Source organism: Actinoplanes lutulentus, from assembly GCF_003259845.1.
GTDB lineage: Bacteria > Actinomycetota > Actinomycetes > Mycobacteriales > Micromonosporaceae > Actinoplanes > Actinoplanes lutulentus.
Window position 1 is genome coordinate 172663 of the sequence record NZ_QLMJ01000014.1, and the last position, 56423, is coordinate 229085.

Below are 56423 nucleotides of genomic sequence, written 5' to 3' on the forward strand. Positions count from 1 at the left end.
CGGCGTACAAGTTCTCGATCAACACCAAGAAATACGGCAAGAAGATCAAGATCCAACTGCGTGCGTACGACAAGGCGGGCAACGTGACCAAGACATCGATCCGTACCTGGTACCGCTGATGGGGCCGCTGCGTATTGCCGCCGCCGCCGCGATCAGCGGGACTCTGATCCTCGCCGGTGGTACGCCGGCATTCGCTGACGACATCTCGCCGACCGTTGTGGACAGTGGGATCACCGCAGGGCTCATCGGTGTGCAGCCGACCATCACCTCGACGGTCAGCGACGACGTCGCCGTGGTCCGGGTCGAGATCTGGTCCGGGCGGATCCGGTTGGCCGGCACCCCCGACGGAACGTGGACGACCGTCACGCTGCGGCCGTACCTGGCAGGGTTGCGCGGGCCGATGGTGGACCTCACCGTCAAGGCGTTCGACGCGGCCGGCAACGTCGGCACGTCGACCACGTCGGTCTTCCTCGACCAGGATCTGCCGACCGCGACGTTCAGCCCGAAGCTGGGTTCAGCGCTGCGCGGCAAGGCCACGATTACACTCAGCGGTGTGTCGGGTGATGTCACGTCGGCCACGCTGATCGAGCGGGACACCAAGCGTGAGCTGGGCCGATTCGCCGGGACCTCGCCGACGCTCGTCTGGGACACGGCCGGTCAGGCCGATTACCCGGTGATCATGCTGACCGACCAGGCCGGTAACGAGCAGGGCTTCCATACGGTGTACCACGTCGACAACGAGGCGCCGGTGATCGGCGGCCTGCGCTGGGACCGGACGTGGGGCTCGGGAACTCTCCAGGTGCCCAGCGGGCGTGCCGGCGGCTCCGGCCGGTTCGAGGCGTCGATCTCCGACGAGACCTCGATCCGGCGTACCGAGTTCTGGGTGGACGGAAAGCTCGTCTCCACGACCGGGCAGTGGAACAGCGGCAGCCTGAACCGCGCGGCCGCCGTCGAGGTGAAGGCCTGGGATCTGGCCGGCAACACCGCCAGCCGGAAGTACAGCATCGTCGTCGACAACACCGGCCCGAGCATCAAGTCCGTCGCCCCTGCCAACGGCAAGTTGATCCGTGGCAGCAAGCTGACCAGCACCGTCACGGCCACCGACCCGTCCGGCCTGCTGCAGGCGCAGCTGTCCGGCGCGGGCGTGGACCGCTCGGCGCCCTTCAGCTCGACGATCGCGGCCGGCAAGGACGGGAAGCGGACGCTGACCTGGACCGTCTGGGACCGCGCGGGCAACCCGACAGTGGTCCGGCGAACCGTGATCGTCGACAACACCAAGGCCTCGCTGAAGGTGACCAAGGCGCCGAAGAACAAGGCGAAGGTCAAGGGCACCGTGAAGATCACGGCCTCGGCGAGCGACAAGAACGGCGTCGCGCGGGTCGAGCTGCTGGTCAACGGCAAGGTGGTCGCCGTCGACAAGAAGGCGGCGTACAAGTTCTCGGTCAACACCAAGAAATACGGCAAGAAGATCAAGATCCAACTGCGTGCGTACGACAAAACGGGCAACGTGACGACCACGTCGACCCGCACGTGGTACCGCAAATGACGTTCTGAGGTCAGGCTCCCTCGCACCTTGAGCTGCGAGGGAGCCACCTCTGGGCGGGCCTTCTTCGCGGTGCTTTTTGCGGTTTGTTGATGGTCGGCGTGCCCGTCCGGGTTCTGCGGCCGGGGTTCGGGCCTCGGCAGGCGTTTCTGGCGTACCGCGTCGGCAACGCTGTCACGGTGACTCGCCTCGTGATCGCGACCTGAGTGAGTCATTGCCGTGACGCCCGCGCCCGCCCTATCCCGATCTTGTGCGGTTGCGCCGCTCGGCCGACCACAAACTCACAAGGTCCGCGGGGTGTGAGCGGTAGTTGCTCTCGTTGAATGCCTCGGGTTGCTGTGGCCGCCGCGCCTCCTGCAGATCTTGAGCGATTGTTGACGCCCCGCTGTAGAAAATCGCTCAACATCGCGGGCTGCCGCCGGGCCGGGCCGGACGATGCGGCGTGCGGCGCGGGCGTGCGGCGCGGCGTGCGGCGCGGGGGTGCTGCGCGGTGTGGGCGTGCGCGGTGTCGGGGTGCGGTGCGGGGTGGGGGTTTGGTGGTTGCTCTGGGGGCTGCGTTGTGAGACTGTTCTAGAACAGTGGAGTTCTAGAACTGTGGGGGTGGGTTGTGTCGGAACTTGTGTTGCCTTCTGGTGGGGTCATGGTGGAGCCGGGGGAGCTCGGGCGCTTTGGGGACTACGGCGGCCGGTTTGTACCCGAGTCGCTGATTCCGGCCTGTGCTGAGCTTGAGGAAGCGTTCCGGGACGCCTGGGCTGACCCGCGTTTTCGCCGTGATCTGGATCGGCTGCTGACTGTTTATGCCGGTCGGCCTACCGCGCTCACCCCGGCCTGGCGGCTGTCGGCCGAGCTCGGGATCAACGTGCTGCTCAAGCGCGAGGATCTGGCGCATACCGGCTCTCACAAAATCAACAATGTGCTCGGGCAGGCGCTGCTGGCTCAGCGGATGGGTAAGACCCGGCTCCTCGCCGAGACCGGGGCCGGGCAGCACGGTGTGGCTACCGCGACCGCCGGTGCGCTGCTCGGGCTCGGAGTCACGGTCTACATGGGAGAGAAAGACATCGAGCGGCAGGCGCTCAACGTCTATCGGATGAAGATGCTCGGCGCCGAGGTCGTGCCGGTCACCGGTGGCAGCCGCACGCTCAAGGACGCCACCAGCGAGGCTCTGCGGCAGTGGGTCACCTGTGTCGACGAGGCCCACTATTGCCTCGGTTCGGTGATGGGGCCTCACCCGTACCCATGGATGGTTCGTGAATTTCAGCGGGTCATCGGCGATGAGGCTCGGGGGCAGTGCGCGGCCGAGCTGAGCGCCGGGATTCCGGATTTTGTCGTCGCCTGCGTGGGTGGCGGGTCGAATGCGGCGGGGACGTTCGCTGGGTTCGCGGACACGAACGCGCGGCTGATCGGGGTGGAGGCTGCTGGTGGGGCGGCGGTGGCCTCGGGGCAGACCGGTGTGCTGCACGGGTTCCGGTCGTATCTGCTTCAGGACGAGAACGGGCAGGTCAGCGAGGCGCATTCGGTCGCGCCGGGGCTGGATTACCCGGGTGTCGGGCCGGAGCACGCGTACCTCAACGACATCGGGCGGGCCCGGTACGTCATGGTCGGCGACGACGAGGTTATTCCGGCTGTGCACCGGCTTGCGCGTACCGAAGGGATCTTGCCGGCTCTGGAGTCGGCGCATGCGATCGCGTGGGTGATCCGCGCGGCCGAATCCGGTGAGTTGCCGCCGTTCTGCACGGTCCTCGTCACGCTCTCCGGCCGAGGTGACAAGGACGTCGCGACCCTGATGGAGGCGTCATGAGGAAGAAGATGCTGGTCCCCTATCTGACCGGTGGGATCCGGCCGGACTGGACGCGGTACCTGGAGGAGTACGAACGCAGCGGAGCGGACGCGATCGAGATCGGGTTGCCGTTCTCCGATCCGATTCTGGACGGGCCGACGATCCAGGAGGCTTCCGATCTCGCGCTGAGCCGTGGAGCCACTGTCGCCAAGATCCTCGATGATTTGACCGATATAAAGATAAATATCCCGCTGATTGCGATGACCTACTACAACCTTGTCCTCCACAAGGGAGCCGATCGCTTCTGCGCGGAACTCGCCGCGGCCGGCATCAGCGGCCTCATCGTGCCGGACCTTCCCCTCGACGAGGCCGGCACGCTCTCCGAGGCGGCGATCAAGCATGGCGTCGACCTCACCCTGCTGGCCTCGCCGGTCACCGCACCCGACCGGCTCGCCGAGATCGCTTCCCGCAGTCGCGGCTTCGTCTACGCGATCTCCGTCATGGGTACGACCGGCGAACGTGACCAGGTGGCCGACGCCGGCATCAAGCTCGCCGGGGAGCTGCGGAAACTCACCGACCAGCCGATTCTGCTGGCTTTCGGGATCTCCCGGCCGGAGCATGCGGCCGCCGCGGCCGAGGTCAGTGACGGCGTGGTGATCGGTGCCGCCCTGATGCGGAAGATCCTCGACGGTGGGGACCCGGAGGAGATGGGTGCCGTCCTCAGCGAGTTCCGGAGAGCCCTCGATACTGTGACGGTCTGAAAAGGGATCGTGACAGGAGGACCATGGCGGATCGGGTGCCGGCCTATCAGCGGATCGCCGCCGACCTGGCTGAGAAGATCCGCGGCGGCGTTTACCGGCCCGGCGACGCGTTGCCGGCGCAGCGGGAGCTCAGCGCCAGTTACGGCGTGACGCTGATGACGCTGCGCCAGGCCCTCCAGCAGCTCACGAACGAAGGACTGATCGTCCAGCAGGCCGGCCGGGGCACCTTTGTGACCCCGGCGCAGGCCGCTTATCGGGTGGACACGCTGCGCAGTTTCGTCGAGGACCTGCGGGAACAGGGCCACGAGGTGACGACAGTGGTTCTGAACAACGCGGGCGGCGTCCTGGAACGGCTCCGGATCCTGGACGGCCGTCCGGCGATCCACCAGACGTCCAAGATCGCGGCCCCCGTGGACGTTAAAAGGGAAGATTTCCGATATATCTCGCTTTATGAAGCTCTGGACAAGGCGGGCGTGACCATCGCCAGAGCCTCCGAACGGATCGTGCCGGGCCTGCTTCCCGCCGAGAGTGCCGTCCATCTGGAGCGAGAGACCGGCAGCCCGATCTTCGTCAGCGAACGCACCACCTTCGGCATCAACGAGGAGATCCTGGTCGAGGACCGGGCGATCATCCTCGGCGATCTCCTGGAGATCCGTGCGGAGCGGGCCGCCACCCGCCTCTCACTCCAGTGGGGAAGCTCAGTCGACCTGGGGCAGTGACGGGCCCAGGACGTCGTCGGCGTCGACGATCTTGTACGCGTACCCCTGCTCAGCCAGAAACCGCTGCCGGTGCGCCGCGTACTCGGTGTCGATCGTGTCCCGGGAGACGACCGTGTAGAAGTGCGCCTGCCGCCCGTCGCCCTTGGGCCGCAGCACCCGGCCGAGCCGCTGTGCTTCCTCCTGCCGGGAGCCGAACGTGCCGGAGACCTGGATCGCCACTGCCGCCTCGGGCAGGTCGATCGAGAAGTTGCCGACTTTCGACAGGACCAGCGTCCGCAGCGAACCGTCCCGGAACGCGTCGAAGAGGCGTTCCCTCTCCTTGTTCGTCGTGGAGCCCTGCACGATCGGGGCATCCAGGTATTCGCCAAGCTCGTGCAGCTGGTCGAGGAAACCGCCGATGACCAGGATCTGCTCGTCCGGGTGCTTTTCGATCAGGGCTTTCACCACTGGCAGTTTCGTCCGGGCGGACGCCGCCACCCGGTAACGCTCCTCGGCCTCTGTCACCGCGTACGACATGCGCTCCGCGTCGGTGAGGGTGACCCGGACCTCGACGCACTCGGCCGGTGCGATCCAGCCCTGCGACTCGATGTCCTTCCACGGCGCGTCGTAACGCTTGGGGCCGATCAGCGAGAAGACGTCGCCCTCGCGGCCGTCCTCGCGAACCAGCGTGGCGGTGAGGCCGAGCCGGCGGCGGGCCTGCAGGTCAGCGGTGAACCGGAAGATCGGCGCGGGCAGCAGGTGCACCTCGTCGTAGATCACCAGGCCCCAGTCGCGGGCGCCGAAGAGGTCCAGGTGGGTGAAGGCGCCGCCCCGGCGTGACGTCAGCACCTGGTACGTCGCGATGGTGACCGGGCGGATCTCCTTGCGCTCGCCGCTGTACTCGCCGATCTCGTCCTCGGTGAGCGAGGTGCGGGCCACCAGCTCGCGTTTCCACTGCCGGCCGGCGACCGTGTTCGTCACCAGGATCAGCGTGGTGGCCTTCGCGGTCGCCATCGCGGCCGCGCCGACAAGCGTCTTGCCGGCGCCACAGGGCAGCACCACGACCCCGGAGCCACCCGCCCAGAAGCCGTCCACCGCTTCCTGCTGGTAGGACCGCAGCGTCCAGCCGTCCTGTGCCAGGTCGATCTCGTGCGCCTCGCCGTCCACGTAACCGGCCAGGTCCTCCGCCGGCCAGCCGAGCTTGAGCAGCGCCTGCTTGAGGCGGCCGCGCTCGGACCCGTGCACCGCGATCGTCTCGTCGTCGATCCGGTTGCCGAGCATGCCGGCCAGCTTCTTCGATTTCGCCACCTCGACCAGCACGATCCGGTCGAGGCCGCGCAGCACCAGGCCGTGCACCGGGTCGTTGACGAGCTGGAGGCGGCCGTACCGATCCATCGTCTCGGCGATGTCGACAAGCAGCGCGTGCGGCACCGGGTACCGCGAGTATTTGATCAGGGCGTCGACCACGCTCTCAGCGTCGTGGCCGGCTGCCCGGGAGTTCCACAACCCGAGCGGGGTCAGCCGATAGGTGTGCACGTGCTCCGGCGAGCGTTCCAGCTCGGCGAAGGGTGCGATCGCCATCCGGCACGCTTGCGCGTCGGGATGGTCCACCTCCAGAAGCAGGGTCTTGTCCGACTGCACGATCAGTGGTCCGGAGCTCACTCGTACACCTTCCGTACTGCGGAAAAGCCGACCCTCCAGTCTGCCACGGAAATTGAGTGCAACATTCCAGAGCTCTCGAGCGTGTATAGATTGCCGGGCCGTGTGCGAATACGGGGGTGCACGGCCCGGCAGAAACAGCTCACTCCTCGGTGACCGCCGCGGTGATCCGATGCAGGGCGAACGTGTGCAGGCTCTCGCCTCGCTCGTCCTCGGCACGGAGATATCCCGCGCTTATCGAGACGGGTTTGACCAGGCGGGACAGGGTGGCGCCGTGCGAGTCCACGTACCCGACCCAGACCTTGACCTTGTCCCGGACCGCCTGCTGAAGCACCGCCATGGCCTGGCTGTGCTGCTGCACCGCGGTGAGTCCCGGCACTGCCTGGCCCTGCGCCGCGCGGACGGTCACCGGCGCGCGCCGCGCCGCGCGCGTCGCGATGTCGCCGCGGCGGAGTTGTTCAACCACGCCAGCCAGTCGCGGTCCAGCCAGGAGAGGCGGCCCCAGCGGTTCGGCGATTCTTGGGGTACGGCTTGGCGCCCGCCGAGCCTTGGGCCGGGTGAGCACCATCGTGCCCCCGGCGTCCTCGGCGACCGGGGCATAGCCGGCGTCCCGCAGCGCGCCCAGCAGCCGGGCCACCGGACGCGGGCTGACCAGTACGGTCGGCGCGATCCGGCGCAGGTCGACCGGGATCAGCCGCTTGTCGCCGAGCACCTCGGTGAGCAGCGCCTCGTCGTCGCTGCGCAGGTATGACCCGGCGGATCCGCTGCGCAGGCCGCCGTGCTTACGGGCGGTGTCGTCGATCAGGTACGTCAGCGTCTGCGGCACCGGCGTCCGGGACCGGCGGCGGAACAGGGTGTGCAGGTCGTCGGCGCGGTACCCGATGTCGAGGGCACGCCGCACGCTCGCCGGTGTGACCCGGAACACGCTCGCGCCACCGGCTGACTCCGGCTCGGCGACCGCGTCCAGATCGGCGGCGAGCTCCGGTTCCGGCGGCCCGGGCACCACCACTGTCAGGTCGGCCTGGACCAGCAGATGGTCGACCGGCGCGGGCAGCATCACGTCCAGGGCGCGCACGGCGTCGGCCGGGGCCTCCGCCGGGTGCAACCCCAGCGGGTCGGTCTCGTCCGCCTCCGGATCGGCCAGGAGCAGCCGAGAGTACGACGTGACGGCGTTCAGCCCGGTCACACCGAGCAGCGCCGCCCCGAAGTACGCGTCCCGGTGCGCCACCTCCCGGCCCCGCGACCGCCGTGGCGTCTGCCAGGCGAGCAGCGCGAGCAGGTCGTCGACCGAGGGCGCGGCGCCCTGCTCCAGGTCGGCCAGGGCGTCCAGCGCCTCCCGCCGGGCCTGCGGCGCGCCGGCCCGCTCGGCGTCCGGCGCGAGCGGGTTGATCGGGCGGTCCCGCTCGTCGCGGCGGCCGACCAGGCCGGGCTGCCGGGTCATCGCAAGCCAGGACCGGACCAGCGTGGCCCATCGGGTCGCCACGCCGGTGGCCCGCCACAGGTCGTACGCCCCGGTCGGCAGGAACACGTCCTGAGCAGCCCCGTTGGTGCTGCGGGCGTTCACCTCGGACTCGCCGAGCAGGCCGGACGCGTACGCGATCTCGATCAGCAGGGCGGCGCCGGGCTCGTCGACACCGGCGGCCTTGGCGAGCCGTTTCAGGTCGCGTACGCCCAGGCCACCGGCGCGGAGCACCGGAGCGGCTTCGGCGGCGAGCGCTTCGAGGATCGCCTCGGTGGCGCGTACCGCCTCCATCACCTGGCCGGCGCCGGCCGAGTCGGCGGCCTTGCGGTCGCGAACCGGTGCGTCCGGCAGCGGCGGGAACGGGCGCAGCGCGCCGAGCGGCCCGGTGTCGCGGCGCAGCAGCATGCCGACCTCGCGGGGTAGCTCGACCAGCTCGCCGTCCGGGCGCGGCGCGCGGCCGGCCTCCGAGACCGGGACCAGGATGTGCTGGTCGACGAGCCAGCGAACGGGCTCGGCCGTGTCGATCGCGGTCCGGGAAAGTGCCCCGATCGGGGGACCCACGGCCAGTCGGTCGAGCACGGCGCGGGCCGCCGCGGGCGCGGCGAGCACGGTGCGCCGCAGTTTCGCCCGGTCGGCGCAGAGGGCGCCGGCGGCCGGGTCCAGGAAGTCGGCCGGCCGGCCGAGACCGGCCGGGTACGGCGAGGTGACCTCGTCGACCGCTCCGACCACCTGCAGCGCCTCGGGTGGGCCGTGCAGCAGGAATCGGACGCGGAGGCGCTCGATCGCGGCTTTCACGTCCTCGGGATCGACCCCGTCGGTGAGCGTGAGAACCGCGTCGACCGAGGTCAGCGCGGTGTCGGTAGCACGGCTCAAGCGAGCCGCGTCCAGGATCAGCAGGGTGAACTCGTCCAGCCCGTCCAGGCAGCGGGCGACCGAGTTACGCGACTGTGCGCGTACAGCGAGGGCCGAGATGTCGGCGGGCACCGGCACGACGAGGTCGGGGCGCAGCTGGATGAGCGCGCCCAGGGCGTCGTCGGGCAGCGACCGTAGTTGATCGGCGAATGTGGTGGCCATCGTCTTCAACGCTAACGTTCATGGGACGATAGTGGTGGGTCCGGGCGTGGCCGGACCCCGATCTGAGGAGGACTCAAGGTGGCGTCGAAGGCCAAGCCGGGTGCTCAGGTGCCCGTCAAGGAGCACAGCGGCCCTCGTGGTGTGGACATGAAGGGTCAAATGCACGTTTCCGAGCTGATTTCCGACCGGGCCGCGGCCCCGTCGCCGTTCGGTGACGACCAGACCTTCCCGCTGCCGGTGGAGAACCTCACATACCAGCCGCACGTGGCGAAGAACTCCGGGCACTGATCCGGCCCGCCTCCTCGACCTGGACACCGACACTGAACGGCCACTGACCGGAGTCGGACCCTGCTGCTGGGTGAGATTGCAGTTGGGTCCGAGCCCGCGTCTGGATAGCCTTGCCGTGAGCAGTTGTGTCCATTGAGTGAAGTTGAGGTCAGCGGTGCCCACGGGTCGAGTGAAGTGGTACGACGCGGCTAAGGGATTCGGGTTCGTCACCAGTGATGAGGGCGGCGACGTGTTCCTGCCCAAGGGTTCGCTGCCGACCGGGGTCACCGAGCTGAAAACCGGTCAGCGGATCGAGTTCGGCGTGGTCGACAGCCGCAAGGGCGCGCAGGCGCTCGGTGTGACGCTGTTGGAGGCCCCGCCGTCCGTTGCCGAGCTGCGCCGGCGCCCGGCGGACGAGCTTGCCAGCATGATCGAAGACATGATCAAGGTCCTGGAGAGCTCGGTGCAGCCGTCATTGCAGCGCGGCCGGTACCCGGACAAGAAGACCGCGCTGAAGATCGCACAGCTGGTGCACGCGGTCGCACGCGAGTTCGAGGTTTAGACGAACGGCTTCACAGCAGGCGTCAGACCCGCCGCCGCCGCACGCCCGAGCAGGGCGTCAGCGGCGGCGAGTCCGTCTCTGCCCAGATCAAGGGTGAACTCGTTGACGTAGAGCTCGATGTGCTGCCGCACCACGTCCGGCTCCATCTCCTGCGCGTTGGCGAGGATGAAGTCGTAACTGGCGGCCGGGTCGAGCCAGCCCTGGCGCAGCGACGCCCGGATCCACTCGGTGGCCTCCGCCGGGTCGACGGTGCCTTTCTTGGCGAGGATCGCACCGAGCGGGATCGGCAGGCCGGTGTCGGTCTCCCACCACTCGCCGAGGTCGGCCAGGGCGGTCAGACCGAACCGCTGGTAGGTGAAGCGGGCCTCGTGGATGACCAGGCCGGCGTCGAAGCGGCCCTCGGCCACGCCCGGCATGATCTCGTGGAACGGCACGACCTCGATGTGGGCCGGCGGGTGACCCGCGGACCAGAGGCGGAAGAGAAGGTACGCCGTGGTGCGGTCACCGGGCACCGCAACGGTCTTGCCGGTGAGGTCGTCCAGGGGTTCCCGGGCGAGCACGAGCGGGCCGCAGCCACGGCCGAGCGCTCCGCCGCAGTGCAGCAGTTCGTAGTCGTCGAGCAGCCAGGGCAGGGCCGCGTAACTCACCTTGACCAGGTCGAACCGGCCGTCGAGCGCCGCCGTGTTCGTCACGTCGACGTCGGCGAAGGTCAGATTTACCGGCGGTGCGCCGGGCACCTGCCCGTGGATCAGAGCGTGGAACACAAAAGTGTCGTTCGGGCACGGCGAGACCGCCAGAGAAAGCTCCACGAGCCTCACGCTAGCCGCGTCGGCGGCGAAGCGCTCGTTACGGCGCCTGTCTAGCTCCCCACACCCCGGGGTGCACTGAGGAAAAAGATTCGCGTTTACATCTGGATCTAAGCCGTGACAATTCTTACACTCCGCTTTGTTGGATCATTTGATCGATCAAAGGGGGTGTCCCGTGGCCCGGTTCCGCTCCACCGCTGCGGGCGTCCTGGTGCTCGGCCTGGTAGGTGGGCTGCCCGCGCCCGCCGCCATGGCTGCGACCTGGACGTCTGCAACCGATCTCGAGGGTGCGTGTGTCACCCTCCAGACCTCGAACGGTTACGTCTTCAAGGACAGCGTCGGGTACGGGTACACGAGCACCGCGTCGAAGGCGGAGAAGTTCCGCTTCGAGGCCACCCAGCTCGGCCGGTACGCGATCCGGGACTCGACCAGCGCCCCGATCTATCAGAGCGTGGTCAGCTGGATCTGGGCCGGAGCCGATTACGGCGACCGCGCCGACTGGACCGCCACCGTCTCCGAGGGCAAGTACAAGTTCACCTCGACCGCCACCGGTCAGCAGATGGGCGTCTACCTCGGCGGGCTGGGTGCGGGCAGTTCGACGTACACCCTCACCGCGGCGAGTGGTTGTGCCGCTAACCCGGACATCGCCACCGGCGTCACCGGGACACCGGCTGCCGGAGTGGACTCCAGCGGCAAGCTCGTCGGCTGGATCGACGCCCACGCGCACGTCACCGCTGCCGAGGCGTTCGGTGGATCACTGCACTGCGGTGACCCGTACGCATCGGGGGGTGTGACCGTGGCACTGAAGGGCTGTGCGTCGCACGGGACGCTCGGCTGGGGCGCGCTGCTCGAAGCGATCATCGCGGGCACCGACCCGATCAACTCGGCCGAGGACGGCTGGCCGACGTTCGGCGACTGGCCGCAGAACGACACGATGCTGCACGAGGCGTCGTACTTCCGCAGCCTGGAACGGGCCTGGAAGTCCGGCCAGCGGGTGCTCAACGTGCTGCTCGTGGCGAACCGGGTGATCTGCGAGCTGACGCCGGAGCACACCTCCTGCAACGAGATGGACCAGATCCGCGCGCAGGCAACGTACCTGAAGAAGATGCAGGACTATGTGGATGCCCGCAGCGGCGGGCCGGGCAAGGGCTGGTTCCGGCTGGCGAAGACCCCGGCCGAGGTACGCGCGATCGCCGCGACCGGCAAGCTGGCCGTCACGATCGGCGTGGAGAACTCCGAGCTGTTCGGCTGCCGGGAGATCAAGGACGTCCCGCAGTGCACCACCGCCGACATCGACGCCGGGCTGGACGAGCTGGAGGCTCTCGGCGTCAGCGGCATGTACCCGGTGCACAAGTTCGACAACGCGTTCGGCGGCACCCGGTTCGACGAGGGTGTGACCGGCGCCGCGATCAACGTGGGTCAGCTGCTCTCCAGCGGCCACTGGTGGACCGCGACCAGCTGCACCGGCCCGTCCGACAACGAGCAGCCGCTGGTCAGCGATGACATCACCAAGCTCCTCCAGCTCGGCGTCGGCCTGCCGGCCGGAACGATCCTTCCGGTGTATCCGAGCGGCAAGATCTGCAACACCCGTGGCTTGACCTCGCTGGGGTCGTACCTGATCAAGGAAATGATCGAGCGCGGCATGATCATCCACATCGACCACATGGGTGTTAAGACCGCGCAAGCGGTCCTCGACATCGCCACGCAGGCCGGATATCCGGGTGTCACCTCGGTGCACACCTGGTCGGACCCGACCATCGTGAATCGCATCCTCGGCCTCGGTGGCTTCGTCGCCAGCTACGCGTTCGCGGCCAGCGACGACGGCCAGGACACCGGGACCTTCCTCGACGAATGGCGCGCCCACCAGGCGCTCACCAACGCTTCGAAGATCACCGGGTACGGGGTCGGCACTGACGTGAACGGGCTGGGCCCGCAGGCCGCCCCCCGCCTGAACGCCGGGTCCAGCCCGCTCACCTATCCCTTCACCGCGACCAATGGCACTACCGTCGCCAAGCAGGTGTACGGGACACGCACCTTCGACCTGAACACCGACGGTGTCGCCCAGTACGGCCTGTACGCCGACTGGATCACCGACCTGATCAACCAGTCCGGCTCCGACGCCACCAAGCTGCGCAAACAGCTGCTGAGTGGTGCTGAGGCGTACACCGTGATGTGGGAAAAGGCTCGCCTGTGACGCTCGTCGACATACCGGTCCGCCGCCGCTGGATGACCGCCTATGGCTTGGCCATGGTCGGGGTGGCGGCGGGCTGGTTCGGCCCGATCCAGATCCTGCTCCCGGAGCAGGCGGCCCGGCTCGCCGGTGAGGACGGCAAGGAGGCGCTTCTCGCCTTCGTGACCGCCTGGGGCGCCGCCGTGTCGATGGTGGCGAACCCGCTCTGGGGCATCCTCTCCGACCGGATCGGGTCACGGCGTCTGCCGATCTTCCTGGCCGGCACCGTGGTCGGCATCGCCGGCCTGCTGGTGCTGGCCGGGGCGGACACCCGGTCCACCATGGTCATCGGCTGGTGCCTGGTGCAGGCCGGTCTCAACGGGCCGCTCGCCGCGCTGGCCGCGATGATCGGTGACCGGGTGCCGGAACGGCAGCGCGGCACGGTCGGCGCGATCTTCGGGGTGGCGCAGATCGTCGGGGTGGTGCTCGGCACCGCCGTGGCGGTCGCTGTCGGCCAGGGCGCGCCGGGTTACATCGCGGTGGCGATCGCGGTGCCGGCCTTCGGCGCGGCGCTCTTGATCATGCATCGCGACGGCCCGGTCTCGCGGGCCGAAACCAGCAAGATCAAGTGGTCCGTCATTACCAGACCGGGCGGCCAATTCGCCTGGGCCTGGGTCATCCGGTTCCTGCTGAACCTCAGCAACGCGCTGGTCCTGGTCTACCTCTTCTACTACCTGTCGGACTCCGTCGGTGTCGCCGACCCGGCCCTCTGGGTGCTGATCCTGACCGTGGTCAACGTGCTCTTCGCCGGCATCGTCGGCGGTTTCGGCGGCGTCCTCTCCGACAAGTGGGTACGCCGCCGCATCTTCGTCGCCGCCGCCGCGGTGATCATCGCGGCCGGGAGCACGGTGCTGGCCCTGGTACCCCTGACAGCCGTCGTGATCGTTGCTTCGGCGCTGGTCGGGGTGGGCTGGGGTGCGTACATCGCGGTGGACATGGCGGTGATCACGCATGTGCTGCCGGACGCCGAGACCCGCGCCACGATGCTCGGCGTCGCCAACATCGCCGGCACCCTGCCCCAGCTGATCGCTCCGGTGATCGCCGCGCCGATCGTCACCGGGCTCGGCGGTTATCCGGCTCTGTACCTGCTCACCGGGGGCGCCGCGCTGCTCGCGCTGGCGGCGCTGCCGCGATTGAAAGCACTTCCGTAAGAAAGGGATCGTCTTGTACCCACAGTTCCCACCTGGCTTCCGGTTCGGCATGTCGACCTCGGCCTATCAGATCGAGGGCACCCAAGGCCTGCCCCCGAGCATCTGGGACACGTTCGCGGCCCGGCCGGGCACGATCCGGCACGGCGAGGACGCCCGGGTCGCGATCGACCACGTCAACCGGTACGCCGAGGATGTCGGGCACATCGCCGCCGCCGGGACGCACGACTACCGGTTCTCGTTCTCCTGGCCGCGAGTCCTCTCCGGAGGGATCGATTTCTACGACCGGCTCGTCGACGCGCTTCTCGAAGCCGGCGTGCGGCCGGTACCGACGCTGTACCACTGGGACCTGCCGCAGAGCCTGGAGGACGCCGGCGGCTGGATGAACCGGGACACCGCGCACCGGCTCGCTGATTACGCCAGCACGCTGGTCCTGCGCCTCGGCGACCGGGTCCGCGACTGGATCACGCTGAACGAGATGAACGTCCACACCCTGTACGGGTACGCGCTCACCGACCACGCCCCCGCCCGTGGCCTGGGCCTGGAGGCGCTGCCCGCGGCACACCACCAGTTGCTCGCGCATGGCCTGGCGGTGCAGGTGCTCCGGACCCACGGGGCCGCGACGGTCGGTGTGGCGAACCAGCACTTCCCGGTCATCCCGGCCAGCGACGACCCGGCGGACCTGGGCGCGGCAGGCCTTTTCGAGGACCTGACGAACTGGACGTTCTCCGATCCGATCCTGCGCGGCGAGTACCCGAACGAGATGATCGCGGCCGGCATCGGCGTCGGTGGCGCGCAGCTCGACCGGGACCTGGAGCTGATCCGGGCCCGGCTCGACTTCTACGGGGTCAACTACTACGAGCCGACGATGATCGAGGCGCCGCGGGCCGGCAAGGATTACTCCGGCGTGCTGGAGGTGGACATCCCGGACGGCCTGCCGTTCTCACCGGTGCCGGTGAAGAGCGACGAGCGTACCGATTTCGGCTGGTCGATCGTGCCGTCGGCGCTCACCGAGATCTTGGTGAAGCTGAAGGAGCGTTACCCGCAGCTGCCGCCGGTGATCATCACCGAGAACGGCGCGTCCTTCCACGACAGCCCGCCGGACGCGGAGGGCCGGGTACGGGACGAGCGGCGGATCTCCTACCTGGATGCTCACCTGCGTGCGGTTGCGGCCGTCGCTGAAGAAGTCGACGTGCGGGGCTATTACGTGTGGTCCGCGCTGGACAATTTCGAGTGGGCCGCAGGCTATGACGAAAGATTCGGACTCATTTACGTCGACAAATCAGACTTGACGCGAACCCGCAAGGACTCCTGGCACTGGTACAAGGAAGTCATCGCGGCTCAGCGCCGCAGCTGATCCACGAACTGGGTGGCGAGGCGGGACAGGCGCTCGGCGCGGCCCTCCTCGGCCCACCCGTCGACCAGGCTGAGCAGCGTGCTGCCCTCGACCAGGATGATGAAGTCGTCGATCACGGCCTCGTCGTCCACCCCGGCGCGCAGCTCACCCAGCTCCCGCGCCTCGCGCAGACAGTTGATCAGGTGCACCCGGATCTCCTGGTGCGACCGGCGGCGGGACTCGGCGAGCCCGGGATGGGACAGGGCGGCACCGGCGAACGCGACGTTGACGTGGGCGTCGGCGGCCCGCTCCTCATCCAGCGGCAGCACCGCTTCCAGCGCGGCGCGCAGACCGTCGAGTCCGAAGAGGTCGCCACCTATCCGGAAGGCGCGCTCCACGATCCGGTCGTAGACCGCCTTCTGTGCGGCGACCAGGATGTCGTCCTTGCCGCCCAGGAAATGCGCGAGGACGCTCAGCGAGCAACCCGCCTCGTCGGCGATGGCCCTGGTCGTGGTGCCCTCAACACCGCGGACGCGAACCACTCGCCAAGCGGCGGCGAGCAACTCGGCCCTTCTGAGATCGCGGTCGACCAGCCTCGGCACGCGGCAAGCTTAGCCAGCGCTTTTGACAACCGGCTCGTCGACCGCGAGATGACGCAGCCGGCGAGCCAGCGGCAACGTCAGAATTACCGCGACGACCGGGATCAGGAACGCGATCTGAAGGCCGATCGGCTCGGAGAGCGCGCCGAGCAGAACCGCACCGAGAAGCGCGCCGCCGTAGTTGAAGAGGTTCACCTTGGCGATCACCTCGTCGCTGTTCTCGGCCGCTGCCTCGCCGGCCGCGCTGAACGCCAGCGGGACCAGCACACCCACCCCGATGCCGGCGATCGCGAAGCCGGCCACCGCGGCGCCGATCGACGGCAGCGCCGCCACCAGCCCGCAGCCGACGCCACAGACGGCCAGGCCGCCCAGGGCGACCGCGAGACGGCCGGCCCGGGGCATCACGTGGTCGGCGACGAGGCGGCTCACCAGGACGGCCGCCTGGTAGGCCGCGTAACCCAGCGGAGCCACCGCGGAGGCGGCGTTCAGGCTGTCGTGCAGGTAGACCGAGCTCCAGGTGCTGATCGCCGAGTCCACCAGGAAAGCCGTGAAGATCAACATGCCGCAGACCAGCACGATCGGGCGGATCGCACGGCCGCCGTGCGCGTGCACGGCCGCCGCTCGCAGCGTCCGGCCGGGCTCGAAGGCGCGCCAGCCGATCACGCCGATCACCGCGGCGAACACGGCCGCCACGCCGACCGCCAGCTCGGCGCCCGCGCCGATCCGGAGCACACCGGACATCAGCAGCGCCGCCGCGATGGCGGCCGCCGTGTACGCCGCGAAGAGCCTGCTCATCACACTGCGCCCGAGCCGGGCCTGCACCAGCACACCCTGCATGGACAGCGACGCGTCGACCGCGCCGAGACCGACGCCGTAGGTCAGCAGGATCACCGCGAAGACCGCGTTCGGCGTGGTGATGGTCGCGCCGGCCAGCCCCGCCGCGACGACCAGCAGGCCGGAGGCCAGGGCGTAACGGCTGCCCCAGCGGGACGCGATCTTGTCGGCCAGCACCGAACCGCCGGCCGCCGCGACACAGACCAGCAGCAGGATCGCCGAGACGAACGTGTCGTCGATGCCCTGCCGGTCCTTGAACGTGGGCAGAGCGGTCACCACAGCCGCGTAACCGAGGCCCTGAGCCGCGTAACCAGCGCCGATCAACCGGGCTCTCGCCGCGGCCGTCATCCCGGTGCCGCCCACGTCTGTCATCGCGCCTCGCATGGTGAAGGGTGAGCGGCCGTCAATCGGTTGTCAGCGCAGCATGCCGTTCCCAATGTTCAACAGCAATAACTTCCCGGTAAAGGAATCGGACAAGATTCAGAGGAGGGTCGTCAATGCCGGAGCTGCGGCGCGCAGGGCGGCGAACGCGTCGGCCAGGCGCCACGCGGCCCGGTCCCGCGGTCCCACCGGGTTGGAGATCGTCCTCAGCTCGGCGAACGGCACTCCGGCGCCGAGAGCCGCGCTCGCCACGCCGTACCCCTCCATGGCCTCCGCGACCGCCTGCGGGAAGCGCGCCGCAAGCCGGTCCGCGGTCGCCTGCGTGCCGGTGACCGTGCTCAGCGTCAGCACGTCACCGACGAGCGCCGCCGGAAGCGCCTCGCTCAGCGCCTTGACCAGCGCCGGGTCGCACTCCAGCACGCTGCTGCCGAAACCCAGTTCCTCCACCGGCAGGAATCCGTCCGGTGTCTCGGCGCCCAGGTCAGCGGCGATGCTGCGGGTCGCGAGAACGGTCCCGCCGACGGGCGCGCGCCCGGGGAACCCACCGGCGATGCCCGCACTGATCACCGCGCGGTAGTTGCCGGTGGCGAGCAGCCGCGCGGTACCGGCCGCGGCCGCTGCCGGACCGACGCCTACGGCGCCGACCACGATCAGATCACTGTCGAGACCTGGGCGGATCGCTTCGGCCTCGGCGGTCACCGCGGTCACCACCAAGATTTTGTACGCGTTCACGAGTCCTCATCGTTCGCCGGATCGGCGTTCCGGACGGCGTTTCCGGAGCTGGACGGCCGGTAGACGTGGAATCCGGGCGGCGCACCGGCACCGGACGGCCGGGCCTGGGGAGTGCCGCTGCCGTCGCCGCCCCGATAGCGGACCGTCGGCCGCTCGGCCTCGTCGAGATCTGGCCCGTTCGCTTTCACCTGTGGTTCCGGGGCGGGCACGACGACCGGCTCCGGCTTTTTCCGGCCCCGCCGCCATCGGCGCCCGGTGTCGCGCTGTGCGGGCGTCTTGGTGATCGGCGCCGGCTCGGGGTCGGCCCACGGGTCGACGGCCTCCATCACGGGCCCACGGGGTGTGTCCTCATCCCGTACCGAAGGAGAAGGGTGACCCAGCAGGCGCTCGTTGTGCAGGCGGGTTGCCGCCCACGCGGCGCGCGCCGCGGCAAGCACCGCGAGCAGCGCGGCGAGCGCGATCCCCATCCGTCCGGGAAGCGGGATGATGCCGAGGCCGCCGCCGGCCACCCAGGCCAGCATCAACGCGGTCTCGGAGTGCGCGAAGGCGGTGGCCCGCTGCTTCTCCGGCACGCGTTCCTGGATGCTGGCGTCGACAGCGAGTTTCGCGATCCCGCTGAAGATCGCGGTGAGCAGGGCCAGCAGGGTGACCATCGCGAGGTTGTAGAAGATCGTGGTGAGCACCGCGACGCCGGCGGTCACCACCAGGCCGCTGGACTGCAGCGCGAGCGGGCGGCGGATGCGCAGACCGGTCCCGGCGGCGGTGGAGAGGAACGTGCCGATCGCGAGCGCGCCGCCGACCACACCGACCGCGGCGCCCCGGCTCATCTCGAAGCCGATGAACGAGCTGGGCAGGTCGTTCCCCATGATCGCGAAGGTGAGGAAGAGCAGCAGGAATCCGTAGAGAAGGCGCAGGCTGGAACTGCCGATCAGGCTCGCCATCACCAGGCGCTCGGCGAGCGGGCGGCCGGTGCCGGCGGTGCGGAAGACGGCGCGCCAGGGACGCGGCATCTCCTCCGGCGGGTCGGAGTCGGCGCGTGGCGGCAGGCGCAACGCGATCACCACGCCGACCATGAAGATGATCGTGGCGACCCGCAGGGGCCACTGTGGCCCGAACTTGAATGCGAGCAGGCCGATCGGGGCCACCAGAATGCCGGCGAACGTGCCGTAGACGCTGGCCCGGGCGCCCACCTGGGACAGTCCCACCCCGGCCGGGAGAAGGCGTGGCACGGCCGCCGATCTGGCCACGCCGTAAGCCCTGGAGAACGCCAGCACCGCGAACGCGGCCGGGTACAGCCCCCAGCCGAGCAGGTTGTCCGACATCACGTAGGCCAGGAACGCCCGGCCCAGCATCGTGGTGGCCAGGGCGTAACGCCGGCCGTGCCGGAAATGGTCCAGCAGCGGGCCGACCACCGGGGCGAGCAGCGCGAACGGCACCATCGTGATGAGCAGGTAGAGCCCCACCTTGCTGCGGGCCTCGCCGAGCGGGACGCTGAAGATCGTCCCGGCGAGTCCGATCGCGATGAGCGCGTCACCGGCGCAGGAGATCGCGTGCAGGTCGAAGAGCCGGATCATGCCGGTTTCGTTGGCGGCTCCGCGCGCCCGGGCAGTGCCGACCCGGCGGGTGGCCCAGGCACTGCCGCGCACCGAGCCCCGCACCACCAGACGGAGTGCCTTCACGCCGGTGCCGACGGTGCGTCCGAGTGTGGGAAGCAGCGGCATGACAACCATCCTGACTGATGTTCACCCGCGGGTATATGGGGACTCATTGCGGGCCACCCGGTTCGGTAGGCAACAATGGGTCGGTGACCTCCAGGACCGCCGCCCGCAGTGCCCGACTCGACCAGGTCTGTGCCGATGCCGTCGGGGTGGCTCGTGGTGCCATCACCGATGTGGACGCGGACGACGTCGGTGATCACCTTGAGGCGGTCGCCGAGGGCGACCGCGTGGTCACCCATTTCTTCGAAAGTCATCTGGACGGCTACAAGGGCTGGCGGTGGGCCGTCACGGTCACCCGCGTCCCGCGCAGCCGGCACGTGACGATCTGCGAGACGGTTCTGCTGCCCGGCCCCGACGCGCTGCTCGCGCCCGGCTGGGTGCCGTGGAACGAGCGGGTGCAGCCCGGCGACCTCGGTGTCGGCGACCTCATGCCGACCGCGCCCGACGACGACCGCCTCGCTCCGGGCTATGTGCTCAGCGACGACGCCGCTGTCGAGGAGGTCTCCTGGGAGCTCGGCCTCGGCCGGTCCCGGGTGATGTCCCGCGAGGGCCGCATCGAGACCGCCCAGCGGTGGTACGACGGCGACGCCGGCCCGGAAGCGCCGATCTCCACGGCCGCGCCGCGTAACGCGCGCTGCGGCACCTGCGGGTTCTACCTGCCGCTCGCCGGTTCGATGCGCCCGATGTTCGGCGTCTGCGGCAACCTGTACGCGCCGGACGACGGTCGTGCGGTCGCCGCCGATCACGGTTGTGGCGCGCACTCCGAGGCGCTGCTCACGACGGCTGAGCAGCCGGTCGAGGAGCTGCCGACGGTGTACGACGACAGTGAGGTCGAGTCCGTGGCGGTCAGCCGTGGACACGGTTCGGTGGAGTCGGGCGAGCCGGCCGAGGATTACGGCCACAGCTGAGGTTCAGCTGTCTTCGTTCAGCCGGTAACGGTGAATTCCGGGTGCGTGAGCACCCGGCGGTGCTTGCGGCCCCGGTCGTGGACGACCATCGTCAGCGTGCCCGGAATGCCCCAGATGAGCCCGGCGAAAGTGATCTCGACCCAGTGATCGGGCGCGCCTGCCAGCCAGGTGACCAGGAGGGCGACGGCGAAAGCGGCCACGCCGGCCAGGGCGAACGGCAGCATCGGCGGGTCCAGCGGCTCGGGCCGGGGTTTAGTCCCGACGACAGCATCTAGGGTTTTTGCGGTTTTTGTAACGTCCGGGGCTTTCGTGGCGGGCGACAGGTCACTCACTCCGTCAGGGTACGACCATTACGGACCGCAACGGCGCAGCACGTGAGAGTTGTAACATCACTCCGCTTTTGCCGAGGTCAGCAGGTTCTGGCAGCATGCGCGCGTCCCCTCATGAGTGATACCCCCGAAAGGGCCACATATGTCCAGCGCCCCTGAACCTGTCACCGGGTCCCTTAACAAGTTCGACCGGTTCTTCGAGATAACCGCCCGCGGATCGACCCTCAGCCGGGAGATCCGCGGTGGCATCGTCACGTTCTTCACGATGGCGTACATCGTCGTGCTGAACCCGCTGATCCTCGCCGGTGGTGTGGACTCCACCGGTGCGCACCTGCCGATCGCCGCGCTTGCCGCCGGCACCGCGCTGGTCGCCGGCCTGATGACCATCCTGATGGGCGTGGTGGCCCGGTTCCCGCTGGCACTGGCCGCGGGTCTCGGCGTCAACGCGCTGGTGGCGTACGAGATCGCGCCGGAGATGACCTGGGCCGACGCGATGGGCCTGGTCGTCATCGAGGGTGTGCTGATCGCGATCCTGGTGCTGACCGGTCTGCGTACCGCGGTGTTCCGCGCGGTGCCGACCCAGCTGAAGACCGCGATCGGCGTGGGCATCGGCCTCTTCCTGATGATCATCGGCCTGGTCGACGCCGGGTTCGTGCACCGGGTGCCGGACGCCGCCAACACCACCGTCCCGGTCGAGCTCGGCCTCGGCGGCAAGCTGATGACCTGGCCGACGCTGGTCTTCGCGATCGGCCTGCTCTTCACGCTGGTCCTCTTCGTCCGCAAGATCAAGGGCGCCATCCTGATCGGCATCCTCGGCACCACGGTCCTGGCGATCATCGTCGAGGCGATCGCTGGTGTCGGCTCGGTCGTCACCAACCCGCACGGCTGGTCGCTCAACGTCCCGACGCTGCCCGACAAGATCATCGACACGCCGGACCTCTCGCTGATCGGGCAGTTCAACGTGCTCGACTCGTGGTCCACGGCGGGCTGGCTGGTCGTGCTGATGTTCGTCTTCACGCTGCTGATCACGGACTTCTTCGACACGATGGGCACGATGGTCGCGGTCGGGCAGGAGGGTGACCTGCTGGACGCCGAGGGGATGCCGCCGCGTACCCGGGAGATCCTGCTTGTCGACTCGGTCGCCGCCGCTGCCGGTGGTGCCGCCAGCGTCTCCAGTAACACCTCGTACGTGGAGAGTGCCTCCGGTGTCGGCGAGGGTGCGCGTACCGGTGTGGCCAGCCTGGTGACCGGCGTGCTGTTCCTGGTCGCGATGTTCTTCGCGCCGCTGGTCAAGGTCGTGCCGTTCGAAGCCGCGTCGACCGCGCTCGTGGTGGTCGGCTTCCTGATGATCACCACGGTCACGAAGATCGACTGGACCGACTACACGATCGCGGTGCCGGCGTTCCTGACCGTGACGCTGATGCCGTTCACGTACTCGATCTCCAACGGCATCGGGGCCGGGATCATCTCGTACGTCGTACTGAAGGCCTTCACCGGCAAAGCGCGCGAGATCCACCCCATTCTGTACGGGGTCGCCGTCCTGTTCGTCCTGTACTTCGCCCGGGGTCCGCTCGAGGCCTGGGTGCTGTGATTACTGCTGGTTGATGATGCTGTCACCGGTGTGCGCTAGCGTGCCGGTGACAGTAGTCATACGTGTTAACTGATGTCGTTAGCCATGCTCATTAGCTAGGCTAAGTATCGTGATGGAGCGGGTGATGACGACGGAGCGCGCGGCAGCGGAACCGCTGGCGAAAACGCTGCGGGATGCGATCACCCGGCTCGGCCGCCGAGTCCGACAGGCCCGGCCGGTCGGTGACCTCACGTTCAGTCAGCTCTCCGCGCTGACCAGCCTCCAGCTGGCCGGTGCCCTGACTCCCCGTGAGCTCGCCGATGTGGAACGGGTTCAGCCACCGACGATGACCAAGATCGTCGGGAAGCTGGAGGACCGTGGGCTCGTCGCGCGTACGCCACACCCCACCGACGGGCGTCAGGTCATCCTGGCCGCCACCGAGCAGGGCAAAGCGGTGTACGCGCAGTACGAGCAGGCGCGCAACGAATGGCTGGCACAGGCTCTGGACCGTTTGAGCCCGGAAGAACGGGAAACCTTGGCAAGCGCGGCGGACATTCTCCAGCGCGTCGCCCGGGGCTGACTTCTCTGTTCTTGTCGTTCCGCTTCGTCACACGACGATGACGCGTACGACCGAACTCAGGGGGCCCTTTGAGCGCCATATTCCGGTCCTTGCAGGTCCCGAACTACCGCCTCTTCGCCGGCGGGCAACTGGTGAAGCTGATCGGCGTCTGGATGATGTTCACGGCCCAGGACTGGCTGGTGCTGGAACTCTCCGACAACTCCCCGAGCGCTTTGGGGATGGTGACCGCCCTTCAATTCGTACCCGTGATGCTTTTGACCCTGGTGAGCGGACGCCTGGCTGACCGTTACGACAAGCGCAAGTTGCTCGTAGCGGCGAATGCCGCGTTCGCGGTCTTCGCCGTAGCCTTCGCGGTACTGATCACCGCCGGGGTGGTCGAGCTCTGGCATGTGTACGTGTTCGCGCTGCTCCTGGGCATCGCGAACGCTGTGGAGACGCCTGTCCGGCAGTCGTTCGTCTCGGAACTGGTCGAGCTCCGGCTACTGCCGAACGCGCTCGCGTTGTCGGCCGCCACGTTCAACATGGCGCGGATCAGCGGTCCCGCTCTCGCCGGTGTTCTGCTCGCGGTGCTGTCCACGCCAGGGGTTTTCCTGATTTCGACGGTTCTGGCGATCGCGCCGGTCTTCACCTACATCCGGATGCGGCCCGCCGACCTTTACCGGTCGCCGCGGAAAAAGGGCGCGCCGGCCCGGGTCATCGATGGGCTGCGTTATGTGGGTAAGCGGCACGATCTGCTGCTTCCGATCGTGATGATGGCTGCCATCGGGATGATCGGCTTCAATTTCCCGGTCACGCTGGCGGCCCTGGCGAAGATTGACTTCAACGCCGGCCCGTCGACGTTCGGGCTGTTGACCACGTGTCTGGCCATCGGGTCGCTGGGTGGGGCGTTGGCGGGTACTCGGCGGCGGGCTCGGCCTGGGGTCTACCGGGTTATCGGGGCGGCTTTGCTGTTCGGGGTCTTCGAGTTCTTCGTAGGATTTTCCCCTAATTTCGTGACAGCCGCGCTTTTGCTAATCCCGACCGGCTTTTTCTCGATTTATCTGGCGCAAGGGGCGAATCATCGGGTGCAGATGGGGGTGGATCCCGAATTTCGTGGGCGGGTCATGGCCCTCTATGTGCTGGTCTTCCTGGGGACCACGCCGATCGGGGCCACGTTGTCGGGCTGGTGGGGTGAGAGGTTCGGCGTGCCGTCGAGCATCTGGGCCGCCGGCCTGGTGAGTTTCGTGGCGGCGGTGGGCGCGCTGGTGTGGCAGCTGCGGGCCAGCGGCGACCGGCTGGAGTTCCGGGGCCGGCGGGTGCGGCTGGTGCAGTCGGAGTCGTCGCTGGAGGCGTCAGCTTCCGAGGGTCTGCACGATGGTGGCGGGGCCGAGGCGGACAGTGTGATTCGCCCGCGTCAGAGGGCGCGAGCCCACGCCGAGCCGAGCACTCCCTCCGGTCCGGTAGCCCGAGTCTGAGGCTTTCGCGCCTTTTGCGTACTTGTGCAGGGCTTCGACTTTGGCAGTTCCGCTCCACCAAACGGGTATTCCGGCCCGCACCGCCAGCGCCTAGCGTCGAATCGTGGCGACTGTGCACATTGCTGTGCTCTCGGCGGCGCTCTCGGCGTTGCTGATGCTGCCGTGCGCCGCCGCGGTCCTCGACCCGGGCACGCGCCGGGTGCGCCGCCTGCTGACCCGCAGCGGCCGCCAGGAGCTGCGCTCCCTGCGCAACCTGGACCAGACCCTCAAACTCCGCGATCCGGTCACCCCGAGCGGCGCTCCTTCGATAGAGCAGCTTGCGTACGACCTACGCCGCCTCGACAAACAGCGCCGCAGCGGCCCGACGCGCTGCTCAGAGGTGTGGATGGCCGCGGTCTTGAGTGCTTATGACGCTCGGCTTCAGCTGGCTTGCCGCCGTTTGGGCGTACCCGAGCACCTGCAGCCGCTGGAGGGCGTGGACCGCGAACTCGAACGCATGCGCCTCGAGTGCCAACTACACGCAGCCGGCCTGGCCCTGAACCACCACCACGACTGACCCACCCGGAGTCGGCGCCCCCCAACCCGAACCGTGTCGAGTTGAGGCGCAATCCGCACCCAAACTCAACACACACGCCGCGGATCCCCGGCCTGTGTCGACTTCGGGTGCGGTACGCACCTCAACTCAACACACACCGGCCAGGCGTGGTCGCCGACGCGTTGCATCGGACTCCGCCGACCGCGGGGCTCTGCCGGCCGCAGGGCTCCGCGGCCGCAAGGCGGGGCGGCCGCAAGGCGGGGCGGCCGTGGGGCGGGGCGGCCGTGGGGCGGGGCGGCCGTGGGGCGGGGCGGGCTGCGGGGCGAGGCAGCCGTGGGGCGAGCCGTCGCTCAGGTAGGTAACCGGCCGTGGGGTGAGGCGGCCGTGGGCCGAGCCGTCGCTCAGATGGGTAACCGGACTCTCATGAGGTGGCTGGGCTACGGCTGCTGGACATGAGCCGTAGTCCAGCCACGTCAACGCGGCCTCATAACAGGGCTGGGCTACGGCTCGGGTCGCGGAGCCGTAGTCCAGTCACGTCAACGCGGCCTCATGACATGGCTGGGCTACGGCTCGCCTCGCCGCTATGAGAGACCTACGGCGGGAAGAAGGCGCCGTGACCCCGGTGCGCTCTGGCGGGGCTCAAGGCTGCCGTCAGGGGAGTGGATGTTCGGTGAGGCGTACGTAGTTTCCGTTGGTGCTTTGGGTCAGGGAGAATCCGTCTACCTGCCACTCCGGGCCGATATATCCGGATAAGGCGTCTACCGCATCCTGCGAGAAGCGGTAGGAAATCGTCACGTGTGGGTGGAACGGGCGGGGGTCCGATGGGAAGCCGCTCAGTGACTTCAGGACCCGCTCTCGCAGCTCACTCAGCGCCGCCAGATCGCCGTCCACTCCGGCCCAGACCACCGGCCCAAAACGTCCGCTTCCGGCCAGGCGCAGCGTGAACGGCCCGCCGTACGAAGCGCTCGCAAGCCGCGCCGAAACCAGCGAAGCCACCAGCTCCGGAGGCTCCGAAGCCACCAGCCCCGGAGGCTCCGAAACCTCCGGATGCTCCGGGCCCAGGAATGCCAGCGTTATGTGCCACTTCGGGGCTCGGGCCGCGTGGTCAGGGACGAAAGCAGCGAGATCCCGCCGGACGTCGGCCGGCGGGAACAGCGCTACGAACAGGCTCAGGAGGACTCTCGGGCGGCCGGGCCGCCGCCGAACAGCACGTCGTCCCAGCTGGGCAGACGCTTGCGCGGCTTGCTGCTCTCCTCGTTTTCCGAGTTGGACTGCGAGGAGCCCTGGCCGACCGTGCGACGCGGGCGCAGGACCGCCAGCGACGGGACCGCCGGGACCTCTTTCGGCAGGTCGGCGTCGTCGTCGAACGCGGAGCCCGCGCCGCCACCGAGCAGGGCCGCGGCGCCGCCGGCGACCGGGCGCCGGGAGGCGGGTGAGACCGGCTCGAGGCTGCGGCCGGAGCTGGTCTCGAGCGGCCGGTCGAGGGAGGCGAGCAGGGCGTCGCGGCCGGCGCGGATCGGGTCGCGGTTGGAGCGGGGCGACGCGTTCTCCGAGGCCGCGGGCAGGCCGTGGCCGCCGCGGATGGGCTCCGGACTGCGGGCCGGGCCGGGCAGGCCGTGGCCGCCACGCTCCGGGACCGGGTCCTGGCCGAGGATCTGGGTGGGCCGCTCGGCGCAGAGGTATTGCGCCATGTCGTCGTGCGGCGAGACCACCTGACGAGCCTTGTCCATGTCCCAGATGGCCTGGGCGGTGGCTTTGCCGGACGGCCACGTCGCGACGATCCGCCAGGTGCCGTCGTCCTTGCGGAACGCGTCCCAGGAGATTTTCTCGGTGTCGATGCCGTGCTGCGAGAGGCGGCTGTCGACCACCTCGGCGAGCGGCTGACCGGTGTCCGATGTCTTCAACCGGGTGCGGCGGGCGTGCTGCGCCAGCATGGCCCGCTCCTGGAGCACGGGCCCGGCGTAGCGGAGCACACGGTCGACCGGCACCCCGGCGATGCGCGCGACGTCCTCGGCGGACTCGCCGGAACGGATGCGCGACTGAATGTCTCGCGGTGACAGGGAAGGAATCATCTCCGGCGACAGAACCGCCACCGCCGTCCCGGTGCCGGAGGGCTGGCCGCCGTCGGTCAGCACCCCACTCACCCGGTCGTCGATGGGGAGGGCCAGGAGCCGGCCGACTTCATCGGCGAGCACCAGGGCCTGACCGTCCTCGGAGAGGGCGACGAAGCGTACGGGCCGCATGCGTTGCCTCCGTCTCGTCGCGTTGGCCTGGACATCCCGAGAGTCAGCCACCCGGGCGCGTTTCGGAACACGGTACGCGCCTTGGTCACCCTATGGGGGTAAGCCACGCCGTCAAACTGGCTGACCAGGGGAGATGATCTTCAACTTATCCATGACCCCAAACCATTTAAACCCAAAGACCAATTCATTGGTACGGGCTAACGGCCGAGGCGCTCGACGACATAGTCGATGCACTCGGTGAGTGCCGTTACATCGGACGGGTCCACTGTCGGGTACAGCGCGACGCGCAGCTGGTTACGGCCGAGTTTGCGGTACGGCTCGGTGTCCACCACGCCGTTCGCCCGGAGGACCTTGGCGATCGCCGAGGCATCGATGCCCTCGGCGAAGTCGATCGTCGCGACGGCCGCCGACCGCACGGCCGGGTCGGTGATGAAGGGCTGCGCGTAAGCGGACTTCTCGGCCCAGCCGTAGATCGCGGCAGCGCTCTCGGTGCTGCGCCCGGCCGCCCAGGAGAGGCCGCCCTGCGCGTTCATCCAGTCCACCTGTTCGGCGGCGAGGAAGACAGTGGCCAGCGCCGGCGTGTTGTACGTCTGATCGAGCCGGGACTGCTCGATCGCGGTGACCAGGTCGAGGAACTGCGGGATGTACCGGCCGGTCGCCTTGACCTCGAAGGCCCGCTCGATCGCGGCCGGGGACATCAGGGCCAGCCAGATGCCGCCGTCCGAGCCGAGCGCCTTCTGCGGCGCCAGGTAGTAGACGTCGGTCTCGCTGACGTCGACGTCGAGGCTGCCGCCGCCGGACGTGGCGTCGGTGAGCAGCAGCGCGCCCGGGTCGGCACCGGCCACCCGGCGTACCGGGACGGCCACGCCGGTGGAGGTCTCGTTCTGCACCGTCGCGTAGACGTCGACGCCGGCCTCGGCGCTCAGGTAGGCGGCCTGCCCGGCGGGTGCGCGGTGCACGGTCGGCTCGGCCAGGAACGGCGCGTCCGTCACGGCCTGGACGAACTTGGCGCCGAACTCGCCGAACTCGGCGAACTGCGCCTTCTCCTTGACCAGGCCGAACGTGGCGACCTCCCAGAACGCGCTGGTGCCACCGTTGGCGAGGATCACCTCGTACCCGTCGGGGATGGAGAAGAACTCGGCGAGGCCGCGACGCAGACGCGCGACCTGGTCCCGCACCGTTTTCTGCCGGTGTGACGTACCCATGAAGGTGCGGGACACCGCGGAGAGCGCCTCGACGCCTTCCGGGCGGACCTTGCTCGGCCCAGAGCCGAAGCGGCCGTCGACGGGCTTGATCTCGTCAGGGATCCGGATGTCAGTCACGGTCACACATTATGCGTGAGCTGACTCCAGCCCTCGACCTCCTGCGGCTTGCGCGGCTCGGGACCGATATAGCTCAGGCCGGGCCGCAGGATCCGGCTCAGGCGTTTCTGCTCCAGGATGTGCGCGCTCCACCCGGCCACCCGGGCGCAGGTGAACATCGAGGTGAACATGTGCGAGGGCACCTCGGCGAGGTCGAGCACCACGGCCGACCAGAACTCCACGTTCGTGTGCAGGTGCTGCTCCGGCCGGCGCTCGTGCAGCTCGGCGAGCGCGGCCGCTTCGAGCTTCTCCGCCACCTCGAACCGGGGTGCGTTCAGATCCTTCGCGATCCGGCGCAGCACCCGGGCCCGCGGGTCCTCGGCGCGATAGGCCCGATGTCCGAAACCCATCAGGCGCTCACCCCGATCCAAAACCTCTTTCACGTACGCCTCGGCGTCGCCGCTTCGCTCCACCCGTTCCAGCATCTGCAGCACTCGGGTGGGTGCTCCGCCGTGCAGCGGGCCGGAGAGCGCGCCGATCCCGGAGGAGATGCAGGCGGCCGCGTCCGCGCCGGTGGAGGCGACGATCCGGGCGGTGAAGGTGGACGCGTTCAGCCCGTGCTCGGCGGCCGCGATGAAGTACGCGTCGACGGCCTTGATGTGCCGCGGGTCCGGCTCGCCACGCCAGCGGCGCATGAAGCGCTCGACGATCGTCTCGGCCTTGTCGATGTCCTTCTGCGGCACGGCCGGCAGGCCCAGCCCGCGGGCCGCCTGCGCGACGAAGGAGAGCGCGGTCACCGACACCCGGGCCAGGTCGGAGCGGGTCTGCTCGTCGGTGATGTCGAAGAGCTGCGACAAACCCCAGTACGGCGCCAGCATCGCGACGGCCGACTGCACGTCGACCCGGATGTCACCGGAGTGCACCGGCACCGGGAACGGCTCGGCCGGTGGCAGCCCGGGACCGAATTTCCCGTCCACCAGCAGGCCCCAGACGTTGCCGAAGGAGACCTGGCCGATCAGATCCTCGATGTCGACGCCGCGGTACCGCAGCGCGACCCCGGACGGGTCGGGCTCGGCGATCTCGGTCTCGAACGCGATGACGCCCTCGAGTCCCGGCTTGAAGTCGGACACGGCACTCCCTGGGGAACAGGACAGTAAAGCGAGTTTGCGGTGGGTGATTCATCTTGCCCGCCGGGTAACCGCACGGTCGAGGAGTCGCGGTTGTGCTCTCGATGACACCCATCCTGGTTCACCTGACGTTTCGCGGCGGGAGACTTACCGTCGTTTGCGTCTTGGGGTTACCTCAGTATTCGAATCAGCAGTGAACGGAGCGCACGTGGCCGAGGAAGTGCCGTCACCGGCCGGTATGCGCAGGGACTACACCGAGTGGCCGCCCCTGCTGGAGGACGGGCTCGCCGCGGACTGGACCAGCCAGTTCGCCGCGTGGTTCGCCGACGCCACGGCCTTCGGGCTGACCGAGCCGAATGCGATGATCGTCGCAACAGCCGACGCCGAGGGTCACCCGTCGGCACGAACAGTCCTCCTCAAGGGGTACGACGAGGCGGGGTTCGTCTTCTTCACCAACTACGCGAGCCGCAAGGGCGGCGAGCTGGCCGTCAACGCGTACGCAAGCCTGGTTTTTCCCTGGTTTGGCATGCAGCGGCAGGTGATCGTGGCGGGCGCGGTGGAGCGGGTGACGCGCGCGGAGACCGAGGAGTACTTCGGGTCGCGGCCGCGCGGGTCGCAGCTCGGCGCCTGGGCGAGTCCGCAGTCGCAGGTGCTGGACGGCCCGGAAGCGGTGGAGGCGGGGCTCGCGGCGGCGGTCGAGAGATTCGGTGACGGGCCGGTGCCGGCGCCGCCGCACTGGGGTGGGTTCCGGGTGATCCCGGCGACAGTGGAGTTCTGGCAGGGCCGGAGCAGCCGGCTGCACGATCGGCTGCGGTTCCGCCGTTTGGAATCAACCTGGTCCGAGTCCGCCTGGATCGTCGAGCGGCTGGCACCGTGAGTCAGGAAGCCGGGACTCAGGACACCGGCAAGAAGCCGAAATCCTGGATGATCGACACGCGGCCGCTGCGCGTGGTCGCGTACCGAAGGATGTGGATCGGGAACGGGGCCTCGTTCTTCGGGTTCCAGTTCACCGCGGTGGCCGTGCCGGTCCAGATGTGGGCGATCACGCATTCCACGACCTGGGTGGGCCTGCTGGGCGTGGCCGGACTCGTACCGTTGCTGGTTTTCGGTCTGTGGGGTGGTGCCGTCGCCGACGTGGTGGATCGACGGCGGCTGCTGTTACTCAGTTCGCTGCTGACCTGGGTGACCACGCTCGGGCTGCTGGTACAGGCTGTTCTCGGGGTGCGCAGCGGCCATCTGCTGCTGGTGCTGACCGCCGTGCAGTCGGCCGGGTTCGCGATCAGCTCGCCGGCGCGGAACGCGATCGTGCCTCGGATCGTGCCGGCGAGCCTGGTGCCGGCCGCGAACACGCTCAATTACACGACCACGACGGCCGGCGGCGTGCTCGGACCGCTCGCGGCCGGCCTGATCATGGGGATCTGGTCGACGGACGCGGGCGTCGAGGTGGCGTACGCGGTTGACGCTCTGCTTTTCACGATCACCTTCTGGGCCACCTGGCGTCTTCCGGCGATCCCGCCGGTCGAGCGCGAGGAGGGCGAGGAGAAACCGTCGGCGGGTCTGCGCGGCATCGCGGTCGGGCTGAAGTTCCTGGTCACCCAGCCGGTGCTGCTGCTCTCCTTCGCTGTCGACCTGATCGCGATGATCTTCGCGATGCCCCGGGCGCTCTTCCCGGCGGTGGCCGAGAACCAGTTCGGCGGCGGCTCGGCGATCGGCTGGCTCTACAGCGCCATCGCGATCGGTTCGCTGCTCGGCGGCCTCACCTCGGGCTGGATCAGCCGGGTACGCCGGCAAGGGCTGGCACTGGTCGTCGCGGTCGTCGGGTGGGGCTTGGCGATCGGTCTGTCCGGGCTCGCGAAACAGCTGTGGCTGATGGTGCTGCTGCTCGCGGTGGCCGGCGCGGCCGACCTGGTCAGCGCGGTGTACCGGCAATCGATCATGCAGACGTTCGCACCGGACCGGCTGCGCGGCCGGCTGCAAGGCGTATTCACCGTCGTCGTTGCCGGTGGTCCTCGGCTGGGTGACCTGCGAGCCGGCGCCACAGCCGACCTGACCAGCGTGACCACGTCCTGGGCGGGTGGCGGTTTCGTGGCCGCCGGGCTGGCCGTGGTGCTCGCGGCGGTGTCTCCCGCACTGATCCGATACCGGCCCGCCCAGACGAACTCCGACGACCGATAGTGTCGCGGTATGAGCGCAGAGGCACCCGCGAAGTCCGGGATCCAGTGGTCCATCGAGGCGGACGGGCACCGTGCCGTCCTGACTGAGGTCGGCGGCACGCTCCGCTCGTACTCGGTCAACGGCGTCGAGCTGCTCGACGGCTTCGAGACCGACGAGATCGCGCCGGGCTCCGCGGGCCAGATCCTCGCGCCGTGGCCGAACCGGATCCGGGACGGGAAATACGAGTTCGAGGGCCAGTCGTACCAGCTGGCGCTGACCGAGCCGGCCCGGCGTAACGCCATCCACGGCCTGGTCAACTGGTCCCGGTGGCGGCTCGCCGAGCAGTCCGCCGGCGCGGTGACGCTGGAGTACGACCTGCCCGCACAGGTCGGTTACCCGTGGTCGCTGACGCTGCGTACCCACTGGTCGGTCTCGGCCGACGGTCTGCGCTGCGTGCAGGACGTGGTCAACACCGCCGAGGCGAACGCGCCCTGGGGTTACTCGGTTCACCCGTACCTTCGCCTCGCCGGCGTGAGCGTCGACGAGACCGTGCTGCACGTGCCGGCCAAGTCCCGGATCCTCGCGGACAACCGGCTCCTGCCGCTCGGTGCGGTGAAGGTGGCCGGCAGTGAGTTCGACTTCGCCGAGCCCCGGCGGATCGGCGCTCAGGTTCTGGACACCACGTTCGGCGACATCGAGTTCGACGCGGACGGGATCACCGCGGTGACCCTGACCTCCGCGGACTCCACGATCGTTGTCTGGGCCGACGAGAAGTTCAACTACTGGCAGGTCTTCACCGGCGACACGCTGCACGGTGAGCGGCACCGCCGGTCCGTCGCGGTCGAGCCGATGACCTGCCCGCCGGACGCTTTCCGTACCGGCCGGGACCTGGTCGTGCTGGAGCCGGGCCAGACCTGGACCACGTCCTGGGGCATCCGGGCCTGATGGAGTTCGACGAGGTGATCCGGCGGCGCCGGATGGTCCGGGGTTACGACCCCGATCGGCCGGTGCCGGCGGAGCTGGTCGACAAGATCGTCCGGCATGGGCTGCGGGCGCCGTCGGCGGGCTTTTCGCAGGGCTGGAGTTTTCTGGTCCTGACGGCTCCCGCGGACCGCGCGTTGTTCTGGTCGTCGCTGGCCTCGTCGCCGGAGTCGAACAGCTGGCTCGATCGGATGTCGACGGCGCCGCTGGTTGTGGTCGCCTTATCCAACAAGTCGGTATATATCGAGAGATATGCCGAGTCTGACAAGGGCTGGACCGATCGGGACGAGAAGCACTGGCCGGTGCCGTACTGGGACATCGACACCGGGTTCGCGGCGCTGCTCATGCACCTGACCGCCGTAAACGAGGGCCTCGGATCGTGTTTCATCGGTCTGCCCGCGGAGAAAGTGGAGTCATTCAAGGCGTCGTTCGGTGTTCCTGCCGAGTTCACCCCGGTCGGGGCGCTCACGGTCGGTTACCGCGGTGACGACAAGAGGTCTCCGTCACTCAAGCGCGGTCACCGCCCGGTGGCCGACGTGGTGCATCATGGCCGGTGGGCTTCGGCCGGCGAGGTATGAAATCCGCGCGGCTAGGCTGGCATGCGGTGGAACGACATGACGGAAAGGGGCAGCCGCCGTGATCTTCAAAGCGGTCCGGGACGGAGCCCCGTACCCCGATCACCAGACGACGCTGAAAGCCTGGGCGGAAATTCCGCCACGGCCGATTCGGCTCGCTGAGCTGATCACCACGAAACGGGAGCTCGCGCTCGACAAGCTGCTCGCCGAGGACTCCACGTTCTACGGCGACCTCTTCCCGCACGTGGTGGAGTGGCACGGCGCGCTCTATCTGGAGGACGGCCTGCACCGGGCACTGCGCGCGGCCCTGCAGCAGCGCAACCAGATTCACGCCCGGGTGCTGGTGATCGAGGGCTGAGTGTCAGCTCTTTCCCTCCGGATGCGAAATGTCGTACACCCTCCGTACCGTTGAGGCATGGCCAACTCACCGGATGTCGACGAACCGACCAGGGAGTACCCGGCCGTGCCCGATGAGGCCGCGCCGGTCACCCCGCAGCAGCGCAAGAGCGGTTTCGCGCGGCTGCTGATCTTCACGGGATTCGTCTTCGCGCTGATGGTCGCCGGCTGTCTCGGCCTGCGCGCGATCAACGTGCTGCCCACCTTCGACAACCCGTTCTCCGATCAGACCGTCGACCGCAGCCAGCCCGTGCTGCTCCAGTCCATGCGGGACCTCAACCGTTACGTGGCGGCCGACGGCACGTTCCAGGTCATCGTCGACCTCCAGGAGAACAAGGAGAACGTGCCGGACTTCCTGGTCAACCGGCGGACGTTGTTCGTCGGGTCGGGGACCGTCGAGGCGTACGTGGACTTCGGCGCACTCGCCGGCGACGCTCTGAAAATCGACGAGGCGAACAAGTCGATCGAGCTGACGCTGCCGGCGCCCGAGCAGTCAACAGCCGCGCTCGACATGGCGAAGAGTTATGTCGTCGCTGAGGAGCGCGGCCTGCTCGACCGGATCGGTGACGCCTTCGGCGACGAGCCGGGCAAGCAGCAGCGCGTCTATCAGCTGGCTCAGGAGCGGATCACCGAGGCCGCGAAATCCAGCGGGATGGACCAGCGGGCGAAAGAGAACACCCAGCGGATGCTGGAGAGCCTCTTCGCCCGGCTGGGTTACACCACCGTGACTGTCACGTTCGCCAATCCTTGATCATTCGTTGAGCCATGTGGTTGCCCAGCGGGTCACTCGCTGGGCATCACGGCCCAGAGGATCAGGTACGCGATGAACTGCGGGCCGGGCAGCAGGCAGGAGAGCACGAACAGCAGGCGGACGGTACCGGCACCCAGGCCGAAACGCTGGCCCAGGCCGGCGCAGACGCCGGCGATCATGCGGTTGTGGCGGGGGCGGGTCAGAGTGCGGGTCTTGGCGGCGCGTGACACGTTCATCTACTCCTTCTGGTGGCTGTGACGTTCTGCCACAGCCACTTCGACGGTAAGTACGGAAGCTGCTGCGGCCCTCGGTCTACAGGGGGATACCGGTGGTCCAGCTCCCGTAAGGGTGACCCGTACCCGCGTGACGTCCGCTGTTAACCTGAAGCCGATTTCGGGCCGGGTGAACCCCGCGCGGTGACGAGGAGACGAACAAGTGACGTTGGCCCTCCTCTACTCCCCGGCCGGGACCGCGCTCGCGCCGACTGACGCGGCCCAACTCACCGGTGAGCTCGAGGAAGCGCTGCGTAAGGCCGGTGCGTCGGTCGTCGCCTCGGCCAGTCTTGGCGATCTTGTCCGGCAGGCGCGGGACAACGGCGACCAACTGCTTCTCTGCCCGGACAATCTGGTCGCCCACCCCAGCCTCCTGTGGACACTCGCCACCGAGCCGGCCGGCCGCAGCAGCGTCCTGGTGATGGCCGACCCGGCCGGCGACCTCAAGGAGGACCGCGGCCGGATCGTGCCCGCCACGCCCGGCTCCGGGACCACCCGATTCCTCGGCGCGATGTGCATCGCCCCGGCCGACCTGCCGCTGCTGGAGAAGGTCGCCGACCAGCCCGACCTGCTCGCCGCGCTGCTCGACGACGGCCTGGTCCCGATCGCTGTCCGCCCGCGCACGCTGCGCGCCGCGCAGGTGCACACCCCGGCCGAACTCGCGGCCGCCCGCAAATCGGTCGCCGCGGTGGACGAGGACGCGGCTCGCCTGCGGCTCGCCGTCAAGGAGCAGGACGACTTCTTCACCACGTACGCGGTCAGCAGCTGGTCGCCGCTCGTCACCAAAGCGGCTGCCCGGCTCCGCCTGACCCCGACCGGGGTCACCGGCCTCTCGGTGCTCTTCGCCGTCGCCGCCGCGCTCTCGTTCTGGCAGGCGTCGCGCCCACTCATGATCCTTGGCGGGATCCTGCTCTACCTGGGCTTCGTGCTGGACTGCGTGGACGGCCAGCTGGCCCGGTACACCCGCAACTTCGACGCCTTCGGCGGCTGGCTCGACACGATGGCCGACCGCGCCAAGGAATACGCGGTCTACGCCGGCCTCGCGGCCGGGGCGGATCGGATCGGTCTTCCGTACGCGTGGCCGCTGGCGATCACCGCGATCGTCCTGCAGACCGCCCGGCACATGACCGACACGTGGTACGGCGCGTTGCACGACGAAGCCTCCGCCCGGCCGGCGCAGCAGGCCGCGGCCACCGCGGGAGTCGGCGCCCGGCTCACGGCCGCCTCGGTGAAGGCGCAGAGCCAGCGCGGCTCGCTGATCTACTGGGCCAAGAAGATCGTCGTGTTCCCGATCGGCGAACGCTGGGCGCTGATGTCGGTGCTGGCCGCGTTCTTCAACGGCCGGGTGGTGCTCGGCGCGGTGGTCGGCTTCGGGTTGCTGGCGGCGGCGTACACGCTGGCGCTGCGCTCACTGCGGGCGCTCTCGATGCGCGTCGCGGTGCTGAACACGGTCGACACGATGCGCCACCGCGACGACGGCCCGCTGGTTCGTTCGGTGCTGAGCCGCGCCGGGGTGGGCCATCCGCTCCCGTTGGCGGCGCTGTTCGCTGTCTACGCGCTGGCGACCGTCGCGCTCCTCGGAGCCGCGGCGTCAGGCTGGAGCTGGGCCTCAGGCTTGGATTGGGCCGCGGGCTCGGGTTCGGGTGGGGCGTGGCTGCTGGGTCTGGTGGCCGTTCCGGTGGTGCTCTGCGGCCTGGCTGCTCGTTCCCGTCACGGTGGAGCTCTGGACTGGCTGGTGCCGTCGGCTCTGCGTGCCGCGGAATACCTGGTCGTGGTCGCCGCCGGGATCTACGGCTCGGTGCCCCCGCCGGTGACGTTCCTGCTGCTTTTCGTGCTCGCGCTGCGGCACTACGACCTGACCGCCCGGATGGAGAAGGGCGCCCCGGCCAGCGTCGCCGGCGGCGCGATCCTGGGCTGGGACGGCCGGACGCTGCTCCTGGTGGCGGCGGCGTTGCTCGGCTTCGCCACGGCCGGCACAGCGGTGTTGGCGGCCCTGGTCGGCGGGGCGTTCGCCGCCACCGCAATCCGCGACTGGCGAGCCAGCCACCCCAGCTGAGCGGACGCCGCCCCGGCGGACGCCGCCCCGGCGGACGCCGCCCCGGGCGGGTGCCGTCCTGGCGGGTGCTGCCCCGACAAGCGCTGCTCCCGCGGGTGCCGCTTCCGCGGGTGCCGCTCCCGCGGGTGGGCAACCCTCACCGAACTGGCAGTCCGTGAGCGTGACCGGCCTTCTCGCCCAAGCCGCAAGCAACCCGGCTGGCGCTTACGGTCGCCATATCGGACGGCTGGCAGCCGTAAGCGCAAGCCGGCGAGTGAGCGTGGTGTGGCTGGCGCTTATGGTCGCCATACCGGACGGCTGGCGGCCCTGACCCTGCTGGTCAATTGAGATCCAGCTGGCAGTGAACGCTTCGGTGTTGATCGCCTTCCGTCCCGGGTCGCCCGTGGCGATCGTGGTCCCCGAACCACACCCTGATGGGATCAGCGGCCCAAGATCGCGCGGGCCAGGGCGGGTGTGTCGACTTCGGGTTTGCTGCGCCCCCAAATTCGACACGCACGCCGTGGATTGCCTGGCCTGTGTTGATTTCGGGTGCGGTACGCGCCTCAACTCGACACGCACTGGGCGGGATGCTCGTGGCGTGATGGGCGTCGGCTCCCGGCGAGCGGACCGGACCTGGCTGCTGGGAATGCGAAGTGCGGAACGTCTTAGTTCAACTTGAGCTGTGAGGCGCCGGTCGTCGGTCGGCTTGCGCTTGTGGTCGCTCTTTCGGCCTGTGCGCGACCGGGAGCGCAAGCCGGCCGTTTGTGGCTCGCACACCGGCCTGCGCGACGACCGGGAGCGCAAGCCGGCCATTGTGGCTCGCGCGTCGGCCTGTGCGATCGGGAGCGTGAGCCGGCTGTGTGTGGCTTGCGCGCCGGCCGGGAGCGTGAGTTGGCTGTTTGTGGTTTGCGCGCTGGGTTTGGGGTTGGGGTTAGGGAGCGCCGGGGCTGGCGGCGGGGTGCGCCGGGGGGAGGGGCGTCAGGGGCGGAGGGGGCGGGTTGCTGGCGGTTATGCGTACTAAAAAGGGAGCGTGAGTGGAACGCCTGGCTGTGGGGGGATTGTCTTTTCTCACCTCCGGGGTCGTGTGCACGTGCACACTTGATCTCCTCGCGTTCAGATCTCCGTAATCGATTGATCACTATCTGCGAATGGCACTTTCGTCCGATGGCAGGGCATCGACTCCACTCGCAGAGTTAGTGCTCGATTGCCGACCGTCGTGGGATCGGGATCACACGATCGCAGGAGGTTGACGGTGTCCACCGTCGCGCTCAAGGACGTCACCAAGATCTGGCCGGATGGCACTTATGCCGTCGACAACCTCGACCTCGAGGTCAAAGACGGTGAGTTCATGGTCCTGCTCGGGCCCTCCGGCTGCGGAAAATCGACAGTGCTCCGGATGATCGCCGGGCTGGAGGATCCCTCCGAGGGGGAGATCCTGCTGAACGGTGAGGCGGTGCTGGACCTGCCGCCCCGCGAGCGCAGCATCGCGATGGTGTTTCAGGACTTTGCGCTCTATCCGCACATGACCGTGGGTGAGAACATCGGTTTCCCGCTGAAGCTCTCCGGCGTCGAGCCGTCGCCGCGGCAGGAGCGGGTGGATGCGATCGCCGGCGCGCTCGGGATAGGGGAGGTGCTCGGCCGGCGGCCCAGTCAGCTCTCCGGCGGGCAGCGGCAGCGGGTCGCGATGGGGCGCGCGATCGTGCGGCGGCCCGGCCTGTTCCTGATGGACGAGCCGCTCTCCAACCTGGACAGCGGGCTGCGTGCCGAGCTGCGTGCCGAGATCTCCAGCATGACGCGCGAGCTGGGCGTCACCACCATGTACGTGACGCACGACCAGGCCGAGGCGCTCACCATGGCCGACCGGGTCGCGATCATGCGCAAGGGCGTTCTGCAGGACGTCGGTACGCCGACCGAGGTCTACCGCCGACCAGCGACTCTCTATGTCGCGGCGTTCCTCGGCTCGCCCCGGATGAACCTGCTCGAAGCATCCGTCTACGTGCACCTCGACCAGTACATCGTGCTGAATTTCGGCGAGCAGAACCTCTACATGCCGTGGAACGACCCGCGCGCCCGGGCCGTGATGCGTTATCACGGTGAGCGGATCGTGGTGGGCATCCGGGCAGAAGCGCTGACACCGGTCGCGCCGGACACCCAGGGGCACGTGCTTCAGGGCCGGATCCGGTACCTCGAGCACCACGGGCACGAGTCGCTCGCGTTCCTGGACGTCGGCGCCACCGCGATCGTGGTCGACGAGATGAGCAACCCGGTGCACACCCAGCCGCCCGTCGAGGGCGCGCTGAAACGGCTGGGCGGCGCCTTGCAGCGTTTGACCAAGCCTGGCAGCGTGGAGGTCGAGCAGCGCCCATCCGGCCGGGTGAGCGTTCTCAACGACCCGGGACGGCACCACCGCAAGCCCGCCGAGCTCTCCGTTCGGCTCGCCCCTTACCCGGCGGTTGCCCCTGGTCACCCGCTGGCCATCGGCGTCCGCATGGATGCCCTGCACTTCTTCGACGAGAGGGGTGATCGGATCGATGTCGGTTGGCGCTAACAGCCGGGATCTCCGCCACTTCCGAGCGGGATCACCGATGCCCCGTGCCACCAGTCGGCCACAGCGCGTAGGCTACGCGACGGTGGAGGACAGGATCGGCCAGAGCGTGCGTTCGGCTCCGGGCAGGGAGCCGAGCCTTGATGCCGCTCGCCCTTCGATCGCCCCGGTGCTGCTTGATCGCGCTTTCGGGCAGGAAGACATCACGGTTCTGCGGCACGAGGTGACCGCCAGACTCGCGCCACTCGGTCTGAACGCCGACCGCCGGCACGGTTACATCCTCGCCGTGAACGAGGTGATCACCAACGTCGTCCTGCACGCGGGTGGGCAGGGCCGGCTCGTGCTGCGGGCCGAGGGTGGCTCGGTGTGGTGCATGGTGACCGACTCGGGTCCCGGCATCCCCGGCGGTTACCTGGACGAACCCGCGGCCCCTGAGGCGTTCGAGGTCGGGGGACGCGGATTGTGGCTGGCGCACCAGTTGTGCGACGAGGTAACGACCGCCACCGGCCCGATCGGTACTTCGATCGGATTGCGAATCTCATTGGATGCCGCGCCGGATTCTTGATGAAACAGCAGGTTGAACGACCTGTGAACCATCATGGAAATGTGAAGAGGCCCTTCCGCTCTCGTCCCGCTTCCCGTCCGGCTACATTGGGCGCGTGCTCGGACTTCCTTCACAGGTGACCGTTTGTCTATTCGATCTTGATGGCGTGCTGACAGACACCGCGCTGGTGCATGGCGCGGCGTGGAAACAGACGTTCGACTCGTTCTTGGAATCGTGGTCGGAACGTCATGGTCAGCCGTTCGTCCCGTTCGATTCGGGCGTCGATTATCACCGATATGTTGACGGTCGGCAGCGTGCCGACGGTGTCCGTACCTTCCTCGCCTCACGTGGCATCACCCTGCCCGAGGGCGACCCCGACGACGGCGTCGACGCCGAGACCGTGAACGGCGTCGGCAACCGTAAGAACGTGCTCGTGCTCCAAAAGATCAAAGAAGGCGCCGTGCAGGTCTACCCCGGATCGGTGGAGTACCTGAAGGCGGCCAAGGCCGCCGGACTGCGCCGTGCCGTCGTCTCGGCGAGCGCCAACTGCAAGGACGTCCTCGAAGCGGCCGGCATCGCCGACCTGCTGGAGGTCCGGGTGGACGGCGTGGTCGCCCGCGAGCTGGGCCTGCCCGGCAAGCCGGCACCGGACACGTTCCTGTACGCCGCGAAGCTGCTGAACGCCGCGCCGGAGAGCTGCGTGGTGTTCGAGGACGCACAAGCCGGTGTGGCCGCCGGGCGAGCCGGTGGCTTCGGGCACGTCGTCGGCGTTGACCGGGTGGGCCAGGCCGAGGCGTTGCTCGAACATGGTGCCGACGTGGTCGTCACCGACCTTTCCGAGCTCCTCCCGCGGTAACCCCCCTTAACAAGATCTCCTCTTCTCAGTACCGAGAGGCACGACCGTGATCCGTGAACGGGCCTACCCCGTCGACCCATGGCATATCCGGGAGACCCGGCTGGATCTGGACCTCCTGGCCCAGTCCGAGTCGGTGTTCGCGCTCTCCAACGGACACATCGGGATACGCGGAAACTTGGACGAGGGCGAGCCGCACGGCCTGCCCGGCAGCTATCTGAACTCGTTCTACGAGCTGCGGCCGCTGCCGCACGCCGAGGGCGGGTACGGCTTCCCCGAGTCCGGCCAGACGATGGTGAACGTCACCAACGCCAAGCTGATGCGCCTGCTCGTCAACGACGAGCCGTTCGACGTGCGCTACGGCGAGCTGCGGTCCCATGAGCGCTGCCTGGACATGCGCGCCGGCACGCTGGAGCGGGTCGTGGAGTGGATCTCCCCGTCCGGCCAGGGCGTCCGCGTTCGCACCATCCGTCTGGTCTCGTTCACACAGCGGGCCGTCGTCGCGATCCTCTACGAGGTGGAGCCCCTGGAGGGCTCGGCCCGGCTGATCCTGCAGTCCGAGCTGGTGGCGAACGAGCAGCTCCCGCCGATGAGCAAGGACCCGCGCGTCGCCGCGGTCCTGGACCGGCCGCTGCAGGCCGAGGAAATGATGGAGCAGCGCACCGGCGGCATCCTGGTGCACCGCACCAAGGCCAGTGACCTCCGGATGGCCGCGGCCATGGAGCACCTGGTGGACACGCCCGGCCGGCACGCCATCACCACCGAGGGCCACCCGGACTGGCTGCGTACCACGGTCGCCTGCCGGCTGGAGCCGGGTCAGAAGCTGCGTGTGGTCAAGCTGGCGGCGTACGGGTGGTCCAGCATGCGCTCGCTGCCCGCGCTGCGTGACCAGGTCGGTGCGGCCCTCGCCAGCGCCCGCCTGGACGGCTGGGAAGGCCTGGTCCAGCAGCAGCAGGAATACCTGGACGCGTTCTGGGACCACTCGGACGTCAAGGTCGAGGGTGACCCGGAGGTTCAGCAGGCGGTCCGTTTCGGCCTCTTCCACACCCTGCAGGCCGGTGCGCGCGCTGAGAAGCGCCCGATCGGCTCCAAGGGTCTCACCGGGCCCGGTTACGACGGCCACACGTTCTGGGACGCTGAGACGTTCGTTCTGCCCGCTCTGACGTACACCCAGCCGTCCGCGGCGGCCGATGTGCTGCGCTGGCGGCACTCGACGCTCGACCTGGCCCGGGAGCGCGCTCAGACGCTCGGGCTGCAGGGCGCGGCGTTCCCGTGGCGGACGATCCGCGGCCAGGAGTGCTCCGGTTACTGGCCGGCGGGCACGGCGGGCTTCCACATCGCCGCCGACATCGCCGACGCGGTACGCCGGTACGTGCAGGCCACCGGCGATTACGACTTCGAGCGTGAGGTCGGCCTGGAGCTGCTGGTCGAGACGGCCCGGCTGTGGCGCTCGCTGGGCCACCACGACCGGCACGGTCGCTTCCACATCGACGGTGTGACCGGCCCGGACGAGTACACCGCCGTGGTGAACGACAACATCTATACGAACCTGATGGCGCAGCAGAACCTGATGACCGCGGTCGACGCCTGCAAGCGTCACCCGGACCTGGCGCGCAAGTTCGGCGTGGACGACGAAGAGGCTGCCTCGTGGCGTGACGCGGCGGCGGCGGTGCACCTCCCGTACGACAAGGAACTCGGGGTGCACCAGCAGTGCGAGGGCTTCACCCGGCTGCAGGAGTGGGACTTCGAGAACACTCCGCCGGAGGCTTACCCGCTGCTGCTGAACTTCCCGTACTTCGACCTGTACCGCAAGCAGGTCATCAAGCAGGCCGACCTGGTGATGGCGATGTTCCTCCGCGGGGACGCGTTCACGCCGGAGGAGAAGTCGCGCAACTTCGCCTACTACGACGCGCGGACCGTACGGGACTCGTCCCTGTCCGCCTGCGTCCAGGCGGTGCTGGCGGCCGAGACCGGGCACCTGGAGCTGGCGCACGACTATCTGGGCGAGGCCGCCCTGATGGACCTGCATGACCTGCACCAGAACGCCCGGGACGGCGTGCACGTGGCGTCGCTTGCCGGCACCTGGATGTCGCTGGTCGCCGGTCTCGGCGGCATGCGTGACTTCAACGGTCAGCTGAGCTTCGCGCCGCGGCTGCCCAGCCGGATCAACAACCTGGAGTTCTCGCTGCTCTGGCGCGGCCTGCGGCTGCGGGTGGCGGTGACCGCGGACGAGGTCACGTACTCGCTGCGCAACGGTGGCGGCTCGGCCCGGCTCACCCTGATCCACCACGGCAAGGAGCTGGAGGTGACCCAGGTGCAGCCGGTGACCATGCCGATCCCGCCGGCGGTCACGGTCGGCCCGGCGCCGTCCCAGCCGCACGGGCGGGCTCCGGTTCGGCGCGCCGTGCACTGATCCAGGCATGAAAAAGCCCCCGTCCGCAAAGAGGACGGGGGCTTTCCTGTGCTTGAAGCCGCTTAGAGCATCGACACGTGCACGTGGTCGGTGTGGTCGCTGACGCCGTGGTAGGCCTTCCAGCCCGACGCCGGGAACCAGATCTTCTTGTACCAGATGACGTAGTAGATCCCGAGCTTGTCGGCGTTACGCACCAGGAACGCCATCAGGTCGTTGCCGTACTTCATCATCTTGTCGTTGTGCGCCGAGGAGAAGCCGCTCTTCTGCAGTGACCAGTCGCAGGCCCGGCCCTTGGGGTGCTCGAAGGGCCCGCCGTTGCGGTGACAACCGACGAAGAGGTCGAATCCGGCTTTCTTCGTCTCTTTGTACATATGCAGCGTGCGCTTGGTGATGCAGCCGCCGGTCGTCGGGTCGTTCTCGGTGCAGCCCTCCGCCGAGAAGCCGCCGCTGGAGTTACGCGGGGCGGCTGCGGCGGACGGCGATTTCGCCACCACGAAACCGTCGGTGAGCGCGTCGCCGCCGACCAGCTTCAGGGCTTTCTCCGCCGAGTCGCGCTGCTTTTTCATCAGTGCCGAGTTCTGCTTCTGTGCCTTGACCTCGGCATCGAGCTTCGCCTTGCTCTCGGAGACCGTTTCGATCGCCTCGTTGAGCTCGTGCAGCTTCTCGTCGTGCAGCTTGTTGATCTCCTCCAGGGAGATCGCCTTCTTCAGGAAGTCGTTCGACGAGTTGGCGCCGAGCAGGAAGCCGACCGCGCTCAGGTTGCCGGTCACGTACTGCTCGCGGGCGATCGAGTTGACCTCGGGGATCAACTGGTCGCGCCGGGTCTCGGCGGCTTTGATCTCGACGTTGAGCTTCGTCTGCGCCTTAGTGGATTTCGTCACAGCTGCCTTGGCCGTGACGAAGCGCCGGTTGGCGGCCTCGATGACGTCTGAGAGCAGGGCGTCCTCGTCGTCCTCCTCGGCGGTGGCGGACGAGCCGCTCGGTTCTGCCGAGGCAGGGGTCACCGGTGCCACGAACAGTGCCGTGGCCACCAGTGGTGCCAGGGCAAGTGTCAGCCACCGGCGGGGACTTCCGATCATCAACAGTTCCTTCCTTGTCACCGCCGACCGAGTTAGCTGACGGGTTCGGGACGGAAGAGATCCCTACCGCCCGAAGGCGGACTCACCCCACTGACTTGGTTCCCCGGCTCACCTCACGGTGATTAGGCGGCGGCCTGCCGGCTCCTCGGGGGCGGTGCCGTCTGGCAGGACCGGCGACGAGTTTACCTGAGGAATGGCGCGGTATCAGGACCGCGGAACCGGCAAAACTGTTACCGGCCAACGACTTTCCGTAATCAAATCACCTCACGTGGCCAGGCAATCGCGGAACGTACGAGAACTGTCGATCTGTCGATTGAGTGGGTATGGTCGGTTCCGGTTCCCACCCGGGGACCGCCGCCTAATCGCCCCCCATGGCGAGCCGGGGAACCATATTTCCTCGGGGTGAATCCGCAACCGCGGTAGGGATTTCCTTCGTCCCGAACCCGTCAGCTAACTCGGTCGGCGGCCGACGGAAGGAATAACCTGTGCAGCGAAAGACTGCGCGGCGATTAGCGGCTGTCATGGCGCTGCTGCTCGCTGTGTGCGGGATGGCGATTGTGGCGTCACCGGCCACCGCCGCTCCCGGGGACAACGGTGACGACGGTGAGGGCGGCTCCAAGTCACTCGTCGAACAACTGGAGGACGCCTCCAGGGGTTACGTCGAGGCCAAGGCGAAGCTGAAGAGCTCCAAGAAGAAGCAGACCGAGCTGACGGCCACGCTGAAGAAGCTGGACGCCGAGGTCGGGCCGAAGCAGGCGGCGCTCGACGAGATCGCGTCGCAGGCGTACACGTCCGGCCGGCTCGGCGGGATGTCCGCTCTGATCACCGCGAGCGACACGGGCAGCTTCATCGACCGTGCCGAGACCCTGGCGTCCGTCGCGGCCGACCAGAACGACGCCATCGAGGACCTCAAGACCACGCTGGACGGTCAGCGCAAGGCCAAGCTCGCCATCGACGCCACCGTCAAGGACCAGCAGAAGCAGGTCAACGTGATGGCGAAGAAGAAGCTGCAGGTCGAGACGGCGCTGAAGAAGGCCAACCAGGGCGCGGACGCCTCCTCGTCGAGCGACGGCGGCGGCAGCGCCAAGGCCGATCCGGTGCCGAGCGGCTCGGGCTCCGGTTGCAGTGAGCCCGACCCGACCAGTGGCGGCTGCCTGACCCCTCGCACTCTGCACGCGCTCAAGCAGGCGCAGAGCGACGGCTTCAAGCGGTACGTGCATTGCTTCCGCGAGCAGAACAGCGGCGAGCACCCCAAGGGCCGGGCCTGCGACTTCGCCGCCGACAAGAACGGTTTCGGCGGGGATGCGACCGGCGCCAGCAAGACGTACGGCAACAACCTGGCGAACTACTTCATCAACAACGCGGACGCTCTCGACGTCCTGTACGTGATCTGGTACCGCCGGATCTGGCTACCGAGCAGTGGCTGGAAGTCGTACAGCGGGGCGGGTGGAGACCCGTCCAGCGACCACACCAACCACGTGCATCTCTCGGTCCGCTGATCCTGTTGGGGAGTGCGAGGCGCTACTTACGCATGTAGGCCTCGTACTCCCGCATCACCTCGTCGGTCGGGCCGTCGGCCCGGATCTCGCCCGACTCCAGCCAGATGCTCCGGTCGCAGGTGTCCCGGATCGACTGCTCGCTGTGGCTGACCAGGAAGACCGTGCCGGCGTCGGCGCGCAGCTCGCGGACCCGCGCCTCGCTGCGGCGGCGGAACTTGGCGTCACCGGTGGCCAGCGCCTCGTCGATCAGCAGCACGTCGTGCTGTTTCGCGGCGGCGATCGAGAACTTCAGGCGGGCGGCCATGCCGGATGAGTACGTCCGCATCGGCAGCGAGGCGAAATCGCCGCGCTCGTTGATGCCGGAGAACTCGATGATCCCGTCTTTCTTCTCTTTCACCTCGGCCGGCGACATGCCCATCGCGAGGCAGCCCAGCTCGACGTTGCGCGCTCCGGGCAGCTCGTTCATCAGGGCCGCGTTCACACCGAGGAGTGAGGGCTGGCCGGCCGCGTAGATGGCGCCCCGGGCACACGGGAGCAGACCGGCGACCGCGCGCAGCAGCGTCGACTTGCCGGACCCGTTGCTGCCGATCAGACCGATCGCCTCACCACGGTACGCGGTGAAGCTCACGCCCTTGACCGCGTGCACCTCGACGACGTTCGACGCCTTGGCGCTGGTGACCATGCGCTTGAAACTCGCCAGCGGGCTGCCACTGCCCGGCGAGGCCGAGCTGTGCACCTTGTAGATGATGTGGGCGTTGTCCGCGACGACGGTCGGGATGCGCTCGTTCTCAGCCACGGCCGTAACCCTTCTCTCCGCGCCAGAAGTAGACGTAGCCGCCGATGCCGACGACCAGGCTCCAGGCCAGGGCCTCGAGCCACAGGACGGTCGGCGCGCCGGCCAGTGTGACGTTCTCCAGCAGTGCGTGCCGGTACAGCTCGATGAAGATCAGCAGAGGGTTCGCCTCGACCAGCGCGAGCTGCCAGCCGTCCAGCTTGTCCTCGAACAGGGTGACCGGGTAGAGCACCGCGGACCCGTACATCCAGAACCGCATGATGAACGGGATCAGCTGCTTGATGTCCCGGTTCTTCGAGCCGTAGCGGGCCATGAACATGGCCAGGCCGGTGTTGAAGAACGACTGGAGAGCGAGCAGCGGCAGCAGCAGAATCCACTGCGCGGTGATCGGCTCACCGGTGATCAGGACGATGCCCATCAGGACGACCAGGGCGACCACGAAGTTGCGGATCTCGACCAGCGCGGTCGAGAGCGGCAGGCTCGCCCGGGGGAAGTGCAGTGCCCGGATCAGGCCCAGGTTTCCGGTGATCGCGTTGATCCCGGACTGCACGATCGACTGGGAGAACTGGAAGACGAAAACGCCGATACACAGGTACGCCGGGAAGTTTTCGATTCCCTTGCTGGTCCCGATGATCACACCGAAGATCAGGTAGTACACCGCTGCGTTGATGATCGGTGTGAGGACCTGCCACACCGTGCCGAGCTTCGTGCTGCCCAGCGAAGAACTCATCTTGGCGCTGGCGTGCGACTGGATGAAGTGCCGGTATGACAACAGCTGACGTGTGTACTCGGGGAGGCTGGGAAGCCGCCCGGACGCTGTCAGACCGTGCCGCCGGGCGAGCTCCTTGGGCGAGAGCTCGGTGCCGGTCTCGGCGACCGCCGTCTCTGGCATGGGGTGGTGCTCCGATCTAGTCGGCCCGGCGGAGGCGGAAGGCTCCTGTTGCTGCTGCGAGGACACAGCTAGCAAGCATGACAGGCGCTCGCCGCTTCCGTTGGAACGGGTTCGTATCGACGTGGCTCTGAAGGTAGCTGACCAAACGGCGGAACGCAACCGTTACGTCGTAGCGTTATAGTGACTCTGTGGCGACAACAAAGCGCGCACCTGCCGGAGCGGCGGTGCTCCGAGGCGACATCACCGTGGCGATCCGCAACGCGGTCATGAACGAGTTGGCGGAAGTCGGTTATGGCCGATTGTCCATCGAGGCGGTGGCCCGCCGAGCGGGGGTCGGCAAGACCGCGATCTACCGGCGATGGAGCAACAAACTCGAGATGGTCATGGAGATCGTCTCGGACATCGCCGAGCGTAAGGTGCCACTTCCGGACACCGGGAGTTTCGCCGGCGACCTCCAGCTGCTCATGTTCATCGTGAGCAAGGCGTTGCAGCACCGGATCGCGTCGCAGATCATCCCTGATCTGATGGCCGAGGCGGCTCGCAACCCGCAGATCGCCGAGACCCTGCAGGGCGCGCTGCGCACCCAGCAGCAGGCGCTCGCCGAGAAACTGGTCGGCCAGGCGGTCACTCGGGGCGAGCTGCCCGAGGGCACCGATCCGAAGCTCGCCGTCGACCTGATGCTCGGCCCGCTGTACTGGCGGCTCGCGATCTCCCGGGACCCGATCGGCGACGAGTACCTGGAGCAGCTGGCAGCAGCGGTCACCGGGGCACTCAAGGCGGCGCGCCCATAAACCACCGGCTCGCAACCCGGGATTCGCTGGCGATCGCCTGCTGACGGCCGAAGGAAGGGGCTGACCCCGACCGACGCCCGGAAGCGAGACGATGACCACCCCCTGCGAGCCCCATGTCGACTTCACCGTCCTCGACGCCGCCGCCCTGCTGGCCATCGCGATGAAGGGCGCCAGCGAGCTGAGCTCGTACCCGTTGATCGGCACCCCGAAAGTGGTCACGGGTGCCGCCGTCGCCGGCGTCTGGCGCAGCCCTGACGGGGTCGTCCAGCTGCGGCTGCACACCGACGGCACGTTCGCCGGCGAGGTCGCCGGTCGCCGCCGGGCGGCCCATGGGACGTACGACATCAAGGGCACCGAGGTGGTGCTGCACGACGACTCCGGGCTGAACACGGCCGTTGTCGTCTACGACGGGGAGCTGGAGATGGCCGGCCACCGCCTGCTTCCGGTCTGAGGTCCCGCCGGGGATGCTGTCACCATGATCGATTGGTTGAACAGCCCGGCTGTGGTGACGTTCGGCGTGCCGACCTCCTGGGCGGAGGTGCTGGGCTTCATCACCGGACTGGTCAACGTCGGGTTGCTGGTGCGCCGGCACATCCTGAACTGGCCGCTCGGCATCCTCAACGTCCTGTTGCTGATGGTCGTCTTCTGGAGCGTCGGCCTCTACGCCGACGCGAGCCTCCAGATCGTTTACGTGATCCTGGGTTTCTACGGCTGGTGGGCGTGGCTTTACGGAGGGCAGGACCGGTCCCGTCTGGTGGTCCGGACCACCACCCGGCGCGAATGGCTGGGTCTCGCTGTCGCGGGTGTTGTCCTGACCGCGGGGCTCTGGCTCTTCCTGGATCGGCTGACCGGCTCCACGGTTCCCCTCGCCGACGCGCTGACCACAGCGCTCTCCCTGCTGGCGACGTACGGGCAGACGCGCAAACTCGTGGAGAACTGGTGGATCTGGATCGCCGCTGACCTGATCTACATCCCGCTCTACGCGTACAAAGGTCTTTGGTTGACCGCGATCTTGTATGTGGCGTTCCTCACCCTCTGTGTGCTGGGCCTGCGGTCCTGGCGGTCCGCGGTGGCGAGGGTGCCGGCATGAGATATCGGCACGGCCTGATCGTCGGCAAGTTCTACCCGCCGCACGCCGGTCACCACGCGCTCATCGAGGCCGCCGCTGCTGTCTGTGACCGGGTGACAGTGGTGGTCGCGCCGTCGTCCGGCGAGAGCATCCCGCTGTCGCTGCGGCTTGACTGGCTGCGCGAGGCGCACGGTCCGGCCGTCCGATTCGCCGGCGTTTACGACGACCACCCGATCGATTACGCCGACCCGGCGGTCTGGGACCTGCACATGGCACTCTTCCGGGCGGCGGCCGGCACCGACCGGGTCGACGCGGTCTTCTCCTCCGAGGAGTACGGATCGGAGCTCGCCCGGCGGTTCCACGCCGAGGCGGTGCTGGTGGACCCGGAGCGGGTGCGGGTACCGGTCTCCGGAACGGCGATCCGGGAGGACCCCGTCGCGTACTGGGACCGGATCGGCCCGGGCGTTCGCGGCTGGCTGACCCGGCGGGTGATCGTGGTCGGCGCCGAGTCGACGGGCACCACGACGATGGCCAGGGCGATGGCCCGCCACTACCGGTCGCGCGGCGGGGTCTGGTCGGACACCCGCTGGGTTCCCGAGTACGGCCGGGAACTCACCGAGATCAAGTTGCGGGAGCTGCGCCGGGATCGGCCGGCCGCGACAGTGTTCGACGTGACCTGGGACCGGGCCGATTTCGTGACGGTCGCGGCTGAACAGAACGCGGCCGAGGACGCGGCGGCCCGGGCCGGCTCGCCGGTGATCTTCGGGGACACCGACGCGTTCGCCACCACGATCTGGGAGGAGCGCTACCTCGGCAGCACCTCCGCGGCGGTCGCGGCGCTGGTTCGCGAACCGGACCTCTACCTGCTCACCGAGGCGGACGGGGTGCCGTTCGACGACGACGGGCTGCGCGACGGCGAGCATCTGCGGCACTGGATGACCGAGCGGTTCCGCACCGAGCTGGAGAGCCGTGGTGTCGCGTACATCTCACTGGCCGGAAGCTATCCGCAGCGCTTGCGCACCGCGGTTCTCGCCGTCGACGGCCTCCTGGCCGGCGGATGGGATCTGAACGCGCCGATTACCCCTAAGGCCGCGGTGTCCAGGGTCGAACAGTAGGGGACATCGACCTGGGGGATGGATGCGCAACTTCAAGATCGCTTTTGCTCTGACCACGCTGCCGCTGATGCTCGGTGGCTGTGCCGCTCTGGGGTTCGGTGGCTCCGGGTCGGCGACGGCGGTGGAGGACAAGAGCGGGGACTCGTGGATGCGCATGGACCAGGGCAAGGCGACGCCGAGTCCGGCCCCCTCGCGGGGCACCGCCTCCGCGACGCCGGAGCCGTCGGTCTCCACGGCCACGCCCGACCCGAGCTGCGCGAAGGTCTGGCCGCGTACCGAACCGGTGTTCATCCCGGTCGAGGTCACGCCCGGCGCGGGCTCGCTCAAGGTGGAGTGGCCGACGCAGTACGACTCCGATTACCGGGTCGCGGCCGTGCCGCAGGAGCTGGTCAGCGGACTACAGCCGGAGCCGGTGTGGAAGACCGTGGCGGCGGGCACCGAGGCGGCCGGCACCAGCTGTGCGGTCAGCACCACGATCACCGGGCTCACGCCGGGTGCCGCGTACATCGTCTGGCTGGACGCGCCGAACACCGGTTACGACTGGGACGGCACGCGGCACCTGTACAGCGGCCGGTCCGGAGTCGTTTACCCGAAGTGAGTCGTGGGCAGCCCGGCGGCCTGCCAGGCGGCGAATCCGCCGTCCAGGTCGGTCGCCCGGTGCAGCCCCAGGTCCTGCAGTGACGCCGCGGCCAGGCTGCTGGTGTAACCCTCCTGGCAGGTGATCACGACGGCCAGGTCGTAGCTGTTCGCGAACGGCAGGCGTGCGTCCGACCGCGGGTCGAGACGCCACTCCAGGACGTTGCGCTCGATGATCAGCGCACCCGGGATCTCGCCGTGCTCGGCTCGCTGGGCGGCCGGGCGGATGTCCACCAGGATCGCGCCGTCGCTGACCGCTGCCGCGGTCTGCGCGGCGTTCAACCGCTTCAATCGGGTACGCGCATCGGCCAGGATCTCGTCGATGCCCTTAGAGCCGGGCGGCGGGGTCGCCGTCACCACTCGGATCCCGCGCGCTCGACGGTCAGCACCTCAAGGCCGGCCGGGCTGAGCCGGTACTTGGTCATCGTGGTGAGCGCCGGGCCGTACACGTGCACGCTGATCGCCGGCTGCGTCGTGCGGTTGGTCATCCGGTGCACGTGGTGCTCGCCGAACCGCCGGCCCGCGCCCTCGCCGAGCTCACGGGAGACGACCCGCGGAGCGCCGTTTCCGGCGGCGATGGTCTCCTCGGTCAGCGTGCCGCTGAAGACGTGGAACGCGCCGGCCGAGCCGCCGTGGTCGTGGATCTCGGTGCCCTGCCCCGGCAGCCAGGTGAGCAGCCACACCTCGTAGTCATCGGTGACCGCGAGGCGGTGGTACCAGCGCTCGAGCGGGTCGAATCGGGGCGTGACAGGCCAGCGATCGGCCTCGGCGGCATATCGCTGGGCGATGGCGAGATGGTCGTGACGGACACCGGTGACGGTCATGGGCTCCTCCTTGCCATACATACTCTATAGACCTGATAGGTTTTACCACAAGATCAGTGTCGGTGTCTTAGGACTCGCGGAGTTGCTCCGGATAAGGCCGAAGCGTGATCCGAAAGAGGCTTAGTGTTCTTTGCCTCTTTCTCGATCTGGTGCGAAAAACTTCGTTCCGCAACGTTCCCGATACGCTCTGTTGAGACTTCTGGGCGTTCTGTCACCAGAACGGCCTACCCCGTCCGACGTAACGGTGGAATTGCTGCTCAGGGCCATGTCGGCCGTATCGAGATAGCTATATGGTGAGCTGCGCCGCCGCGAGGTGGTTCTCGGAAACCCGCCCCACCAGGCTTTCTTGCCCCCCGATTTACGAGGACGGACACGTGTTGAAGTCACGCCGCGGTCTGCTCGCGGCCGGTCTGACCGCAGCTGTGATCAGCACGATCGGTGTCGTGTCGACGCTGAACGCCGGAGCGGAGCAGATCCCCGGAGCGGCGGAGACCGCAGCGGCGACCGCCGATTCGGCGAGCGCGGAGGCCACCGCGGACGCCACCGAGGCGCCGGCGCTGAAGCCGCCGACCCAACTGCCCTGGGGTGAGCGTCCGCGCGCCATCAAGACCGGGCGGGACGGTGCCAGCAGCAAGTCGCTCAAGGCGGCCGGCCTGATCGCGGCCGAGCCCGACGAGGAGTCCGAGGAGCAGGCCGAGGAACACGCGCCGAAAGGCCGTACCTCGCGGACCACCTTCGTGAAGTCGGAACGGACCAATGTCGTTCCGCCGGAGCCGCCGGCTACCTCGCCGACCAGCGCGCCGGCGACCAAGCCGACGGTCAACTACCTCTACAACGTCGGTTCGCAGGCGGCCGTCTCCGACGGGGCGTACGCGACTCTGACCATCAGCAAGCCCACGCTCGCCAAGAGCGACTATCACTCGCTCGCCGAGCTGGCCGTGCAGTCCGGTGACGGCGCCCAGATCGTCGAGGTCGGCTGGACCGTCGACCGCACGGTCAACGGCGACGACGATCCGCACCTGTTCGTCTACCACTGGGTCGACAAGACGTCGACCTGCTACAACACCTGCGGCTTCGTGCAGTACAGCAGCAACATCGCCCCCGGCGACGTGCTGGCGCAGGACAAGACCGCGCGGTTCGGCATCCAGTACTTCAACAGCGCCTGGTGGATCGCGTTCGACAGCGAATGGGTGGGTTATTTCCCGGGCACCATCTGGGGTGAGAAATTCACCAAGACGGGTCTCGTCCAGGTCTTCGGCGAGGTCGCCGCGGCCACACCGACGCCGTGCACCCAGATGGGCAACGGCAAGCCCTCCGACGACGCCGGAGCGGCGCGGATCAGCAGCTTGTCGTACCTGAACGGGCCGACGGCCGAGATGAACATCCGCGCCACCAGTGACGTTTACCCGGTGTCCAAACTGAGCCTCCGGACCTTCCGTTACGGCGGTCCCGGGGCCTGCTGATCGACAAACCCCATTGATGCCCGGTCCCTCGCAAGAGGACCGGGCATCAATTGTCAGGGCAGCCGGTGAACCGGTCCGCGTGCCAGGATGTACATCCTGGTGGCCGGGCGGAACCCGAGGGGAGCTGGGCGCCGATGAAGCGACGGGTGAACCCCGACGAGCAGCTGATGACCGCGCTTTATACCGAGCACTACGCAGTCCTGATCAACTTTGTGTCCCGATACGTATCGGACCGGCACAAAGCGGAGGACCTGGTGCAGGAGACTCTCCTGCGGGCGTGGAAGCACATCGACCATCTGGACCCGGAACCGGGCCGGACCAGGTCGTACCTGCTGACTATTGCTCGTAACGTGGTGACCAACGCGTGGCGTGCGGAACAGCGCCGGCCGCGTCTGGTCGCTGACGAGAACGCGGTCAATTCGGTGCCGTCGGCGGACAATGTAGATCAAATGGTGGAAGGCTGGCTGGTGGCGGAGGCGCTTGAGCGGCTCTCACCGGAACACAAGGCAGTCATCCAGGCGATGTATTACGAGGGGCAGAGCGTGGCCGACGCCTCTCGAAAACTCTCGGTGCCTGAGGGCACGGTCAAATCGCGCGCGTACTACGCGGTACGGGCGCTGCGCACCGTCTTCGAGGAGATGGGGATGCTGCGATGAGCGACCTGGACGAGCACGGCAGCCTGCACAGGCTGCTGGGCGGATACCTCCTCGGCGGTCTTGACGAGGCCGACACCGATCGCCTCGACGAGCACCTGAGGGATTGCGCGGACTGCCGGGCTGAACTGGACCGGCTGGCTCCGGTCCCCGAAATGCTGCAACACCTGCCGGACGCGCGGCACCTGAGCGGCGGCGCGCCGCTCGCGGTCAGTCCGGCCGCGCGGCCGAGCTCACAGAACATCGAGGGCCTGCTCAGCCGGATGCGGGCCGAGAAACACAAGGAAGTCCGGGTCAACCGGGTGCGCTGGCTGGCCGCCGCTGCGGTCGTGATGATCGCGGCCGCCGCGATCGGGTACGGGATCTTCACGAACGGCCGGGTGCAGCCCGGCACGCCGGAAGCCCTGCCGAGCGTGGAACTGGTCAGCTCCCGGTTCGAGGCGGCGCCCGGTAGCAGCCTGACCGGCTCCGCGGTGATCACTCCGAAGGTCTGGGGTGTCTCGGTGGCGCTGGACGTGAGCCGGATGAAGGGTCAGGCGCCCTTCCTCTGCCTGGTGCGGACCAAGGCCGGCGCGACCGAACAGGCGGCGGTCTGGGGTGATACGCCGGACGGCAACGCCAAGGTGGTCGGCGCCAGCTCGGTGCCGGTGAACGACGTCGAGGCCATCCTGATCACCGACAAGGACGGCAAACTGATCGGCACCGCTCCGGTGGTCTGATCGCCAGCTTCACCTATGCACGGGTGTGGACGCCGGGTCGCAGAAACTGCGGGCCGGCGTTTCGCTCTTCGGGGTCCGGGCCGGGATCGCGAGGAACGCCACCACGGCGCCGGCGGCCATCAGCCCGGCACAGATCAGCATCGCGTCGTGATAAACGGGCTCCAGCGCCACCGGGTCGGTGAGCGAACCCGCGCCGAGCCCGCCCAGCAGCGGAAGAATCGCCACGGCCAGCAGACCGGCGGACCGGGCCACCGCGTTGTTCACCCCGGAGGCGATACCCGCGTACGCGTCGTCGATGGCACTCAGTGCGGTCGCGGTCAGCGGCGCCACCAGCAGCGCCAGCCCGAGCCCGAAGATCACCACGGCCGGCAGGACGTCGGTCAGGTACGACGCGCCCGGGCCGATCGAGGACATCAGCACCAGCGCCGCGGCACAGATCAGCGGGCCGGCGGTCATCGGGATGCGCGGGCCGATCCGCTGACCGAGCGTGCCGGCCGGAGCCGACAGCACCAGCAGCAACAGGGTCAGCGGCAGCAGCGCGAGCCCCGCGGCGATAGCGGGGAAGTCCGCGACCACCTGGAGATTCAGCACGAACAGGAAGAACACGCCGCCGTTGGCGGTGTAGACCAGGAACGTCACCAGGTTCGCGCCGCTGAACGCCCGGTTCTGGAAGATCCGGATCGGCAGCATCGGATCCTTCTCGCGGCGCTCGACCAGGACGAACGCGACCAGCCCGAGCACACCGGCGGCGAGCGAAAGGATCACGACGGCTGAGCCGGGGCCGTTCTCCGGCCAGGCGGTGAATCCGTAGGTGAGACCGCCGAGGCCGATCGCGGCGGTGAGCAGTCCGGCCACGTCGATCCGGCGGGACGCGGTCTCGTTGCGGGACTCGGGCACGTGACGTGCCGTGATCCAGAGGACTAGCGCGGCGACCGGCACGTTGATCAGGAAGAGGATCCGCCAGCTGCCGAGCTCCAGCAGCCAGCCGCCGAGCAGCGGACCGAGCGCGCCACCGATGCCGCCCAGCCCGGACCAGGCGCCGATGGCGCGGGCACGGTCCTGCGCGGCGAACGAGGCCTGGAGGATGGCGAGCGCGCCGGGGGTGAGCAGCGCTCCGCCGATGCCCTGGAGCACCCGGGCGGCGATCAGCAGCTCGACGTTGGGCGCGATGCCGCAGAGCAGCGAAGCCACCGCGAACCAGGCCACGCCTGCCTGGAATGTCCGGCGCCGGCCGAAGCGGTCACCGAGGGATCCGCCTAGCAGGATCAGGGATGCCAGCGATAAGGCGTACCCATTGATCGTCCATTGCAGACCGGAGGCGCTTGCGCCGAGGTTGTCGGCGATCGTGGGGAGAGCGAGGTTGACGATCGTCGAGTCGACGAACGCCATGCTCGAACCGAGAACCATGGCGAGCAGTACCCAGCGGCCTGCCGGGGTGCCGTAACGGACCGAGGACATGCCGGTGAGACTACGGCGTCATTGATCAGGCGATGCGGCGGAGCGGCCGGGAAACCGGCTGTGGCGTGGGAAGACTCTGCCGGGCCGCAAGCACGGCGGCCCGGGCGGCCAGAGCGGAACGCAACGCCGGCTTGGCGCACGGCCGCATCAGGTTGTTGAGCCGCGCGGTCAGCTCGGCCCGGCTGAACGGCTTCGGCAGGAAGTCGTCGGCTCCCGCGTGCAGCGCCGCGGTGATCTGGGTGCGTTGCACGTCCGCGCTGACCATCATGACCGGAATCG

At 68.6% G+C, this 56423-nt stretch carries 55 protein-coding genes and 2 riboswitches (2 of these 57 only partly in view); of the genes, 35 read left to right on the plus strand and 20 right to left on the minus strand.

The window, feature by feature from the left end; genetic code table 11:
- The 5 genes from B0I29_RS27630 to B0I29_RS27650 form a co-directional block, all read left to right on the plus strand.
- Nucleotides 1–119, plus strand: the final stretch of a protein-coding gene (locus B0I29_RS27630; RefSeq protein ID WP_146616898.1) for an Ig-like domain-containing protein. The gene continues 1318 nt to the left of window position 1, outside the view; the window shows 119 of its 1437 coding nt (coding positions 1319–1437); its start codon lies beyond the left edge, outside the window; the stop codon is at nucleotides 117–119.
- Entirely contained in the window at nucleotides 119–1546 is a 1428-nt protein-coding gene (locus B0I29_RS27635) for an Ig-like domain-containing protein (protein ID WP_111652016.1), read from the plus strand. The genes B0I29_RS27630 and B0I29_RS27635 overlap by 1 nt, the downstream gene beginning before the upstream one ends.
- Before the next feature lie 637 nt (nucleotides 1547–2183).
- Complete coding sequence (gene trpB, locus B0I29_RS27640; protein ID WP_111652017.1) at nucleotides 2184–3341, plus strand: tryptophan synthase subunit beta; 1158 nt, start codon at nucleotides 2184–2186, stop codon at nucleotides 3339–3341.
- Nucleotides 3338–4081, plus strand: coding sequence for a tryptophan synthase subunit alpha (trpA, locus tag B0I29_RS27645; RefSeq protein WP_111652018.1), 744 nt, complete (start codon nucleotides 3338–3340; stop codon nucleotides 4079–4081). Before trpB ends, trpA begins: the two co-directional genes overlap by 4 nt.
- A 23-nt stretch (nucleotides 4082–4104) precedes the next feature.
- Nucleotides 4105–4800, plus strand: a complete 696-nt coding sequence (locus B0I29_RS27650; protein ID WP_181557995.1) for a GntR family transcriptional regulator — start codon at nucleotides 4105–4107, stop codon at nucleotides 4798–4800.
- Here B0I29_RS27650 and B0I29_RS27655 read toward each other — a convergent pair.
- Nucleotides 4780–6441 carry a DNA repair helicase XPB gene (locus tag B0I29_RS27655; protein ID WP_111652019.1) on the minus strand — a complete coding sequence of 554 codons (1662 nt, stop codon included), beginning with the start codon at nucleotides 6439–6441 and terminating at the stop codon, nucleotides 4780–4782. The two genes, B0I29_RS27650 and B0I29_RS27655, sit on opposite strands and share 21 nt — an antisense overlap.
- 139 nt (nucleotides 6442–6580) lie before the next feature.
- Nucleotides 6581–8974, minus strand: a complete 2394-nt coding sequence (locus B0I29_RS27660; protein ID WP_111652020.1) for a helicase-associated domain-containing protein — start codon at nucleotides 8972–8974, stop codon at nucleotides 6581–6583.
- A 159-nt stretch (nucleotides 8975–9133) separates the two neighbouring features.
- Here B0I29_RS27660 and B0I29_RS47525 point away from each other — a divergent pair, with 159 nt between their 5' ends.
- Nucleotides 9134–9262, plus strand: coding sequence for a hypothetical protein (locus tag B0I29_RS47525; RefSeq protein WP_281270914.1), 129 nt, complete (start codon nucleotides 9134–9136; stop codon nucleotides 9260–9262).
- 154 nt (nucleotides 9263–9416) lie between these two features.
- The gene (locus tag B0I29_RS27670; RefSeq protein WP_111652022.1) at nucleotides 9417–9803 is read left to right on the plus strand and encodes a cold-shock protein; all 387 of its coding nucleotides are present in this window, start codon (nucleotides 9417–9419) and stop codon (nucleotides 9801–9803) included.
- On the opposite strand, the gene B0I29_RS27675 is transcribed toward B0I29_RS27670, so the two are convergent.
- Complete coding sequence (locus B0I29_RS27675; protein ID WP_111652023.1) at nucleotides 9800–10612, minus strand: 1,4-dihydroxy-6-naphtoate synthase; 813 nt, start codon at nucleotides 10610–10612, stop codon at nucleotides 9800–9802. The genes B0I29_RS27670 and B0I29_RS27675 overlap by 4 nt on opposite strands.
- A 172-nt stretch (nucleotides 10613–10784) precedes the next feature.
- Between B0I29_RS27675 and B0I29_RS27680 the strand changes: the two genes are divergently transcribed.
- The 3 genes from B0I29_RS27680 to B0I29_RS27690 are packed head-to-tail and all read left to right on the plus strand — an operon-like array spanning nucleotide 10785 to nucleotide 15344.
- Nucleotides 10785–12803 carry an amidohydrolase family protein gene (locus B0I29_RS27680; RefSeq protein WP_111652024.1) on the plus strand — a complete coding sequence of 673 codons (2019 nt, stop codon included), beginning with the start codon at nucleotides 10785–10787 and terminating at the stop codon, nucleotides 12801–12803.
- Nucleotides 12800–13990: an MFS transporter gene (locus tag B0I29_RS27685; RefSeq protein WP_245972771.1), complete on the plus strand. Its 1191-nt coding sequence runs from the start codon at nucleotides 12800–12802 to the stop codon at nucleotides 13988–13990. The genes B0I29_RS27680 and B0I29_RS27685 overlap by 4 nt, the downstream gene beginning before the upstream one ends.
- A gap of 13 nt (nucleotides 13991–14003) precedes the next feature.
- Nucleotides 14004–15344, plus strand: coding sequence for a glycoside hydrolase family 1 protein (locus B0I29_RS27690; RefSeq protein WP_111652025.1), 1341 nt, complete (start codon nucleotides 14004–14006; stop codon nucleotides 15342–15344).
- Here the strand turns inward: B0I29_RS27690 and B0I29_RS27695 are convergent.
- The 4 genes from B0I29_RS27695 to B0I29_RS27710 all read right to left on the minus strand — a co-directional run bounded on the left by B0I29_RS27695 (nucleotide 15329) and on the right by B0I29_RS27710 (nucleotide 19599).
- Complete coding sequence (locus B0I29_RS27695) at nucleotides 15329–15925, minus strand: TetR/AcrR family transcriptional regulator (RefSeq protein WP_111652026.1); 597 nt, start codon at nucleotides 15923–15925, stop codon at nucleotides 15329–15331. The genes B0I29_RS27690 and B0I29_RS27695 overlap by 16 nt on opposite strands.
- Nucleotides 15926–15934: 9 nt before the next feature.
- Nucleotides 15935–17128 carry an MFS transporter gene (locus B0I29_RS27700; protein ID WP_111652027.1) on the minus strand — a complete coding sequence of 398 codons (1194 nt, stop codon included), beginning with the start codon at nucleotides 17126–17128 and terminating at the stop codon, nucleotides 15935–15937.
- A gap of 108 nt (nucleotides 17129–17236) precedes the next feature.
- On the minus strand, nucleotides 17237–17869 hold the full coding sequence (locus tag B0I29_RS27705; RefSeq protein ID WP_111652028.1) for a futalosine hydrolase: 633 nt from the start codon (nucleotides 17867–17869) through the stop codon (nucleotides 17237–17239).
- Nucleotides 17866–19599, minus strand: coding sequence for an MFS transporter (locus B0I29_RS27710; protein WP_111652029.1), 1734 nt, complete (start codon nucleotides 19597–19599; stop codon nucleotides 17866–17868). Before B0I29_RS27710 ends, B0I29_RS27705 begins: the two co-directional genes overlap by 4 nt.
- A 26-nt stretch (nucleotides 19600–19625) precedes the next feature.
- On the opposite strand from B0I29_RS27710, the gene B0I29_RS27715 reads away from it, so the two are divergent.
- Nucleotides 19626–20495 (plus strand): DUF3027 domain-containing protein, encoded by an 870-nt coding sequence (locus tag B0I29_RS27715; protein WP_111652030.1) that lies wholly within the window; start codon nucleotides 19626–19628, stop codon nucleotides 20493–20495.
- Between the two features lie 17 nt (nucleotides 20496–20512).
- On the opposite strand, the gene B0I29_RS27720 is transcribed toward B0I29_RS27715, so the two are convergent.
- Nucleotides 20513–20827, minus strand: a complete 315-nt coding sequence (locus tag B0I29_RS27720) for a DUF2530 domain-containing protein (RefSeq protein ID WP_245972773.1) — start codon at nucleotides 20825–20827, stop codon at nucleotides 20513–20515.
- Nucleotides 20828–20966: 139 nt separating this feature from the next.
- Between B0I29_RS27720 and B0I29_RS27725 the strand changes: the two genes are divergently transcribed.
- The 4 genes from B0I29_RS27725 (at nucleotide 20967) to B0I29_RS27740 (ending at nucleotide 24984) form a co-directional block, all read left to right on the plus strand.
- Entirely contained in the window at nucleotides 20967–22415 is a 1449-nt protein-coding gene (locus tag B0I29_RS27725) for an NCS2 family permease (RefSeq protein WP_111652032.1), read from the plus strand.
- Between the two features lie 124 nt (nucleotides 22416–22539).
- Entirely contained in the window at nucleotides 22540–22974 is a 435-nt protein-coding gene (locus B0I29_RS27730) for a MarR family winged helix-turn-helix transcriptional regulator (RefSeq protein ID WP_111652033.1), read from the plus strand.
- Nucleotides 22975–23042: 68 nt separating this feature from the next.
- Nucleotides 23043–24428 (plus strand): MFS transporter, encoded by a 1386-nt coding sequence (locus B0I29_RS27735; RefSeq protein WP_245972774.1) that lies wholly within the window; start codon nucleotides 23043–23045, stop codon nucleotides 24426–24428.
- Nucleotides 24429–24531: 103 nt separating this feature from the next.
- Entirely contained in the window at nucleotides 24532–24984 is a 453-nt protein-coding gene (locus B0I29_RS27740) for a hypothetical protein (protein ID WP_111652034.1), read from the plus strand.
- Between the two features lie 630 nt (nucleotides 24985–25614).
- On the opposite strand, the gene B0I29_RS27745 is transcribed toward B0I29_RS27740, so the two are convergent.
- The 4 genes from B0I29_RS27745 to B0I29_RS27760 all read right to left on the minus strand — a co-directional run bounded on the left by B0I29_RS27745 (nucleotide 25615) and on the right by B0I29_RS27760 (nucleotide 29637).
- A complete protein-coding gene (locus tag B0I29_RS27745) occupies nucleotides 25615–26184 on the minus strand; it encodes a 2'-5' RNA ligase family protein (protein WP_111652120.1) in 570 nt (189 codons plus the stop codon).
- Complete coding sequence (sepH, locus tag B0I29_RS27750) at nucleotides 26133–27206, minus strand: septation protein SepH (protein WP_111652035.1); 1074 nt, start codon at nucleotides 27204–27206, stop codon at nucleotides 26133–26135. The genes B0I29_RS27745 and sepH overlap by 52 nt, the downstream gene beginning before the upstream one ends.
- 197 nt (nucleotides 27207–27403) lie before the next feature.
- Nucleotides 27404–28534, minus strand: coding sequence for a phosphoserine transaminase (gene serC, locus B0I29_RS27755; protein WP_111652036.1), 1131 nt, complete (start codon nucleotides 28532–28534; stop codon nucleotides 27404–27406).
- Entirely contained in the window at nucleotides 28531–29637 is a 1107-nt protein-coding gene (locus tag B0I29_RS27760) for a citrate synthase 2 (RefSeq protein WP_111652037.1), read from the minus strand. Before B0I29_RS27760 ends, serC begins: the two co-directional genes overlap by 4 nt.
- Nucleotides 29638–29872: 235 nt before the next feature.
- Here B0I29_RS27760 and pdxH point away from each other — a divergent pair, with 235 nt between their 5' ends.
- From pdxH to B0I29_RS27790, 6 genes are read left to right on the plus strand one after another with little or no spacing between them, the layout of a single operon-like run.
- Complete coding sequence (pdxH, locus tag B0I29_RS27765; RefSeq protein WP_181557999.1) at nucleotides 29873–30511, plus strand: pyridoxamine 5'-phosphate oxidase; 639 nt, start codon at nucleotides 29873–29875, stop codon at nucleotides 30509–30511.
- 47 nt (nucleotides 30512–30558) lie between these two features.
- Nucleotides 30559–31809 carry an MFS transporter gene (locus B0I29_RS27770; protein WP_111652121.1) on the plus strand — a complete coding sequence of 417 codons (1251 nt, stop codon included), beginning with the start codon at nucleotides 30559–30561 and terminating at the stop codon, nucleotides 31807–31809.
- 9 nt (nucleotides 31810–31818) lie between these two features.
- A complete protein-coding gene (locus tag B0I29_RS27775; protein WP_111652039.1) occupies nucleotides 31819–32733 on the plus strand; it encodes an aldose 1-epimerase family protein in 915 nt (304 codons plus the stop codon).
- Nucleotides 32733–33347 carry a nitroreductase family protein gene (locus B0I29_RS27780; protein WP_111652040.1) on the plus strand — a complete coding sequence of 205 codons (615 nt, stop codon included), beginning with the start codon at nucleotides 32733–32735 and terminating at the stop codon, nucleotides 33345–33347. The genes B0I29_RS27775 and B0I29_RS27780 overlap by 1 nt, the downstream gene beginning before the upstream one ends.
- A gap of 58 nt (nucleotides 33348–33405) precedes the next feature.
- Nucleotides 33406–33702, plus strand: coding sequence for a type II toxin-antitoxin system VapB family antitoxin (locus B0I29_RS27785; RefSeq protein ID WP_111652041.1), 297 nt, complete (start codon nucleotides 33406–33408; stop codon nucleotides 33700–33702).
- A gap of 57 nt (nucleotides 33703–33759) precedes the next feature.
- The gene (locus tag B0I29_RS27790) at nucleotides 33760–34491 is read left to right on the plus strand and encodes a DUF4230 domain-containing protein (RefSeq protein ID WP_111652042.1); all 732 of its coding nucleotides are present in this window, start codon (nucleotides 33760–33762) and stop codon (nucleotides 34489–34491) included.
- Between the two features lie 32 nt (nucleotides 34492–34523).
- Here B0I29_RS27790 and B0I29_RS27795 read toward each other — a convergent pair whose 3' ends face one another.
- Complete coding sequence (locus tag B0I29_RS27795; RefSeq protein ID WP_111652043.1) at nucleotides 34524–34727, minus strand: PspC domain-containing protein; 204 nt, start codon at nucleotides 34725–34727, stop codon at nucleotides 34524–34526.
- A 199-nt stretch (nucleotides 34728–34926) separates the two neighbouring features.
- Here B0I29_RS27795 and B0I29_RS27800 point away from each other — a divergent pair, with 199 nt between their 5' ends.
- The 5 genes from B0I29_RS27800 (at nucleotide 34927) to B0I29_RS27820 (ending at nucleotide 43153) form a co-directional block, all read left to right on the plus strand.
- Nucleotides 34927–36819: a DUF5941 domain-containing protein gene (locus B0I29_RS27800; protein WP_111652044.1), complete on the plus strand. Its 1893-nt coding sequence runs from the start codon at nucleotides 34927–34929 to the stop codon at nucleotides 36817–36819.
- Between the two features lie 1231 nt (nucleotides 36820–38050).
- The gene (locus B0I29_RS27805) at nucleotides 38051–39346 is read left to right on the plus strand and encodes an ABC transporter ATP-binding protein (RefSeq protein WP_111652045.1); all 1296 of its coding nucleotides are present in this window, start codon (nucleotides 38051–38053) and stop codon (nucleotides 39344–39346) included.
- 166 nt (nucleotides 39347–39512) lie between these two features.
- The gene (locus B0I29_RS27810; protein ID WP_245972775.1) at nucleotides 39513–39908 is read left to right on the plus strand and encodes an ATP-binding protein; all 396 of its coding nucleotides are present in this window, start codon (nucleotides 39513–39515) and stop codon (nucleotides 39906–39908) included.
- Nucleotides 39909–40002: 94 nt separating this feature from the next.
- Complete coding sequence (locus B0I29_RS27815; RefSeq protein ID WP_111652046.1) at nucleotides 40003–40743, plus strand: beta-phosphoglucomutase family hydrolase; 741 nt, start codon at nucleotides 40003–40005, stop codon at nucleotides 40741–40743.
- A 46-nt stretch (nucleotides 40744–40789) separates the two neighbouring features.
- Complete coding sequence (locus B0I29_RS27820; protein ID WP_111652047.1) at nucleotides 40790–43153, plus strand: glycoside hydrolase family 65 protein; 2364 nt, start codon at nucleotides 40790–40792, stop codon at nucleotides 43151–43153.
- Nucleotides 43154–43215: 62 nt separating this feature from the next.
- Here B0I29_RS27820 and B0I29_RS27825 read toward each other — a convergent pair whose 3' ends face one another.
- The gene (locus B0I29_RS27825) at nucleotides 43216–44232 is read right to left on the minus strand and encodes a coiled-coil domain-containing protein (RefSeq protein WP_111652048.1); all 1017 of its coding nucleotides are present in this window, start codon (nucleotides 44230–44232) and stop codon (nucleotides 43216–43218) included.
- Between the two features lie 6 nt (nucleotides 44233–44238).
- Nucleotides 44239–44371: riboswitch (cyclic di-AMP (ydaO/yuaA leader) on the minus strand.
- A 206-nt stretch (nucleotides 44372–44577) separates the two neighbouring features.
- Nucleotides 44578–44713: riboswitch (cyclic di-AMP (ydaO/yuaA leader) on the plus strand.
- Between the two features lie 40 nt (nucleotides 44714–44753).
- Here B0I29_RS27825 and B0I29_RS27830 point away from each other — a divergent pair.
- Nucleotides 44754–45731 (plus strand): coiled-coil domain-containing protein, encoded by a 978-nt coding sequence (locus tag B0I29_RS27830; protein WP_181558000.1) that lies wholly within the window; start codon nucleotides 44754–44756, stop codon nucleotides 45729–45731.
- A 22-nt stretch (nucleotides 45732–45753) separates the two neighbouring features.
- On the opposite strand, the gene B0I29_RS27835 is transcribed toward B0I29_RS27830, so the two are convergent.
- Both B0I29_RS27835 and B0I29_RS27840 read right to left on the minus strand, forming a co-directional pair.
- Nucleotides 45754–46527: an ABC transporter ATP-binding protein gene (locus tag B0I29_RS27835; protein WP_111652050.1), complete on the minus strand. Its 774-nt coding sequence runs from the start codon at nucleotides 46525–46527 to the stop codon at nucleotides 45754–45756.
- Nucleotides 46520–47416 carry an ABC transporter permease gene (locus B0I29_RS27840; RefSeq protein ID WP_111652051.1) on the minus strand — a complete coding sequence of 299 codons (897 nt, stop codon included), beginning with the start codon at nucleotides 47414–47416 and terminating at the stop codon, nucleotides 46520–46522. The genes B0I29_RS27835 and B0I29_RS27840 overlap by 8 nt, the downstream gene beginning before the upstream one ends.
- 188 nt (nucleotides 47417–47604) lie before the next feature.
- On the opposite strand from B0I29_RS27840, the gene B0I29_RS27845 reads away from it, so the two are divergent.
- The 5 genes from B0I29_RS27845 to B0I29_RS27865 all read left to right on the plus strand — a co-directional run bounded on the left by B0I29_RS27845 (nucleotide 47605) and on the right by B0I29_RS27865 (nucleotide 50989).
- The gene (locus tag B0I29_RS27845) at nucleotides 47605–48207 is read left to right on the plus strand and encodes a TetR/AcrR family transcriptional regulator (protein ID WP_245972776.1); all 603 of its coding nucleotides are present in this window, start codon (nucleotides 47605–47607) and stop codon (nucleotides 48205–48207) included.
- A gap of 91 nt (nucleotides 48208–48298) precedes the next feature.
- Nucleotides 48299–48658 carry an Atu4866 domain-containing protein gene (locus tag B0I29_RS27850; RefSeq protein WP_111652053.1) on the plus strand — a complete coding sequence of 120 codons (360 nt, stop codon included), beginning with the start codon at nucleotides 48299–48301 and terminating at the stop codon, nucleotides 48656–48658.
- 24 nt (nucleotides 48659–48682) lie between these two features.
- Nucleotides 48683–49297 carry a nicotinamide riboside transporter PnuC gene (gene pnuC, locus B0I29_RS27855; RefSeq protein WP_111652054.1) on the plus strand — a complete coding sequence of 205 codons (615 nt, stop codon included), beginning with the start codon at nucleotides 48683–48685 and terminating at the stop codon, nucleotides 49295–49297.
- Nucleotides 49294–50391 carry an AAA family ATPase gene (locus tag B0I29_RS27860; RefSeq protein WP_111652055.1) on the plus strand — a complete coding sequence of 366 codons (1098 nt, stop codon included), beginning with the start codon at nucleotides 49294–49296 and terminating at the stop codon, nucleotides 50389–50391. Before pnuC ends, B0I29_RS27860 begins: the two co-directional genes overlap by 4 nt.
- A gap of 22 nt (nucleotides 50392–50413) precedes the next feature.
- On the plus strand, nucleotides 50414–50989 hold the full coding sequence (locus B0I29_RS27865; RefSeq protein ID WP_111652056.1) for a hypothetical protein: 576 nt from the start codon (nucleotides 50414–50416) through the stop codon (nucleotides 50987–50989).
- Here the strand turns inward: B0I29_RS27865 and B0I29_RS27870 are convergent.
- Both B0I29_RS27870 and B0I29_RS27875 read right to left on the minus strand, forming a co-directional pair.
- Nucleotides 50977–51387 (minus strand): rhodanese-like domain-containing protein, encoded by a 411-nt coding sequence (locus B0I29_RS27870; RefSeq protein WP_375790623.1) that lies wholly within the window; start codon nucleotides 51385–51387, stop codon nucleotides 50977–50979. The genes B0I29_RS27865 and B0I29_RS27870 overlap by 13 nt on opposite strands.
- Nucleotides 51381–51851, minus strand: coding sequence for a cysteine dioxygenase (locus B0I29_RS27875; RefSeq protein ID WP_111652124.1), 471 nt, complete (start codon nucleotides 51849–51851; stop codon nucleotides 51381–51383). The genes B0I29_RS27870 and B0I29_RS27875 overlap by 7 nt, the downstream gene beginning before the upstream one ends.
- Before the next feature lie 374 nt (nucleotides 51852–52225).
- On the opposite strand from B0I29_RS27875, the gene B0I29_RS27880 reads away from it, so the two are divergent.
- From B0I29_RS27880 to B0I29_RS27890, 3 genes are all read left to right on the plus strand, one after another.
- Nucleotides 52226–53314, plus strand: coding sequence for a neprosin family prolyl endopeptidase (locus tag B0I29_RS27880; protein ID WP_245972777.1), 1089 nt, complete (start codon nucleotides 52226–52228; stop codon nucleotides 53312–53314).
- 134 nt (nucleotides 53315–53448) lie between these two features.
- Nucleotides 53449–53970 carry a sigma-70 family RNA polymerase sigma factor gene (locus B0I29_RS27885; protein ID WP_111652057.1) on the plus strand — a complete coding sequence of 174 codons (522 nt, stop codon included), beginning with the start codon at nucleotides 53449–53451 and terminating at the stop codon, nucleotides 53968–53970.
- Complete coding sequence (locus B0I29_RS27890) at nucleotides 53967–54686, plus strand: zf-HC2 domain-containing protein (protein ID WP_111652058.1); 720 nt, start codon at nucleotides 53967–53969, stop codon at nucleotides 54684–54686. The genes B0I29_RS27885 and B0I29_RS27890 overlap by 4 nt, the downstream gene beginning before the upstream one ends.
- Before the next feature lie 9 nt (nucleotides 54687–54695).
- Here the strand turns inward: B0I29_RS27890 and B0I29_RS27895 are convergent, their stop codons facing one another.
- Together B0I29_RS27895 and B0I29_RS27900 are read right to left on the minus strand one after the other, a co-directional pair.
- Nucleotides 54696–56144, minus strand: coding sequence for a DHA2 family efflux MFS transporter permease subunit (locus tag B0I29_RS27895; RefSeq protein WP_111652059.1), 1449 nt, complete (start codon nucleotides 56142–56144; stop codon nucleotides 54696–54698).
- A 25-nt stretch (nucleotides 56145–56169) separates the two neighbouring features.
- A protein-coding gene (locus B0I29_RS27900) for a response regulator transcription factor (protein ID WP_245972778.1) crosses the window boundary here: on the minus strand, nucleotides 56170–56423 show its 3' portion. Its footprint extends 214 nt past the window's final position; only the last 254 of its 468 coding nucleotides appear in the window; the start codon falls outside the window, past its right edge; its stop codon occupies nucleotides 56170–56172.

Excerpts from the sequence above, each read along its gene's own strand:
- B0I29_RS27780 (WP_111652040.1), top strand. The coding sequence starts at position 32,733 with ATGGAGTTCGACGAGGTGATCCGGCGGCGCCGGATGGTCCGGGGTTAC.
- B0I29_RS27715 (WP_111652030.1), top strand. The coding sequence starts at position 19,626 with ATGGGGACTCATTGCGGGCCACCCGGTTCGGTAGGCAACAATGGGTCG.
- B0I29_RS27885 (WP_111652057.1), top strand. The coding sequence starts at position 53,449 with ATGAAGCGACGGGTGAACCCCGACGAGCAGCTGATGACCGCGCTTTAT.
- B0I29_RS27710 (WP_111652029.1), bottom strand. The coding sequence starts at position 19,599 with ATGGTTGTCATGCCGCTGCTTCCCACACTCGGACGCACCGTCGGCACC.
- B0I29_RS27635 (WP_111652016.1), top strand. The coding sequence starts at position 119 with ATGGGGCCGCTGCGTATTGCCGCCGCCGCCGCGATCAGCGGGACTCTG.
- B0I29_RS27770 (WP_111652121.1), top strand. The coding sequence starts at position 30,559 with ATGATCGACACGCGGCCGCTGCGCGTGGTCGCGTACCGAAGGATGTGG.
- B0I29_RS27865 (WP_111652056.1), top strand. The coding sequence starts at position 50,414 with ATGCGCAACTTCAAGATCGCTTTTGCTCTGACCACGCTGCCGCTGATG.
- B0I29_RS27660 (WP_111652020.1), bottom strand. The coding sequence starts at position 8,974 with ATGGCCACCACATTCGCCGATCAACTACGGTCGCTGCCCGACGACGCC.
- B0I29_RS27830 (WP_181558000.1), top strand. The coding sequence starts at position 44,754 with ATGGCGCTGCTGCTCGCTGTGTGCGGGATGGCGATTGTGGCGTCACCG.
- trpB (WP_111652017.1), top strand. The coding sequence starts at position 2,184 with ATGGTGGAGCCGGGGGAGCTCGGGCGCTTTGGGGACTACGGCGGCCGG.
- B0I29_RS27825 (WP_111652048.1), bottom strand. The coding sequence starts at position 44,232 with ATGATCGGAAGTCCCCGCCGGTGGCTGACACTTGCCCTGGCACCACTG.
- B0I29_RS27730 (WP_111652033.1), top strand. The coding sequence starts at position 22,540 with ATGACGACGGAGCGCGCGGCAGCGGAACCGCTGGCGAAAACGCTGCGG.
- B0I29_RS27840 (WP_111652051.1), bottom strand. The coding sequence starts at position 47,416 with ATGCCAGAGACGGCGGTCGCCGAGACCGGCACCGAGCTCTCGCCCAAG.
- B0I29_RS47525 (WP_281270914.1), top strand. The coding sequence starts at position 9,134 with ATGCACGTTTCCGAGCTGATTTCCGACCGGGCCGCGGCCCCGTCGCCG.
- B0I29_RS27860 (WP_111652055.1), top strand. The coding sequence starts at position 49,294 with ATGAGATATCGGCACGGCCTGATCGTCGGCAAGTTCTACCCGCCGCAC.
- B0I29_RS27890 (WP_111652058.1), top strand. The coding sequence starts at position 53,967 with ATGAGCGACCTGGACGAGCACGGCAGCCTGCACAGGCTGCTGGGCGGA.
- trpA (WP_111652018.1), top strand. The coding sequence starts at position 3,338 with ATGAGGAAGAAGATGCTGGTCCCCTATCTGACCGGTGGGATCCGGCCG.
- B0I29_RS27875 (WP_111652124.1), bottom strand. The coding sequence starts at position 51,851 with ATGACCGTCACCGGTGTCCGTCACGACCATCTCGCCATCGCCCAGCGA.
- pdxH (WP_181557999.1), top strand. The coding sequence starts at position 29,873 with ATGCGCAGGGACTACACCGAGTGGCCGCCCCTGCTGGAGGACGGGCTC.
- B0I29_RS27790 (WP_111652042.1), top strand. The coding sequence starts at position 33,760 with ATGGCCAACTCACCGGATGTCGACGAACCGACCAGGGAGTACCCGGCC.
- B0I29_RS27775 (WP_111652039.1), top strand. The coding sequence starts at position 31,819 with ATGAGCGCAGAGGCACCCGCGAAGTCCGGGATCCAGTGGTCCATCGAG.
- B0I29_RS27795 (WP_111652043.1), bottom strand. The coding sequence starts at position 34,727 with ATGAACGTGTCACGCGCCGCCAAGACCCGCACTCTGACCCGCCCCCGC.
- B0I29_RS27700 (WP_111652027.1), bottom strand. The coding sequence starts at position 17,128 with ATGACAGACGTGGGCGGCACCGGGATGACGGCCGCGGCGAGAGCCCGG.
- B0I29_RS27850 (WP_111652053.1), top strand. The coding sequence starts at position 48,299 with ATGACCACCCCCTGCGAGCCCCATGTCGACTTCACCGTCCTCGACGCC.
- sepH (WP_111652035.1), bottom strand. The coding sequence starts at position 27,206 with ATGCGGCCCGTACGCTTCGTCGCCCTCTCCGAGGACGGTCAGGCCCTG.
- B0I29_RS27650 (WP_181557995.1), top strand. The coding sequence starts at position 4,105 with ATGGCGGATCGGGTGCCGGCCTATCAGCGGATCGCCGCCGACCTGGCT.
- B0I29_RS27895 (WP_111652059.1), bottom strand. The coding sequence starts at position 56,144 with ATGTCCTCGGTCCGTTACGGCACCCCGGCAGGCCGCTGGGTACTGCTC.
- B0I29_RS27725 (WP_111652032.1), top strand. The coding sequence starts at position 20,967 with ATGTCCAGCGCCCCTGAACCTGTCACCGGGTCCCTTAACAAGTTCGAC.
- pnuC (WP_111652054.1), top strand. The coding sequence starts at position 48,683 with ATGATCGATTGGTTGAACAGCCCGGCTGTGGTGACGTTCGGCGTGCCG.